58 protein-coding genes, 2 tRNA genes, 1 other RNA gene, 1 riboswitch and 1 other annotated feature (1 of these 63 running past the window's edge) are annotated in these 57,671 nt (G+C 30.2%); of the genes, 47 read left to right on the top strand and 14 right to left on the bottom strand.

What is annotated here, in order from left to right; all coding sequences use genetic code 11:
- Nucleotides 1-299: 299 nt before the first annotated feature.
- The 3 genes from corA to BET03_RS12955 all read right to left on the bottom strand — a co-directional run bounded on the left by corA (nt 300) and on the right by BET03_RS12955 (nt 2,825).
- The gene (corA, locus tag BET03_RS12945) at nt 300-1,352 is read right to left on the bottom strand and encodes a magnesium/cobalt transporter CorA (protein WP_120170720.1); all 1,053 of its coding nucleotides are present in this window, start codon (nt 1,350-1,352) and stop codon (nt 300-302) included.
- Between the two features lie 253 nt (nt 1,353-1,605).
- The gene (locus BET03_RS12950; RefSeq protein WP_243096949.1) at nt 1,606-2,049 is read right to left on the bottom strand and encodes a threonine/serine exporter family protein; all 444 of its coding nucleotides are present in this window, start codon (nt 2,047-2,049) and stop codon (nt 1,606-1,608) included.
- Nucleotides 2,050-2,069: 20 nt separating this feature from the next.
- The gene (locus BET03_RS12955) at nt 2,070-2,825 is read right to left on the bottom strand and encodes a threonine/serine exporter family protein (RefSeq protein ID WP_120170721.1); all 756 of its coding nucleotides are present in this window, start codon (nt 2,823-2,825) and stop codon (nt 2,070-2,072) included.
- 391 nt (nt 2,826-3,216) lie between these two features.
- Between BET03_RS12955 and BET03_RS12960 the strand changes: the two genes are divergently transcribed.
- The 4 genes from BET03_RS12960 to BET03_RS12975 all read left to right on the top strand — a co-directional run bounded on the left by BET03_RS12960 (nt 3,217) and on the right by BET03_RS12975 (nt 8,236).
- Nucleotides 3,217-3,741: a transcription repressor NadR gene (locus tag BET03_RS12960; RefSeq protein ID WP_120170722.1), complete on the top strand. Its 525-nt coding sequence runs from the start codon at nt 3,217-3,219 to the stop codon at nt 3,739-3,741.
- A 156-nt stretch (nt 3,742-3,897) separates the two neighbouring features.
- The gene (locus tag BET03_RS12965) at nt 3,898-4,911 is read left to right on the top strand and encodes a PTS sugar transporter subunit IIC (RefSeq protein WP_120170723.1); all 1,014 of its coding nucleotides are present in this window, start codon (nt 3,898-3,900) and stop codon (nt 4,909-4,911) included.
- 83 nt (nt 4,912-4,994) lie between these two features.
- Entirely contained in the window at nt 4,995-7,775 is a 2,781-nt protein-coding gene (locus BET03_RS12970) for a UPF0182 family membrane protein (protein WP_120170724.1), read from the top strand.
- A 17-nt stretch (nt 7,776-7,792) separates the two neighbouring features.
- Nucleotides 7,793-8,236, top strand: a complete 444-nt coding sequence (locus BET03_RS12975) for an S-ribosylhomocysteine lyase (RefSeq protein ID WP_120170725.1) — start codon at nt 7,793-7,795, stop codon at nt 8,234-8,236.
- 17 nt (nt 8,237-8,253) lie between these two features.
- Here the strand turns inward: BET03_RS12975 and BET03_RS12980 are convergent, their stop codons facing one another.
- Complete coding sequence (locus BET03_RS12980; RefSeq protein WP_120170726.1) at nt 8,254-8,445, bottom strand: hypothetical protein; 192 nt, start codon at nt 8,443-8,445, stop codon at nt 8,254-8,256.
- 190 nt (nt 8,446-8,635) lie between these two features.
- Between BET03_RS12980 and BET03_RS12985 the strand changes: the two genes are divergently transcribed.
- The 12 genes from BET03_RS12985 (at nt 8,636) to treR (ending at nt 20,561) form a co-directional block, all read left to right on the top strand.
- Nucleotides 8,636-9,232, top strand: a complete 597-nt coding sequence (locus BET03_RS12985) for a DUF3793 family protein (protein ID WP_120170727.1) — start codon at nt 8,636-8,638, stop codon at nt 9,230-9,232.
- Nucleotides 9,233-9,255: 23 nt separating this feature from the next.
- Nucleotides 9,256-9,687, top strand: a complete 432-nt coding sequence (locus BET03_RS12990; protein ID WP_120170728.1) for a flavodoxin — start codon at nt 9,256-9,258, stop codon at nt 9,685-9,687.
- A gap of 98 nt (nt 9,688-9,785) precedes the next feature.
- Nucleotides 9,786-9,987: a binding site (T-box leader), on the top strand.
- A gap of 65 nt (nt 9,988-10,052) precedes the next feature.
- Nucleotides 10,053-11,339: a serine--tRNA ligase gene (gene serS, locus BET03_RS12995; RefSeq protein ID WP_120170729.1), complete on the top strand. Its 1,287-nt coding sequence runs from the start codon at nt 10,053-10,055 to the stop codon at nt 11,337-11,339.
- Between the two features lie 179 nt (nt 11,340-11,518).
- Nucleotides 11,519-13,045, top strand: a complete 1,527-nt coding sequence (locus tag BET03_RS13000; RefSeq protein WP_120170730.1) for a M1 family metallopeptidase — start codon at nt 11,519-11,521, stop codon at nt 13,043-13,045.
- A 164-nt stretch (nt 13,046-13,209) separates the two neighbouring features.
- Complete coding sequence (locus BET03_RS13005; RefSeq protein WP_120170731.1) at nt 13,210-14,358, top strand: D-alanyl-D-alanine carboxypeptidase family protein; 1,149 nt, start codon at nt 13,210-13,212, stop codon at nt 14,356-14,358.
- Between the two features lie 80 nt (nt 14,359-14,438).
- A tRNA-Arg gene (locus tag BET03_RS13010) sits at nt 14,439-14,515 on the top strand.
- A gap of 9 nt (nt 14,516-14,524) precedes the next feature.
- A complete protein-coding gene (tadA, locus tag BET03_RS13015; RefSeq protein ID WP_341466513.1) occupies nt 14,525-14,992 on the top strand; it encodes a tRNA adenosine(34) deaminase TadA in 468 nt (155 codons plus the stop codon).
- A gap of 236 nt (nt 14,993-15,228) precedes the next feature.
- A complete protein-coding gene (locus tag BET03_RS13020; RefSeq protein WP_120170732.1) occupies nt 15,229-16,011 on the top strand; it encodes a CPBP family intramembrane glutamic endopeptidase in 783 nt (260 codons plus the stop codon).
- Between the two features lie 71 nt (nt 16,012-16,082).
- Nucleotides 16,083-16,388: a DUF5362 family protein gene (locus BET03_RS13025; protein WP_120170733.1), complete on the top strand. Its 306-nt coding sequence runs from the start codon at nt 16,083-16,085 to the stop codon at nt 16,386-16,388.
- A gap of 241 nt (nt 16,389-16,629) precedes the next feature.
- Complete coding sequence (treP, locus tag BET03_RS13030) at nt 16,630-18,045, top strand: PTS system trehalose-specific EIIBC component (protein ID WP_120170734.1); 1,416 nt, start codon at nt 16,630-16,632, stop codon at nt 18,043-18,045.
- 91 nt (nt 18,046-18,136) lie between these two features.
- The gene (treC, locus tag BET03_RS13035; RefSeq protein ID WP_120170735.1) at nt 18,137-19,801 is read left to right on the top strand and encodes an alpha,alpha-phosphotrehalase; all 1,665 of its coding nucleotides are present in this window, start codon (nt 18,137-18,139) and stop codon (nt 19,799-19,801) included.
- Nucleotides 19,802-19,838: 37 nt separating this feature from the next.
- Entirely contained in the window at nt 19,839-20,561 is a 723-nt protein-coding gene (treR, locus tag BET03_RS13040; RefSeq protein WP_120170736.1) for a trehalose operon repressor, read from the top strand.
- A gap of 191 nt (nt 20,562-20,752) precedes the next feature.
- On the opposite strand, the gene BET03_RS13045 is transcribed toward treR, so the two are convergent.
- Complete coding sequence (locus BET03_RS13045) at nt 20,753-21,127, bottom strand: hypothetical protein (protein WP_120170737.1); 375 nt, start codon at nt 21,125-21,127, stop codon at nt 20,753-20,755.
- A gap of 245 nt (nt 21,128-21,372) precedes the next feature.
- Between BET03_RS13045 and BET03_RS13050 the strand changes: the two genes are divergently transcribed.
- Nucleotides 21,373-22,044, top strand: coding sequence for a class I SAM-dependent methyltransferase (locus tag BET03_RS13050; protein WP_120170738.1), 672 nt, complete (start codon nt 21,373-21,375; stop codon nt 22,042-22,044).
- Between the two features lie 110 nt (nt 22,045-22,154).
- Here BET03_RS13050 and BET03_RS13055 read toward each other — a convergent pair whose 3' ends face one another.
- The gene (locus tag BET03_RS13055; protein ID WP_120170739.1) at nt 22,155-23,507 is read right to left on the bottom strand and encodes a D-serine ammonia-lyase; all 1,353 of its coding nucleotides are present in this window, start codon (nt 23,505-23,507) and stop codon (nt 22,155-22,157) included.
- Nucleotides 23,508-23,631: 124 nt separating this feature from the next.
- The gene (locus tag BET03_RS13060) at nt 23,632-24,210 is read right to left on the bottom strand and encodes a zinc dependent phospholipase C family protein (protein ID WP_120170740.1); all 579 of its coding nucleotides are present in this window, start codon (nt 24,208-24,210) and stop codon (nt 23,632-23,634) included.
- Nucleotides 24,211-24,626: 416 nt separating this feature from the next.
- Here BET03_RS13060 and BET03_RS13065 point away from each other — a divergent pair, with 416 nt between their 5' ends.
- Nucleotides 24,627-25,511, top strand: a complete 885-nt coding sequence (locus tag BET03_RS13065) for a GGDEF domain-containing protein (protein WP_120170741.1) — start codon at nt 24,627-24,629, stop codon at nt 25,509-25,511.
- Between the two features lie 29 nt (nt 25,512-25,540).
- Here the strand turns inward: BET03_RS13065 and BET03_RS13070 are convergent, their stop codons facing one another.
- Nucleotides 25,541-25,789, bottom strand: a complete 249-nt coding sequence (locus BET03_RS13070) for a TIGR03905 family TSCPD domain-containing protein (RefSeq protein ID WP_120170742.1) — start codon at nt 25,787-25,789, stop codon at nt 25,541-25,543.
- A gap of 334 nt (nt 25,790-26,123) precedes the next feature.
- Between BET03_RS13070 and BET03_RS13075 the strand changes: the two genes are divergently transcribed.
- The 9 genes from BET03_RS13075 (at nt 26,124) to BET03_RS13115 (ending at nt 32,313) form a co-directional block, all read left to right on the top strand.
- Nucleotides 26,124-26,327, top strand: a complete 204-nt coding sequence (locus BET03_RS13075) for a Flp family type IVb pilin (RefSeq protein ID WP_120170743.1) — start codon at nt 26,124-26,126, stop codon at nt 26,325-26,327.
- Between the two features lie 128 nt (nt 26,328-26,455).
- Nucleotides 26,456-26,854 (top strand): TadE/TadG family type IV pilus assembly protein, encoded by a 399-nt coding sequence (locus BET03_RS13080; RefSeq protein WP_120170744.1) that lies wholly within the window; start codon nt 26,456-26,458, stop codon nt 26,852-26,854.
- A gap of 13 nt (nt 26,855-26,867) precedes the next feature.
- A complete protein-coding gene (locus tag BET03_RS13085; RefSeq protein WP_243096950.1) occupies nt 26,868-27,767 on the top strand; it encodes a TadE/TadG family type IV pilus assembly protein in 900 nt (299 codons plus the stop codon).
- Between the two features lie 25 nt (nt 27,768-27,792).
- Nucleotides 27,793-28,548: a Flp pilus assembly protein CpaB gene (gene cpaB / locus BET03_RS13090; protein WP_120170745.1), complete on the top strand. Its 756-nt coding sequence runs from the start codon at nt 27,793-27,795 to the stop codon at nt 28,546-28,548.
- Nucleotides 28,549-28,562: 14 nt separating this feature from the next.
- Nucleotides 28,563-29,726 (top strand): CpaE/TadZ family protein, encoded by a 1,164-nt coding sequence (locus BET03_RS13095; RefSeq protein WP_120170746.1) that lies wholly within the window; start codon nt 28,563-28,565, stop codon nt 29,724-29,726.
- Between the two features lie 15 nt (nt 29,727-29,741).
- Nucleotides 29,742-31,076, top strand: a complete 1,335-nt coding sequence (locus tag BET03_RS13100) for a TadA family conjugal transfer-associated ATPase (RefSeq protein WP_120170747.1) — start codon at nt 29,742-29,744, stop codon at nt 31,074-31,076.
- An 18-nt stretch (nt 31,077-31,094) separates the two neighbouring features.
- A complete protein-coding gene (locus tag BET03_RS13105; protein ID WP_120170748.1) occupies nt 31,095-31,406 on the top strand; it encodes a hypothetical protein in 312 nt (103 codons plus the stop codon).
- Entirely contained in the window at nt 31,406-32,068 is a 663-nt protein-coding gene (locus tag BET03_RS13110) for a type II secretion system F family protein (RefSeq protein WP_120170749.1), read from the top strand. Before BET03_RS13105 ends, BET03_RS13110 begins: the two co-directional genes overlap by 1 nt.
- A gap of 11 nt (nt 32,069-32,079) precedes the next feature.
- The gene (locus BET03_RS13115; protein ID WP_120170750.1) at nt 32,080-32,313 is read left to right on the top strand and encodes a hypothetical protein; all 234 of its coding nucleotides are present in this window, start codon (nt 32,080-32,082) and stop codon (nt 32,311-32,313) included.
- A 48-nt stretch (nt 32,314-32,361) separates the two neighbouring features.
- Here the strand turns inward: BET03_RS13115 and BET03_RS13730 are convergent, their stop codons facing one another.
- Complete coding sequence (locus BET03_RS13730) at nt 32,362-32,541, bottom strand: hypothetical protein (protein WP_183108861.1); 180 nt, start codon at nt 32,539-32,541, stop codon at nt 32,362-32,364.
- 52 nt (nt 32,542-32,593) lie between these two features.
- On the opposite strand from BET03_RS13730, the gene BET03_RS13735 reads away from it, so the two are divergent.
- From BET03_RS13735 to BET03_RS13155, 8 genes are all read left to right on the top strand, one after another.
- On the top strand, nt 32,594-33,004 hold the full coding sequence (locus BET03_RS13735; protein WP_183108862.1) for a type II secretion system F family protein: 411 nt from the start codon (nt 32,594-32,596) through the stop codon (nt 33,002-33,004).
- 25 nt (nt 33,005-33,029) lie between these two features.
- Complete coding sequence (locus BET03_RS13125) at nt 33,030-33,386, top strand: DUF192 domain-containing protein (RefSeq protein WP_243096951.1); 357 nt, start codon at nt 33,030-33,032, stop codon at nt 33,384-33,386.
- Between the two features lie 574 nt (nt 33,387-33,960).
- The gene (locus tag BET03_RS13130) at nt 33,961-35,379 is read left to right on the top strand and encodes a YfcC family protein (protein WP_120170752.1); all 1,419 of its coding nucleotides are present in this window, start codon (nt 33,961-33,963) and stop codon (nt 35,377-35,379) included.
- A gap of 180 nt (nt 35,380-35,559) precedes the next feature.
- Nucleotides 35,560-36,378: a DUF4382 domain-containing protein gene (locus BET03_RS13135; RefSeq protein ID WP_120170753.1), complete on the top strand. Its 819-nt coding sequence runs from the start codon at nt 35,560-35,562 to the stop codon at nt 36,376-36,378.
- Nucleotides 36,379-36,465: 87 nt separating this feature from the next.
- Nucleotides 36,466-36,894 (top strand): carboxypeptidase-like regulatory domain-containing protein, encoded by a 429-nt coding sequence (locus tag BET03_RS13140; protein WP_120170754.1) that lies wholly within the window; start codon nt 36,466-36,468, stop codon nt 36,892-36,894.
- Nucleotides 36,895-36,900: 6 nt separating this feature from the next.
- The gene (gene cbiM, locus BET03_RS13145) at nt 36,901-37,542 is read left to right on the top strand and encodes a cobalt transporter CbiM (protein ID WP_120170755.1); all 642 of its coding nucleotides are present in this window, start codon (nt 36,901-36,903) and stop codon (nt 37,540-37,542) included.
- Nucleotides 37,542-38,282 carry a cobalt ECF transporter T component CbiQ gene (cbiQ, locus tag BET03_RS13150; RefSeq protein ID WP_120170756.1) on the top strand — a complete coding sequence of 247 codons (741 nt, stop codon included), beginning with the start codon at nt 37,542-37,544 and terminating at the stop codon, nt 38,280-38,282. The genes cbiM and cbiQ overlap by 1 nt, the downstream gene beginning before the upstream one ends.
- Before the next feature lie 4 nt (nt 38,283-38,286).
- The gene (locus BET03_RS13155) at nt 38,287-39,054 is read left to right on the top strand and encodes an energy-coupling factor ABC transporter ATP-binding protein (RefSeq protein ID WP_120170757.1); all 768 of its coding nucleotides are present in this window, start codon (nt 38,287-38,289) and stop codon (nt 39,052-39,054) included.
- 79 nt (nt 39,055-39,133) lie between these two features.
- Here BET03_RS13155 and BET03_RS13160 read toward each other — a convergent pair whose 3' ends face one another.
- Complete coding sequence (locus BET03_RS13160; protein ID WP_120170758.1) at nt 39,134-40,267, bottom strand: aldo/keto reductase; 1,134 nt, start codon at nt 40,265-40,267, stop codon at nt 39,134-39,136.
- A 388-nt stretch (nt 40,268-40,655) separates the two neighbouring features.
- Between BET03_RS13160 and ptsG the strand changes: the two genes are divergently transcribed.
- The 8 genes from ptsG (at nt 40,656) to hcp (ending at nt 50,830) form a co-directional block, all read left to right on the top strand.
- Nucleotides 40,656-42,182 carry a glucose-specific PTS transporter subunit IIBC gene (gene ptsG, locus BET03_RS13165; RefSeq protein WP_120170759.1) on the top strand — a complete coding sequence of 509 codons (1,527 nt, stop codon included), beginning with the start codon at nt 40,656-40,658 and terminating at the stop codon, nt 42,180-42,182.
- Between the two features lie 101 nt (nt 42,183-42,283).
- A riboswitch (yybP-ykoY riboswitch) is annotated at nt 42,284-42,420 on the top strand.
- Nucleotides 42,421-42,453: 33 nt separating this feature from the next.
- Nucleotides 42,454-43,467 (top strand): calcium/sodium antiporter, encoded by a 1,014-nt coding sequence (locus BET03_RS13170; protein ID WP_120170760.1) that lies wholly within the window; start codon nt 42,454-42,456, stop codon nt 43,465-43,467.
- Between the two features lie 394 nt (nt 43,468-43,861).
- Nucleotides 43,862-45,241: a hypothetical protein gene (locus BET03_RS13175; RefSeq protein ID WP_120170761.1), complete on the top strand. Its 1,380-nt coding sequence runs from the start codon at nt 43,862-43,864 to the stop codon at nt 45,239-45,241.
- A gap of 86 nt (nt 45,242-45,327) precedes the next feature.
- On the top strand, nt 45,328-45,921 hold the full coding sequence (locus tag BET03_RS13180; RefSeq protein ID WP_120170762.1) for a nitroreductase family protein: 594 nt from the start codon (nt 45,328-45,330) through the stop codon (nt 45,919-45,921).
- Nucleotides 45,922-46,298: 377 nt separating this feature from the next.
- Nucleotides 46,299-47,789, top strand: coding sequence for a threonine synthase (gene thrC, locus BET03_RS13185; RefSeq protein ID WP_279230414.1), 1,491 nt, complete (start codon nt 46,299-46,301; stop codon nt 47,787-47,789).
- 8 nt (nt 47,790-47,797) lie between these two features.
- A complete protein-coding gene (gene thrB, locus BET03_RS13190) occupies nt 47,798-48,685 on the top strand; it encodes a homoserine kinase (RefSeq protein ID WP_120170763.1) in 888 nt (295 codons plus the stop codon).
- An 86-nt stretch (nt 48,686-48,771) separates the two neighbouring features.
- Nucleotides 48,772-49,098, top strand: coding sequence for a cupin domain-containing protein (locus BET03_RS13195; protein ID WP_120170764.1), 327 nt, complete (start codon nt 48,772-48,774; stop codon nt 49,096-49,098).
- Between the two features lie 79 nt (nt 49,099-49,177).
- Nucleotides 49,178-50,830: a hydroxylamine reductase gene (hcp, locus tag BET03_RS13200; RefSeq protein ID WP_243096952.1), complete on the top strand. Its 1,653-nt coding sequence runs from the start codon at nt 49,178-49,180 to the stop codon at nt 50,828-50,830.
- A 71-nt stretch (nt 50,831-50,901) separates the two neighbouring features.
- On the opposite strand, the gene BET03_RS13205 is transcribed toward hcp, so the two are convergent.
- Nucleotides 50,902-51,579: a Crp/Fnr family transcriptional regulator gene (locus BET03_RS13205; protein ID WP_120170765.1), complete on the bottom strand. Its 678-nt coding sequence runs from the start codon at nt 51,577-51,579 to the stop codon at nt 50,902-50,904.
- A gap of 122 nt (nt 51,580-51,701) precedes the next feature.
- Here BET03_RS13205 and BET03_RS13210 point away from each other — a divergent pair, with 122 nt between their 5' ends.
- Entirely contained in the window at nt 51,702-52,448 is a 747-nt protein-coding gene (locus BET03_RS13210; RefSeq protein WP_120170766.1) for an ATP-binding protein, read from the top strand.
- A gap of 277 nt (nt 52,449-52,725) precedes the next feature.
- Here BET03_RS13210 and hydF read toward each other — a convergent pair whose 3' ends face one another.
- From hydF to BET03_RS13225, 3 genes are read right to left on the bottom strand one after another with little or no spacing between them, the layout of a single operon-like run.
- Entirely contained in the window at nt 52,726-53,919 is a 1,194-nt protein-coding gene (gene hydF / locus BET03_RS13215; RefSeq protein WP_120170767.1) for a [FeFe] hydrogenase H-cluster maturation GTPase HydF, read from the bottom strand.
- Nucleotides 53,920-53,949: 30 nt separating this feature from the next.
- Nucleotides 53,950-55,365, bottom strand: a complete 1,416-nt coding sequence (gene hydG, locus BET03_RS13220) for a [FeFe] hydrogenase H-cluster radical SAM maturase HydG (protein ID WP_120170768.1) — start codon at nt 55,363-55,365, stop codon at nt 53,950-53,952.
- Nucleotides 55,366-55,405: 40 nt separating this feature from the next.
- Entirely contained in the window at nt 55,406-55,651 is a 246-nt protein-coding gene (locus BET03_RS13225; protein WP_120170769.1) for a TM1266 family iron-only hydrogenase system putative regulator, read from the bottom strand.
- Nucleotides 55,652-56,152: 501 nt separating this feature from the next.
- On the opposite strand from BET03_RS13225, the gene BET03_RS13230 reads away from it, so the two are divergent.
- The 3 genes from BET03_RS13230 to dnaX form a co-directional block, all read left to right on the top strand.
- Nucleotides 56,153-56,246: transfer RNA gene (locus BET03_RS13230), tRNA-Ser, on the top strand.
- Nucleotides 56,247-56,259: 13 nt separating this feature from the next.
- Nucleotides 56,260-56,523: signal recognition particle sRNA large type (gene ffs / locus BET03_RS13235), an RNA gene on the top strand.
- A gap of 111 nt (nt 56,524-56,634) precedes the next feature.
- Nucleotides 56,635-57,671 carry the 5' portion of a DNA polymerase III subunit gamma/tau gene (gene dnaX, locus BET03_RS13240; protein WP_243096953.1) on the top strand. 673 nt of this gene lie beyond the right edge of the window, so the window shows 1,037 of its 1,710 coding nt (coding positions 1-1,037); its start codon is at nt 56,635-56,637; the stop codon falls past the right edge of the window.

Raw genomic sequence — 57,671 nt, forward strand, 5'->3', positions numbered from 1 at the left:
TTGACAATTAAAAAAATTAAGAAAAGACTTAATAGCGTTACTTTCTAGGCAAAGTAACGGACCACAAAGCATTTCTTCATAGTCACAGTAACGGACATCGAAGCCTAACATCTAAGGTCAAGTAACGGACCAATAAATACAATTGAAAATTGAGAATTAGAAAGACAAATAACAAGAAAATGTTAGTAGTTAGTAGTATCTAAGGGCTTTGTGGTAGGAATAATTCAATTATTCAAGCCTGTGATATCTTTTTGAATAAGAACACAATCCATAATAGATTAAAATAAAATATTTTATAACTAAAGCCATTTCTTATATTTAAAAAAGGTATACATACTAACTACAGTGACAATACAAATGAACCAAAATATAGGATAGGACCATCTATAAGAAAGTTCTGGAATGTACTGAAAATTCATGCCATAAACTCCAGCTAAAAAAGTTAAAGGTATAAATATAGCAGAAAATATTGTTAGCATAGTCATAATTTGATTCATTTTATTACTTGTGTGAGATAGATGGGTATCAAACAAACTAGATATCATTTCTCGATAGATTATTATAAAATCCATTATCTGTATTAAATGGTCATTAACATCTTTCAAATATTCCTTTGTATCATCATTTATAACAGAATCTTCTTTAAGCAAATTATAAATAATATCTTTGACAGGCCAAACAGAAGATTTTAGTATTAATAATTCTTTTCTTAATTTATATATATTTTCAAGCAATTTTTTACTTTGATTGTTTATAATATCTTCTTCTATTATTTCAATCTTTTCTTCAATCTGGTCTAATAAAATAAAATTTTGATCAACAATAGAATCTATTAAACAATATAAAAGATAATCAACACCCTTTTTCTTTATTAATCCTTTACTTTGAAAAATTCGTTTTCTGACAGGATCAAACACGTCTCCCTCTACTTCTTGAAATGTTATTAAAGTGTCAGGCAGCAATATAAATGATATCTGCTCATGTTGAATCTTCATCCTTTTATTATCAAAGGAAAGCATTTTTAAAACTATAAATATATAATTGTCATAAAACTCTATTTTTGGTCGTTGTCCTATATGCGCTATATCTTCAAGAATCAGTGAACTTATATTATTTTTAGATCCTATTTCTTTTATTAGTTCTGTATCATTTAATCCATATATATTTATCCATTTATTATATGATGATTCCCAATTAATTGAATCTAAAGAACTTACAACTTCTTTAGAAATCTGGTTTTCATTATAGTATATAACTTCCATTTTTATAGGCCTACTTTTATCTTCACCAGTGTAGATAATTGCTCCAGGTGGTTTGCCCACCTTTTTGAGATTTTTATACAATAGTCCCATATATATCCCCACTTTATTATTAATATATTTATTTTAAAAATACTTTTTCATATTATTATTTCTTTATATTTTTTATATTTCCTTCTAATAGAACGTTTCATTACTTTTATAAAAATGAATGAAAAATAAAGAGCTGCACATAAGTTCGTGTACCGATGCAGTACTTTTATAACTCAAGTGATATAATATTAATTAAAGAATTAATGAATAAAAAACTAAAGAATAATAAAGGGGTTAGACCTGAATAATTTAATTATTCAGGTCTAACCCCTTGTTTTTTATAAATTTTAGATAAGGATGATGAAATAATGATACCACTAGCAATAGAAGCAGCAATAAAAAGTGTTTCACTTCCTAAATTTGCAGCATCGATAAATCTTTTTTCTGTTATAGCTAGCATAGTATAATACATACCTGCACCTGGTACTAATGGTACAATTCCTGGTACAATAAATACTGTAACTGGTTTTTTAAATACTCTAGCAAAAACTTCCCCTATAATTCCTACTGTAATAGCTCCCCAAAATGCACCAGCTATTGTTGATGTGGTAAACTCTATAATTTGTAAATAAACTAACCATCCTAGTGTTCCAACTATTCCTGATTTAACTATACAATTTCTTGGTATATTAAAGAGTACACCAAACCCTATGGTTGATAAAAAAGCGTATATAAGTTGTTTAACGATAAATATCATAATACCCCTCCGGATGAATCCTAGTAAAATTTTAGCGTTATTCCAACACCAAAAGCTATGGCTGACGCAATAATTATAGCTTCAACTCCCCTAGATACACCTGATAGAAACTCACCAGACATTGAATCTCTAATAGCATTTGTAATTGCAACACCAGGGACTAAAGGCATAATTGCTCCTATAATTATCTTGTCCATATTAAAATCAAAACCTGATAAGGAAAATAAAATTGATATTGAGGTAACGATTGAACCCCCAATTAAGTTACTTAAAAAATAAGTTACGTTAAGTTTATTTAAATACTGTACAGCTAATACAAGTAAAGCACCTGATATAAAAGAAGCAAAAAAATCCATATATGATCCACCGAATAGTAAAGTAAAAAAACCACTGGCAATTCCACTGAAAAAAAGTACAATATATTTTTTATATGTGTTTGCATTATCAATATTTTTAAGATCTTTCATAGCCTTTTCAACAGACATATTTGAACCTACGAATTTCCTTGAAAAATCATTAACTAAAGCTATTTTATTTAGATCTATTTTAATTGTTTTAATCCTTTGAACATAAGTAAATATTTCATTTTTATATTCAACACTTAAGAAAATACCAGTAGGTGTAACAAAGGCTTCAACATACTTAATATTTCTTGATTTACAAATCCTAATAATAGTATCTTCAACCCTATACGTTTCTGCACCGTTTTTTAACATAATTTTCCCTGCATACATTGCCATAACTACTAACTTTTTAATCTTATTTCTTTTAGTCATTTAAATCTCCTTCTTTAATAAATTTAATTCATAATAAAAATTATACATTATATTCAAGAAAAATAAAGAAAAATATAGAAATAGTGGTTTAAATTTATTATTTTTTACAGCATTTTACCGTAAAAATCCCAAAAGGACGTAATATTAATTAAAGAATTAATAAATAAAAGGTCAAAAAACTATAGCAAGGAGATAAAAAACAGAAATAAATATTTATATTTTCCTATTTTTCTTGCAATAATATTGATACTTTTTTAATTTATTGTAGCTTTTTTTGAATATGGTGGAGAACATAATGAACTGCCTTGCATACTCTTTTAGAGATTGAAGGAGTTATAAGTTTATGCTATTATGTAATTATTAAATAATTAAATTAAAGGGTGAGTAAGCTTTGGATTCAAAGGAAAGGAGAAAAGCAATATTAGAAACTTTAAAAAAGAGCAAATCCCCAATAAAAGGAACAGATTTAGCTGATAAATTTGATGTAAGTAGACAAGTAATAGTTCAAGATATAGCAATATTAAGGGCAGGTGGAACAGAAATATTAGCAACTCCTCAGGGTTATATGATAATAGGAGCTGAAAAAAATGATAAAATAAGAAAAACTATAGTGTGTAAACATTGTGGTTATGATGAAATAGAGGATGAATTAAAAACTATAATAGATATGGGTGGTAAATTGCTTGATGTTATAGTAGAACACCCTATTTATGGAGAAATAAAAAGTCCTTTAATGTTAAACTCTAGAATAGAAATAGAAGAGTTTATGAAAAAAATTAAAAAGAAAGATGCTCAACCTTTGTCTTCTTTAACTGGAGGAATCCATTTGCATACTGTTGAAGTTTCTAGTGAAGAAGTTTTCAAAAAAATTGAAGAAAGGCTAAATCAAAAGGGATATTTAGTAGATAGTAGGTAGTATATTATTTTTTTATATCAGGTGACAAGACAGAAGTAAATACAGAAATTTCCTTAAACTTATATCTATGTATAAACGTTAAGAATACCAATCTTTCTGATAAGACAGACTAAAAATAATGACAGACTTAATAAATAATTATAAGGAGAGATATAGATGAGCAGAGAAGGAATAAAAGACTATACTGTAAAAGTCCTTAATGGAATGGCATTAGGATTATTTGCATCTTTAATTATTGGACTAATACTTAAACAGATAGGGGTTTTACTTAGAATTGATACTCTAATAAAATTTGGTCAGGTTGCTCAATATATGATGGGACCTGCTATAGGGGCGGGAGTTGCCTATAGTGTAGGGGCATCTCCTTTAGGAATTTTTGCATCAATAATTACTGGTGCCATAGGAGCTCAAACTGTAATATTTAATGGTGATTTAATTTCCCTAAAAATAGGTGAACCTGTTGGGGCACTTGTAGCGTCATTATTAGGAGCCGAATTTTCAAAAATTATCCAAGGTAAAACTAAGGTAGATATAGTTATAGTTCCAGCAGGAACAATTATTGTGGGAGGTTTAGTTGGTAACTATATTTCCCCTATTGTAGCCCAAATAATGACTTTCTTAGGTAGTGTAATAAATCTAGCTACTGAATTACAGCCTATTCCTATGGGTATTTTAGTTTCTGTTTTAATGGGTATAATGCTTACACTTCCAGTAAGCAGTGCTGCATTAGCTATATCATTAGGTTTAAGTGGATTAGCAGCAGGTGCTGCTACCGTAGGATGTGCAAGTCAAATGATTGGCTTTGCAGTAGCAAGTTATAGGGAAAATAAAGTAGGTGGTCTCATAGCACAGGGATTAGGAACATCAATGCTACAGATACCTAATATAATAAAAAATCCTAGAATATGGATTCCGCCTATTATTACATCAGCTATTTTAGGACCTGTTGCAACAGTTATATTTAAAATGGACAATAATAAAATAGGGGCAGGTATGGGAACCAGTGGACTTGTAGGGCAATTTGCAACATTTAGTGAAATGGGTACTAGTGGATTATTAGGTATAATATTATTACATTTTATTTTACCTGCAATAATAACACTTGCTATATCAGAATATATGAGAAATAAAGGGTATATAAAATACGGAGATATGAAATTAAGAGATTAATAATGATTGAAATAGAGTAATAATGGGTAGTATAATGTGTATAAACATTATACTACCTTACTTTATTTGAGAGGGGTGTTTTTTTGAGAAGAGGAATAGGTTATCTTGTAGGCTTAGGAATTTTAGTACTTTTAATAGTTTTAACTTCATTTACAACTATTATCAATTTCATTACTGATTATATGTGGTTTAAAGAACTTGGATATACTGAAACTTTTTTAATTAAATTAAAAACACAGCTAAAAATTGGAATACCACTGTTTTTAATTTTAACTGGGCTAGTTGGTTTTTATCTATTATCTATAAAGAAAAGTTATTATAAAAGGGGAAGTATAATAGCCAATAAAAAAAGTGAAAGGAAACTAAATACCTTAATATGGGTAGCATCAGCCTTTGTGTCTTTTTTCATGTCTTCAATGTTTACAGGTAGCTTATGGTTTGATACACTTGAATTTTTAAATTCAACTAACTTTAATGTAAAAGACCCTATATTTAATAATGACATATCTTTTTACATATTTAAGCTACCTCTAATAAATGAAGTACTTAGTTTATTACTTCTATTTATGTTTATTTTAATAATTTTAACTGTTGTGTTTTACCTAATACTTTTATCTATAAGAAGGCCTGTTCAATTTGGCGAAGAAGATAATTTTGGGAATGTATTAGATACAAAAAATATTAACCTATTGTTTAATAAAAGGATATTAAAAACAGCTCTTTTACAGATAGGGATAATAGGTTTTTTAATATTTTTAATAATAGGTATAAGTCAAATACTTAAAAGCTATGGACTTTTATACTCACCAAGGGGAATTGTTTTTGGAGCAAGCTATACTGATATACACGTTAATTTATGGCTGTATAGAATAATGGCTATATTGGCTGTAATTTCTGCTATAGGATTTTTACTAGGAGTAATGAGAAAAAAGATAAAGTTAGCATTAATTGGTCCTGTTTTACTTATTGCAGTATCAATTTTAGGTAATATTGCAGCTGGATTAGTTCAACAGTTTATAGTATCCCCTAATGAAATTGCTAAAGAGAGAAAATATATTGAATATAATATTGAATATACTCAAAAAGCATATGGAATAAATGAGGTAAAAGAAAAAGAATTTCCAGTAGAACAGAATTTAACTAAAGAGGATATATTCCAAAATGAAGAAACTGTAAAGAATATAAGGATAAATGACTATAGGCCTACTAAAAGTGTGTATAATCAACTTCAGGGTATAAGGCTTTATTACAAATTTAATGATGTTGATATAGATAGATATGTAATAGATGGCAAATATACTCAGGTATTTTTATCAGCTAGAGAATTAGATCAGTCAAGATTAACACAACAAGCACAAACATGGGTTAATAAGCATCTAAAATATACCCATGGATATGGCTTTACATTATCTCCAGTAAATTCAGTAACTGAAGAGGGACAGCCAAGATTACTAGTTAGTAATATTCCACCTGAAACAGAAACAGATTTAAATATTAAAAGACCAGAAATATATTTCGGAGAATTGGACAATGAATATGTTATAGTAAATACCGATGAAGAAGAATTTGATTATCCTCAAGGGGAAAATAATAAAATGACTACATATCAAGGAAAAGCAGGAATAAAGTTAGGTGGAATAAACAAGTTGTTGTTTGCAATAAAACAAGGAAGTTTAAAACTATTGGTTTCAGGTAGTATAAATTCAGATAGTAGAATACTTATATATAGAAATATTATGGAAAGGGTAAATAAAATTGCTCCATTTATAGAGTATGACTCTGATCCATATCTAGTATTAAATCAAGATAATGGTAAGTTATACTGGATAATAGATGGATATACAATTAGTAGCAGATATCCATATTCTCAACCATATAAAGATACTAATTTAAACTATATCAGGAATTCTGTTAAAGTAGTAGTTGACGCATATAATGGTGAAACAAAATTTTATATATTTGACAAAGAAGATCCAATTATCCAGACATATAGAAAAATTTTCCCTGATTTATTTTTAGATAGTGAAGAGATGCCAGAAGGTCTTAGAAGTCATGTAAGATATCCAACCCTATTATTTGATGTTCAATCTGAAATTTATAGAGTTTACCATATAGATAACCCAATGGTATTTTATAATGGAGAGGATATATGGGATATAGCAAAAGAGAAATATGTAAATGAACAGCAAAATGTTGAACCAAATTATGTTATGTTTAAGCTTCCAGATGAAGATAAAGTAGAATTTTTACTTACTGTACCATATACGCCTAAAGAAAGGCCTAATATGACAGCTTTATTTGTGGCTAGAAATGATGGTGAAAATTATGGTAAACTGTTTATATATAAATTACCAAAGAGTAAAACAATATCAGGACCTATGTTAATAGAGAATAGAATAGATCAAGATACAGAGATATCACAACAACTCACCCTATGGGGACAGGAAGGTTCTGACGTTATAAGGGGAAATCTATTAATAGTACCAGTGGAAAACTCCTTATTATATGTTGAACCAATATATTTACAGGCAAGTAGTGAAAATAGTCTTCCTGAAGTTAAGAGGATAATTGTAGCCTATAGAAACCAAATAGTAATGGAAAGAACCTTAGATGAAGCCCTATCCAAGATATTTGGAAGAGTGGAAAGGGAAGAAAACGAAGATGGTATAATAGATGATGTAGATGATGATATAACCGATGAAAATATAAGGGATATAATTATTAGAGCAAATGAAATTTTTGAAAGGGCTAGGAAGGCTTCACAACAAGGGAATTGGGCTGAATATGGAGAATACTTAAATCAATTAGAAAATATACTAAATAGACTGAGCAGGTCTGCTGAAGATAATAACATTGAACAATAATAGAAAGGGGAATATATATGCCAATAAAAGTAGAGAGTTTTGAACTAGATCATACTAAAGTTAAGGCACCATATGTGAGAAAGGCTGGAAAAATAATTGGACCAAAGGGTGATATAGTACAAAAATATGATTTGAGATTTGTTCAACCAAATGAAGGGGCAATGCCTACAGGGGCAATGCATACTATAGAACATCTTATGGCAACATACTTTAGAGAAGAAATTGATGATATAATTGATATATCACCTATGGGATGTAGAACAGGATTCTATCTTGTAAAATTTGGTAAAACAGATGAAGAGGAGATAAAAAAGGCTTGGATTAACGTATTAAAGAAAATATTAGAAACTAAAGAAGAGGAAGTACCTGCAACAAACGAAATACAATGTGGAAACTATAGAGACCATTCACTTTTTGCAGCAAAAGAATATGTAAAAAATGTTTTAGAAGGCTTAAAATAAAAATGATGAGGGCTAGATTATCTAGCCCTCATCATTTTTATTTCTTCTATAGTCATAGAATCTAACTTTCTTGCCATCCTTGCTATATCATATCTATCTACTATCCCCTTTTCAATTAATACTTCTATAATACTGGCTATTGCTAAGGTATTCCTATAATCATTTTCCTTTAAATCACCTATTTTAGCTAATATATCTATGTTATCCATTTTAAAAACCCCCTTTACTAAATTGACTATTCTGAATTGTTGACATCTTTTAAAAATTTATACCTGATGTTACAAAACTTAACAACTTTTATTTAACTGTTTACAAAATAAAAGGAATATGTTATTATCTATTTAGAGATAATGATAATCATTATCAATAACATTTTCCTAAAATTATGGAGGGGGTATTGTGAAAAAGAGAACTGGTACCTGTTTATTTTATAGTAAGCAAGAGGATAAATTTCTAAAAAGATTAGTAGAGATGTTAGGACCTGTACTTATTGGTGTTAAGCCCTCAGAGGTACTTAGTTTTCCAATGCATGATGATAAAATAGATATTAAAATTGAGAAAGTAAAAAAACATATTGGTTGCTGTAAGAAAATACAATATAAAATGTTTATATATAAAAACAAGAGTATAAAAATATTGTTTTATAATTCTAAAAGTCTTGATGTATGTTTAAGAGATAAAAGGAATCAAAAGTTCCTTAAAAATTTAGGATATCCTAAAGATTATACTATGGAAAGCTACTTAGATTTTTTAATAAATAAAATAAAGGCTGGAAAAATCCCTGATGAAATTGGGGTATTTTTAGGATATCCTCTAAAGGATATAATTGGTTTTATTGGTCATCCGTCTTTAAAGCTAACTAAAATTAATGGATGGCGTGTATACGGAGATTCGAGGTTATCAGATAAAAAATTTAGCGAATTTTCAAAAGCTAAAAATACAGTAAGAAATTTATTAAACCAATATACACCTGAAAAGGTGCTTTTATATGTATAATAAATAAATTGGAGGGATAACAAATGAAAAAAATTGCAGTAATTTATTGGAGTGGTACAGGAAATACTGAGATTATGGCAGAGGCAATAGGAGATGGAGCAAAAGTAAATGGTGATTCAGTAAAACTAATTAGAGTAGAGGATGCTACAAAAGAGGATGTTATAAACTCAGACCTTATAGCATTTGGTTGCCCATCCATGGGAAATGAAGTTTTAGAAGAGGAATTTATGGAGCCTTTTATAGAGTCATTAGAAGATGTAGATTTTTCAGGAAAAACTATTGCCCTTTTTGGTTCATATGATTGGGGAGACGGAGAATGGATGAGAGACTGGGAAGAAAGAATGGAAAATTATGGAGCTAAGCTAGTTGATGAAGGATTAATAATTAGATTAACACCAGAAGATGAAGATATAGAAAAGTGCAAAGAACTAGGAAAAAAACTAGCTAATTCATAAAAAGTAAATATCAATTATCCTATATTTACATAAAATAATTAATAATATCTATTGAAAAAACATATAATATATGATACAATAAATTCCAAATCAATAAAGATAAAGCTATGAAGGGAAATAGTAGATAATTGGCCTCTTAAGAGAGCTGGTGGTTGGTGCAAACCAGTGGGGTTGGTTATTGAATCCATCCTGGAGCTGCTTACTGAAAAGGTAAGACCCTTTGCACAGGTTATAGTGCACAAAGTGAGCTATTTTGGCTAACTAGGGTGGCAACGCGGGATATAACCTCTCGTCCCTAAATATATAAATTATATGTTTAGGGGTGGGAGGTTTTTTATTTGAATAAATTTTAAGGAGGGTTGAAAGTGTTAGATATTAAAAGAATCAGAAATAATTTTGAAGAAGTTAAAAAGGGGTTACAGAGAAGAGGAGAAGACTTTGACCTTGAAATGCTTGAAAGAGTAATAGAACTTGACAAGAGAAGAAGAGAAATACTAGTAGAAGTAGAACAGATGAAGGCTAAACAAAACACTGTTTCTAAAGAGATACCTAAATTAAAAAAAGAAGGAAAAGATGTATCTAATATTATAAATGAAATGAAAGAGTTATCTGCTAAGATTAAAGAAATGGATTCAGAGGTAAAGGATATTGATAATGAGTTAAGGGATTTACTATTAAGAATTCCTAATGTTCCACATCCAGATGTTCCTAAGGGAGAAACAGATGAAGATAATGTTGAAATAAGAAAATGGGGAGAACCAACAAAATTTGATTTTGAAACTAAAGCCCATTGGGATATTGGACCAGACCTTGGAATACTAGATTTTGAAACTGCTTCAAAAATAACAGGATCTAGATTTGCTGTTTATAAAGGGTTAGGTGCTTTATTAGAAAGGGCATTAATAAACTTTATGCTAACACTTCATACAACTGAACATGGATATACAGAAGTAATACCACCATTTATGGTAAATAGAGATAGTATGACAGGTACAGGACAGCTTCCAAAGTTTGAAGAAGATGCATTTAGGCTTCCAAGTAAAGATTATTTCTTAATACCAACAGCAGAGGTGCCTGTTACAAATCTTCATAGAGAAGAAATATTAAATGAAGAGGATTTACCACTTTATTATGTATCTTATACTCCATGTTTTAGACAAGAAGCAGGCTCAGCAGGAAGGGATACTAGAGGACTTATAAGAAATCATCAATTTAACAAGGTTGAACTTGTAAAGTTTTCAACTCCTGAGAAGTCTTATGAAGAATTAGAAAAATTAACAAACAATGCTGAGAAAGTTCTTAAGCTTTTAAATTTACCATATAGAGTAGTTAAGATATGTACTGGAGATTTAGGTTTTACAGCAGCTAAAAAATACGATTTAGAGGTATGGATGCCAAGCTATAATAGATATGTTGAAATATCTTCTTGTAGTAACTTTGAAGATTTCCAAGCAAGAAGGGCTAATATAAGATACAGACCTAAGGATGGAGGTAAAGTTCAATTTGTTCATACATTAAATGGGTCAGGATTAGCGGTTGGAAGAACTACAGCTGCAATACTTGAAAATTACCAGCAAGAAGATGGCTCTGTTGTAATTCCAGAAGTTTTAAGACCATACATGGGTGGAATTGAAAAAATAGAAAAGAAATAATAAAAACAGATACCAGGTTTAATATCTGGTATCTGTTTTTATTATTTGCTAAAAAATATATTCATCATAATATTAGAATAATGGAGAAGTAGTAGTATAATATAAATTAGAAGTTATAACATTTAATTACCCTTTTTATCATATATTAGATATAGAATTTAAATTTTAGGGGGAGTAGAATGAAAAAAAGATTAGTTTCAATATTATCAATTATTCTAGTTTTTATTATTTTATCTGTTGGTTGTAGCCCTAAAGATGATAAAGATATTTCCATAACTGAAAAGAAAGAATATCCAACACTTATAACAGAAGATTATAACAATATTGATATAGAGAAAATAGATAACTATGATATTGATGTTGAATTTTACCCAGAGGAAAAGAAATATTTTGGAAAACAAAAAGTAATATATTTTAATAAAGAGAACATTCCATTAGATAAGGTATATTTTCATGTATATCCTAATGCATTTAGAAAAAAAGAAACAGCCCCATTTTTATTCGATGACTTTGAAAGTGCCTATCCTGAAGGATTTAAACCAGGATATATGGATATAAAAAAGGTTAAGGTAGATGGAAAGGATGCTACTTTTAGCATAGAAGGAGAAGATAGTACTATATTAAAAATATCCTTAGGAAAACAATTAAAACCTGGTGAAAAAACTGAAATATATATGGAATATACTGGAGTTTTACCTCCTTGCAGGGATAGGTTTGGATATGGTGAAAGGACATATAACTTTGGAAATTGGTATCCAATAGCAGTTGTATATGATGATGAAGGATGGAATTTAGACCCTTATTATAGGATTGGTGACCCATTTTATAGTGATGTAAATAATTATACTGTTACAATTACAGTACCAAAAGATATGGTAATAGCATCATCTGGTAATATTAAATCAGAAAAGATAAATAATGACAAAAAGATTTGGGAAATTGAAGCGAAGCTTATGAGAGATTTTGCATGGGTAGGGAGCAAATATTTTACTAAAGTAGAAAAGAAAGTAGATAATACTTTAGTTAACGTATATCTATTAGAAAAAGATAGGGAAATAAATGATTTTGCTGTAGAGGTTTCATGTGATTCAATAGATATATTTAATGATGCATTTGGTGAATATCCATATGGACAATATTCTGTTGTTGAAACTAGTTTTCCTAGTGGTATGGAATATCCAGGAATAGTTTTTATTGGAGAAAAATATTATAACAAAAACTATAAAAATTATCTTGAAGTTGTAATTGCTCATGAAACAGGACATCAATGGTGGTATGGTGTAGTTGGAAATGATGAAGTAGACGAGGCTTGGCTAGATGAATCAATAACTTCCTATTCAGAAGTGATTTATGTTAATGAAAAATATGGTGATAATTCAGCTGAGAATTATTATAAAAATAGTACTGAGGCCTACTATGAGTCTAGAAAAGCAGTAATACAAGCAAATGAAAATATAGTAAAACCTTTAGATGAGTTTAATGGATGGAATGATTATGGTCCTTTAGTATATAGTAAGGGAGCTATGTTTATACATGAAATAAGAGAAAGGTACGGGGAAAAGGTACTTTATGAAATACTTAGGAATTATTATGGTAAATATAAGTTTTTAAATGCTACAACAGAAGATTTCATAAAAATATGTGAAGAAGTAACAGGAGATGACTTTGAACAGTTAGTAAAAGAGTGGCTTTACGGACTTAATTGATAATTAACAATTCACAATTTGTAAAAGTAGCGCAGACTTTAGTCTGCGCTACTTTTTTTATTTATCCCCTCAAAAATATATTAGTTAAATATTTACTAATTTTTGTTTATTTCTCATAAATAAAGTTAAAACTATAAGATGAATAGCTTTAGAGAGGGGATATTATGAAAAAGATCTTTACTATTTTAATAGTTCTTTTACTTATTTTTTCAAATGTAGTATATGGTGATAGTTTAGATAAAGGTCTTAGGGCTGTTTTATTGGGAGAATATGAAACTGGAGAAATATTATATAGTTATAATATTGATTCACCTGTAGAAATAGCAAGTATAACTAAGTTAATGACATATCTAGTTACTATGGATATGGTATCTAAGGGGAAGGTAAGCTTAGATGATGTAATAACTATTGGAGAAGAACCCCCTAAAATTGGAGGTAGTACCTTTAATCTTAAAAAAGGAGAAAAGATAAAATTAAAAACCCTTCTTCAATCCATTATTGTAGCTTCTGCAAATGATTCATGTGTAGCAATAGCAGAGTATATAGCGGGAAGTGAAAAGGAATTTGTAAAGCTTATGAATAAAAAGGCTAAAGAGATTGGATTAAAAAACTATAATTTTATTAACTCTAATGGATTACCAGAGGGTAATGAGCAAAATAGAATGACTGTAAGGGATATTTTCAAGCTTACAAGGTATATTTTAGATAAATACCCACAAATATTAGATATATCTAAAATGTATAAAATTAATGTCCCATTTAGGGACTATGTTAAGGAGAATACAAACCCCCTTCTTAGAGAAATAGATGGAGTTGATGGTTTAAAAACAGGATATACAGATAAGGCAGGATACTGTTTAGTATCTACTGTTAGAGTACCGAAGACAGAAGACAATGATAAGAGTTTTAGGCTAATAGGTATTATTATGGGTGCTAGTAGTGAGGAGGAAAGAAAAAATAAAAGCATAGGTTTAATATATCATGGTATAAGAAATTACGTTAAAAATCAGATTCTTTCTAAAGATGAGGCTATAGAAAAGATACATATAGAAAATGCTAAAGATCCTGAAGTGGAATTATTTCCAGTAGAAAATGTATATCTTTTAAGGAGAAGAGATAAAAATATTAAAAAAGAAATTGTATTAAATAGAGAAATAAGGGCTCCCATTAATAAAGGAGAAAAGTTGGGGAAAGTTACAATATATAAAGATGGAAATAAAATAAGGGAAGTAGATTTGATAGTAAAGAGAAATGTATATAGAGTAGATTTTTGGTTTTACTTAAGAAAAATATTAACCCAATTAGTTCCATAACAAGTAATATGTAAATATTGACAAATTACAAATTTTAGTTTATTATATATAAATGCAAATTAAATTAAAGAAGATTTAGTGCACCCGTAGCTCAGCTGGATAGAGCAGCGGCCTCCTAAGCCGTGTGTCGGAGGTTCGAATCCTCTCGGGTGCACCATTTTTGTAGGTGAAGAAATTGTCTATAGATAAATATTTTATGAAATTAGCATTAAATGAAGCATATAAGGCATATAAAATAGAAGAAGTACCAGTAGGGGCTGTTATCGTAAAGGATAACAGAGTAATTGCAACTGGCTTTAATATGAAGGAAAGTTTAAAGGATGCAACAGCCCATGCAGAGATGGTTGCTATTAAAAGGGCAAGTGAAGTACTTAATGGATGGAGGCTTTTGGGGGCAACTATGTATGTTACTATAGAGCCATGTCCTATGTGTGCGGGTGCAATAGTAAACTCTAGATTAGATAGGCTTGTAATTGGTGCAAAAGATCTTAAAATGGGAGGCTGTGGCTCTGTATTAAATATTACCCAGAATCCTAATCTTAATCATAGAGTCGAGATGAAATGGGGAGTATTAGAAGATGAGTGCTCCTTTATAATGAAGGACTTTTTTAAAAAACTTAGAAATAAAAGATAATCTATAATTGCTTTAAAAAGGCTGATGGATTTTTATAATTCATTAGCCTTTTTTTATTGAATATAAAAGACTTTTGAAAAGGAATATAATTCTATATATAGAAATAAAAATATATGGAATAATTAGGTAATAACAAAAATTAAATTTATGAATATAGTTTAAAGAAAAAGTTATTAAGTAAATTACCTACTAAAATATCTAAATATAGAGGTTAATAATTAAAAGAAGGTGTTTTAATGCAGGCTTTAGTTAGTGGTATAGTTGGATTGGCTATATTAATTTTAACTATTGTGTATTATAAAGCTACCAAGAAATATTCACAAAAATATAAGGAAAAAACTAAATTAATAGCCATAATATTTATTATTATCAATGCTATTAGTGCAATATTGTTACAATTTTTAATTAAAAGAATAAGTGGTGCTTTTATAGTAGGTCAAATTATTGGGCTATTTTTAAACTATATTATTTTAAAAGCACAGCTTAGAACTGCTCAATCATTAGCTGATATAAACTGGTTAAGGGGAAGTAGCTTTCTAAAAAGGAATTTTAATCTTAAGGGAATTGACTGGAAGCTTATTTTTAAAACAAGTTTAATATTGCTTATTTGGACTATAATTATATTTGAAATTAGTAATCCTCAGATAAATCCTGAATTAATAAAAGACTTTAAAAAAGACTTAAGATGGCTTTCTATATTGAATACTTTATTAGTTATATGGATTTTAGGACCAATAAGAGAGGAGATAACCTTTAGATTTTTAGGAGTTAATTTATTTTTACATTGGTTTGGAAAGGGAAAGTTTAAGAAGTTTATATCCATTACTATCCCATCTATAGTATGGATGTTTTTACATTCAGGAGTTTTAATAAATAACTGGATAAAATATATTCAAGTATTACCATTAGGCATAGCCTGTGGATATATTCTTTATAGAAAGGATATAGAACATAGTATCTTAATACACATTATTTTTAATATATTTGCTTCTATCTATTCAATAATTTTATTTATTTAGGATATTTTTAAATATTTAACTTTTTATATAAAAATAAGTTAGATAAAATAATTTTTTATGGGGGAGTCTTTATGAGGGAAAAGCTAAATCAATTATCAAAAGTAACAAATTTTTTGGGATATACATTGATAATATTTGGGGTAATAAATTTTTTTGCAGGTATTATTGGTATCATATCAGGAGCTATTAGTATTTTTTTAGGGGTAAATTTGCTAAAGGTATCTGAAAATGCTAGAGAAATGCTAGCCGAAAAGGAAATAGAGGAGTTTCATTATGTAGATTTATTTAATAATTTAGTTACTTATTTTAATATACAGTCAGTATTGATAATTGTAGGTCTTCTTATTGGTGTTTTTGGATTATTGTCTAGGAGATAATATTAATCAAATATGTTATTTAATATCAACTTAAGCGGACATAGGCCGCTTTTTTTTATTACAATAATTTAAAAAAATTTTGTAGAAAAAAGTAGGAAAACGTATTGACTAACTTGTACGTACAAGTTATAATTATCTTGTGAATGAACAAGTTGTACGTACAAGTTTAAAAATAAAAGAAAAGGTTTCCTTTAAGCTATTATAACAAGTAAAGACAAAATAAGATGGGAGGGGACTAATAATGGGTAAATTTACAAAGGAAGCACAGCAATTGCTAGAGTATATTGGTGGTAAGGAAAACATTGCTGCAGTATCACACTGTGCAACTCGTATGCGTTTTGTATTAAATGATACAGACAAGGCTGATGTAGAAAAAATAAAAGAAATAAAGAGTGTAAAGGGAACCTTTACACAAGCAGGACAATTCCAAGTAATAATTGGAAATGAAGTAGCAACTTTTTATAATGATTTTGTTGAAGTATCAGGTGTAGAAGGGGTAAGTAAGTCTGAAGCTAAAAAAGCTGGAAGACAAAATATGAATCTACTACAGAGATTAATTTCTCACTTAGGTGAAATTTTTACACCTCTAATTCCTGCAATAGTAGTTGGAGGTTTAATCTTAGGTTTCCGTAATGTTATTGGAGATATAAAATTACTAGAGGATGGTACAAAAACTCTAGTAGAGGTTTCTCAATTCTGGGCTGGTGTTTATGATTTCTTATGGTTAATTGGTGAAGCAATTTTCTTCTTCCTACCAGTAGGAATTACATGGTCTATTTCTAAGAAAATGGGAGCATCTCAGATATTAGGAATTGTATTAGGTATTACTTTAGTATCTCCACAGCTATTAAATGCTTATGCAGTTGCAGGTGGAGCAGAGATACCAGTTTGGGATTTTGGATTTGCTAAGGTTCAAAAAATTGGTTACCAAGCACAGGTTATCCCAGCAATATTAGCAGGCTTTGTTTTAGCAAACTTAGAACTTAAGTTACGTAAAGTTGTTCCAAGCTATATTTCAATGATTGTAGTTCCATTCTTTGCATTAGTACCAACAGTTTTATTAGCTCATGTGGTGTTAGGACCAATAGGTTGGAAGATTGGTTCAGCTATATCAAAAGTTGTATATGCAGGATTAACTTCAACATTTGGTTGGTTATTTGCGGCTTTATTTGGATTTACTTATGCACCTTTAGTAATTACTGGATTACATCACATGACAAATGCTATAGACTTACAGTTAATGAGTGAGTTAGGTGGAACAAACCTATGGCCAATGATTGCGTTATCTAATATAGCTCAAGGTTCTGCTGTTTTAGCGATAATTTATCTAAATAGAAAAGATGAAGAAGAAAAACAAATATCAATACCAGCAGCAATATCATGTTACTTAGGTGTAACTGAGCCAGCAATGTTTGGTATTAACCTAAAATATGTATTCCCATTCTTAGCTGCTATGATTGGTTCAGCAACTGCAGCAGTGTTGTCAGTAGGGACTGGAGTTATGGCTAACTCAATTGGAGTTGGTGGATTACCAGGTATATTATCAATAAAACCACAATTTATTATAAACTTTGCTTTAGCTATGACAATAGCGATTGTTGTGCCATTTGCATTAACAATATTCTTTGCTAAAAAGAAAATTGCAGTACAAAAATAATTAAACTGATTTTATAAATATAGAAAGGTGGGAGATTTTATGCTCCCCCTTTTTGTGCTATTTATAAAAATTAGAATTAGGGGAGGATTTTATGAAGGATTTTAAAAAAAGTGTAGTTTACCAAATATATCCTAAATCATTTAATGATTCAAATGGTGATGGTTTTGGTGATTTAAAGGGTGTAACACAAAAGTTAGATTATTTAAAAACATTAGGTGTAGATTATATATGGTTAACTCCATTTTATGTTTCTCCTCAGAATGATAATGGATATGATGTTTCAGATTATTATAATATAGACTCTCGTTTTGGAACTATGAAGGATTTTGAAGAGCTAGTAAAAGAAGCTGACAAGCGTGGTATTGGAATAATGCTAGACATGGTATTTAATCATACTTCTACAGAACATGAGTGGTTTAAGAAAGCTTTAGAAGGTGATGAAAAGTATAAACAATTTTATATATTTAAAAAGCCTAAAGATGGAAAAGAACCAACAAATTGGGTATCAAAGTTTGGTGGTTCAGCATGGGAGTATGTAGAAGAATTTGATGAATATTACCTTCATCTATTTGATGTAACCCAAGCTGACCTTAACTGGGAAAATGAAGAGGTAAAAAAAGAAGTATTTAAAATCGTAAATTTTTGGATTGAGAAGGGTGTAAAAGGATTTAGGCTTGATGTTATCAATCTTATTTCAAAACCTGATAAATATGAAGATGACTATGAAGGCGATGGACGCCGTTTCTATACAGATGGACCTCGTATCCATCAATACTTAAAAGAACTAAACAGAGAGACCTTTGGTAAGCATGATGATATTATTACAGTTGGTGAAATGTCTTCAACAACAATAGACAATTGTGTTAAATATTCAAACCCAGAAGAAAAAGAGTTATCAATGGTATTCAATTTTCACCATCTAAAGGTTGACTATGAAAATGGTGACAAATGGACTTTAATGGATTTTGACTTTAAGAAATTAAAAGAAATTTTTAATGATTGGCAAGTTGGAATGCAAGAAGGTAACGGATGGAGTGCTGTATTCTGGTGTAACCATGACCAACCACGTATTGTATCTCGATTTGGAAATGATAAAGAGTATCATAAAGAATCTGCAAAGATGTTAGCAACTACTATACACATGCTAAGGGGAACACCTTATATTTATCAAGGTGAAGAGATTGGTATGACAAATCCATATTTTGATAGTATCGATTTGTATAAAGATGTTGAGTCAATAAACTACTACAATATATTAAAAGACCAAGGTAAAGATGAAAAGGAAATAATTAAGATATTACAGGCAAAATCCCGTGATAACTCCCGTACCCCAATGCAATGGGATACTAGTGAAAATGCTGGATTTACAACTGGTACACCATGGATATCTGTAGCTAAAAACTATAAAGAAATAAACACAGAAAATGCATTAAATAATAAAGACTCAGTTTTTTATCATTATCAAAACCTAATTAAACTTAGAAAAGAATATGATGTTATAGCATATGGAGATTTTAAAATTATACTAAAAGATCATGATGATATATTTGCATATATAAGAGAGTATGAAAATGAAAAACTATTAGTAATTAATAATTTCTATGGAAAAGAGACAATGTTTCAACTGCCAAAAGAATTGAATTTTGATGAATATAAGAGCAAAATACTTATTTCAAATTATAATGATTCCCCAGAGGAATTTAATAAAATTAAATTAAGACCTTATGAGTCTATTGTTTATCACCTTGAAAAGTAATCCTAAACTCTGGTAAAATGTTCTAAGGTGATAGAATATGAATACAAAATACTTAAATATTTATAATGAAATTGCAGGTAATATAGAAAAGGGTGAAATTAAGCCTAATACAAAGCTTCCTTCAGAGAATGAGTTGGTTAAAAAGTACAGTGTATCTAGAGATACAATAAGAAAGGCATTAAATCTACTAGAACAGTATGGATATATTCAGAAAATAAGGGGTAAGGGTTCCTATGTAATAGACATTAATAGGTTTGATTTCCCAGTGTCTGGTCTTGTGAGTTTTAAGGAATTATCAGAAAAAATGGGTATGAAAGCTAATACTATTCTAGAGGAGTTACAAATAATTAAACCAGATAAGTATTTGATGAATCAGTTAAAAATAAAAGAGAATGATGATATATGGAAGGTTGTAAGAATAAGGGAAATTGATGGTAAAAAAATTATTTTAGATAAAGACTTCTTCAATAAAAGCTTTGTACCATCGTTAACTGAGGATATCTGTAAAGATTCAATATATGAATATATTGAAAATAAATTAGGTCTTTGCATTAGCTTTAGTAAAAAAGAGATAACGGTTGAAAATGCTACAAAGGAAGATAAAAAATATTTAGATTTACAAGGATATAATATGGTTGTAGTTGTAAAGAGTCATATCTACTTAGATGATGCAAACCTATTTCAATATAATGAATCTAGACATAGACCAGACAAGTTTAAATTTGTAGATTTTGCAAGAAGAAAAAAGCTGATGGAATAAAACCATCAGCTTTTTTGTATTAAATGAGTCAGGGGACGTGAGTCAGGGGACGGAGGCATGGCTCACATCAACCTTTAAATTTTTAAATTTATTTGTAATTTTTGCTACTCCCTTTGGTTCTATAAATACTGTTGAACCTGATGAGGATTTATCTACAATATTACCTGGTACTAAATTCTTATATGTTGTCTTTATTGATATAACGTATCTTTCATTTCAGTAATGGATTCACTATAACTACTTAATACAGGTGCTACTTCTGTTTGTTTTTTCATAAATCTCTTTATTTTCCTACAACCCCTTAGAAAATCCGATATTTTTATTAACTTTTCAGGTCGGAGTATAGCCCCTTTTTCTATTTTTTGAACATATTCCTCAATATCGTGTATCCCTTGTAAAGGAATATGAGATGCTTTATTTATAACAGCCTTAGCCTCATTAGTTTCCTTAAGCTTTCTTTTAACAACAATAAAATCCCCTGATGGTTCTAATTTGTCAACTAGCTTTTTGTCCAAATCACTTACTGTAAATTCCTTTAGTTTATTTTTAATTTTGTTATATTCCAATGTTTTTATTGTATTATTTCCATTTTTATTACCTCCAATAATTTTCTGGAAATAAAAAGGTATCATAGAAAAATATAGAACTATTATTATATGGAATTTTTAATTTATTAAATAGATACAGAATTATCATATAATTAAAAAATACCAAAATACAAAGTAGTAGAACTAAAAAATAAACATATTATGAAGTTAAAGATAATTTAGATTTAGAATGAATCATCAATATATAAAAGGGAGGGAAATATATGAGTAATAGTCCTGACAGTAAACCTGAAGAAATGGAAAGTTTTTTTGAAACTAGAGCCTCAGGATATGATGAACATATGAAAAATAATGTAGAGTCATTTGAAGAATTATATGATAAGGTTTCACAACCTATAGAGTCAACTGAAGAAGTAATAGAGATTTTAGATTTAGGATGTGGGACAGGTTTAGAATTAGCTGGAATCTTAAAAAGAGCACCAAATTCCTTAATTACAGGAATAGATTTATCAGAAAAAATGCTTAAAATACTAGAAAATAAGTACAGTAAATTTATGAATCAAATAACTTTAATTAAAGATTCTTATACCACATATCCCTTTAACAAAAAGAAATACGACTATATTGTTTCTGTTATGACTATGCACCATTGGCTAGAAGGAGAAAAGTTAGATTTATATAAAAAAATAAATAGTGCTTTAAAGGATAAGGGGAAATATATAGAGGGAGATTATGTTACTTCTAAGGAAGAGGAGAAACAATTTTTATTAAGATATAAGGAGAAAATTAAATTACTTGATAAAAAGAAAATTTATCATATTGACATACCAATGACTGAGGAAAAACAAGTAAGGCTATTAAAAGAAGCAGGATTTAAAGAAGTAGAAGTTATCCACAGAGCTAATGAAAACAGAATATTTGTTGCTATTAAATAAAATAGACAAATTATTGATGGGTTAAGTGACTTAGGGTGTGACTTATAGATATGGTTTGTAAGCCAAACCCTTAGTTTAAGGGTTTGGCTTATTATGTTTATTCTATAATCTTATAATAGTGAAAGTCCTTTTTTATAGTATTCTTTCATAATATCTTTAGGAACTAGACTTCCACCAGTAGACCATATAATATGAGTTGCATTTTCCATTTTATCCTTTAAATTATTATTTTCAATATATCTATATCCTTCATCAAACAATTTAATAGGACCATAGGCACCAGCTAATGCAGAAGGTTCTAGAGAAATATCCTCTGTATCTATTAAAAGACTTAAAAGTCTATATAATTCATTATCTTCAACAGTATATATTCCACTTAATAGATTTTCTAGAGTCTTTCCAACAAATCCTGAAGGTCTACCTACAGCTAATCCATCAGCCTCTGTTATATTATCTATTCCAAAATCTCCAACAGATACTTTATCATGTAGTCCTGTCATCATGCCAATTAACATACATGGAGAGTGTGTTGGTTCTGCAAAAAAACAATGTACATTATCTCCATATACTAACTTTAATCCAAAGGTTACACCACCTGGCCCACCACCAACTCCACATGGAAGGTAGACAAATAATGGGTGTTCATCATCTACTATAATGTCCATTTTATCTAATTGTTCTTTTAGTCTATATGCTGCAACTGCATATCCTAGAAAAAGGTTTAATGAATTTTCATCATCAACAAAATAGCTATTAGGATCAGAAGCTGCTTCTTTTCTACCTTCTTCTACTGCCTTAGTATAGTCAGAGTTATGTTCTACAACATTTACTCCCTTACTCTTAAGTAAATTTTTCTTCCATTCTTTAGCATCTGCAGACATATGTACAGTTACATTAAATCCTAATTTAGCACTTATTATTCCTATACTAAGACCAAGGTTACCGGTAGAACCAACAGCTATGGAATATTTCGAAAAAAAGTTTCTAAACTTTTCACTATCTATGATTGAATAATCATCTTCTAAAGAGAGCATTCCATTTTTTATTGCTAAATCTTCTGCATGTTTTAAAACCTCGTAAATACCTCCCCTTGCCTTTATAGAGCCAGCTATTGGAAGGTCATTATCACATTTAATAAGGAGTTTTCCTTTAATGTTTCTATTAAAAATTTTTTTTACTTTCCCTTTCATTTTAGGAATTTCAACTATAGGTGATTCTATAATACCTTTACTTTTACTTGTTTCAGGAAAGGCCTTTGCAATATAAGGAGCAAAGCGAATTAGTCTTTCTTCAGCATCCTTTACATTATCTTCAGATATAGAAATATTTCTAACTGCTTTATTATACCTTTGGTTTTTAGGATTAAACCAAAAGACTTCATTGGTTGAAATTATTTCATTTAATAAAGGATAATCCCTTTTCCATTCAATTAGAGACTTACCTTGAATAAATTTATCTTCCATCATACTCCCCCTATTATTGTAAAATAAAGTATTTAACTTAATTGTAAATTAAATATAGTGTAAAGTCCAATGTGGGGATTAATAAAAAAATATAACCAGAGGAAATTTCCTCTGGTTATATTTTTTATGCTGCAATTTTTTTGTCTGTAAACAAATAAGCATTTTCTACTACTAGTTTACTTACTAATGAAGAAGCCATAATAGCAAAGTATATATCATTGTCCATATTTGGTCTTATTCTAGAGTAATTTTCATTTAATAAAAGTATAATCTCACCTATACTATTTGTTTTTATATTGTTTATTCTTTTTTTATAAAAATCAAGGAAGAATTTTTTATCTACTTCTTTTAACTTATTATGAAGATTGTACTCATAGTTAATATGGTCTAAAAGCTTACTATATTCTCCGTCTTTATAATAATGTGGAGTACAAAAGAAATCTGAAGTAAAATGGCATATAACTCCCAATTCACTAGAAAACTGTTTTGTTGTTATATCTTTACTTGATATAAGGTTGTTTGCTTTTTCAATAACAAAACCAAATGAATCTTTTAGAGTGTGGGATCTATTAAAGAGTCCATAAGTAAAATCTGGTTTCATATTTCCATACTTAAAATAATTTTTATCAATTTCTATATTTGTTTCCACTCTAATAAAATCATAAATAAAAGAAGATATCAATTTGTGAGTATTTATCAGCATTAGCTCAGCTCCTCTGAAATTTTACCTTAATATCATTTTATACTATTATTGACTTTTGTTGTATTAATTTTTAGTTAATTCAGTATTTTTAATAAATTATTTCCTTTTCTTAAAGAAAATATTAAACTTCTAGTAATGACCTACAAAAACTAGTTAGAAAATTAAAACAATTCTTGCTTGTATAATCCATACATAATTATTATATCATATGAAATTACAAAGGAGGGAATTTTTAAAAGGCCAGTTAAGGTAGAAGTAAATAATGTATATTTTTTACTCCGATGGATTAACCATCGGGGTTTTGTATTTATAGGTAATAACATAAATTCTATTGTTATTTAAACTCTTTTGTGATATAAAAGAAATAAGCAAATGACTAAAATTATGGTGATATGATAGATTGAGGTGTAAAATCCATGGATATTGACTTAAAGGTTTTATGTAAAGACTTAAGTATTTTAGAAAAGCTATATGATACAGTTAGAATTGTTAATCCTACTAACAACAAGATAATATATTGGGAAGATAGTGTGGGTAAAGAAATAAACGGATATTGTTATGAGTTTTGGAAACGTAATAAAAGTTGTAGTAATTGTATTTCAATGAGGGCCTATAGTCAAGATGAGACTATTATAAAGCTAGAGTACAAGGACAAAAATGTTTATATGATTACAGCTGTTCCAGTAAGATATAATGACGATAAAGTAGTTGTAGAGTTTATTAAGGATATTACTAGAAGTATGATTATAAGTAATGGAGAAAATCAAGAAGATGTAAATCTTTATAATATTATTGATGGTATTAATAAAGTTGCAATTAAAGATTATCTAACAGGTTTATTTAATAAAAGATATATTGGAGAAAGGCTTCCTATTGAAATTAGTAACAGTTTAGAGAGTGGGAAACCAATATCAGTTATACTTATTGATATAGATAACTTTAAGGATATTAATGATACCCATGGACATTTAGCAGGGGATTTCATATTAAAAGAGGTTGCACAGGAATTAAAAAACTCTATAAGAAAGGAATCTGATTGGGCTGCAAGATATGGAGGGGAAGAATTTTTAGTTTGTTTACCTAATACAGATAGAAAAAATGCCAAGAAGATTGCTGAAAGAATACGAGAGTCTATAGAAAACAGCATGTTTAAGTTTAATAATATTACTTTAAGAATAACAGCAAGTTTTGGTGCTTGTACATCATATGGAGAAAAAACAACTATGAAGTCAATTATAGAAATAGCTGATAAAAAACTATATAAAGCTAAGGAAAAAGGGAAAAATATAGTTATATTTTAAAAAGCAAATAAAAGTGGCTTTAGCCACTTTTATTTGCTTTTTATGTATTTTTCTAATACCTTAGATAATTGATCAGGACATGAAGTACTTTTAAAACCACAACGAATACCCTTTAAAGTTTTAGCTACCTCTTGTACTGGTTTACCTTCAACTAATTTACTAACCCCTTGAAGACTTCCTGGACATCCTGAATGAAAAGTAACATTTTCTACTATCCCGTCCTTGATCTTATAAGTAATTTTCTTTGCACAAACTCCTTCAGGTATGTAAGTTTCCATATTATGCCCCTTTCTAGTAGTCATTTTCCTGTATTATATTAATCTATATATTTAGATATTGTCAATAATTTTTTTTGGACAAATAGGACTGTTTACATAATACATCTAAAGAAGATAGAATAACATAGGGGTATTGGTAAAAATTACATGTACCTAAAATGTGATAAGTACAAAGTCACACAATATAAGACATATGAACTAGTATGACTAATGCTAGGGTTTACATAAATTGAGACTGTTTTTTGAAGCTATACCTACTATTGACTGATAGCTATATTTAAATATGTAAGATACAATGAAACTACAAGTAAAGGAAAGAGGGGAGGTTAATCCTATGATTATGAATATGATTAATTATTTAAAGTTAATGGTAAGGGATGAAAGAGGACAGGGAATGGTAGAATATGCACTTATAATTGCATTAATAGCTATACTACTAATTGGTGGACTTACAGCTCTTCAAGGTGGAATTGGAGATGTTTTTACTAGAATTACAAATGCACTAGGAGGTTCTAGCGGAACTACTAGTGGAAGTTAAATTGAAAGCTTAATATCCTTATCTCACCATATCCCCTTTTATTATTTTTAATAGATTATATAAAAGTTGTGGCCTTACTGACTTAAGTAAGGTCTTTTTTTCTAAATTATTAGTTGAGGAGTAATAATATGAGATTAACAAAATTATTAAAAAATGACAAAGGTCAGTCTATTGTTGAATTAGCAATTTTACTTCCTCTTTTCCTTTTAATACTCATGGGAATATTTGAATTTGGAAGGATAATGAATACCTATTTAGTAATAGAACATGCCTCAAGGGAAGGGGCTAGAGTAGCTTCTGTAGGTTATGAAGATGCAGAAATAATTGAAAAAGTAAATGATTCTTCTATTCCATTAGATACTTCAAAGCTATACGTAAACATATCTCCTGAAAGCAGTAGTCGAAAAAGAGGAACGGATGTTACTGTTAAAGTAAGTTATAATATCGATATTATAGTACCTATTATTGAAAGTATAATTCCAGACCCATTACATCTTGAGGCTGAAACTGTAATGAGGGTAGAGTAAGAGGTGGAAAACAGTGAAGATAATAAGGAATGAAAGGGGTTCAACATATATAATTACCATTTTAGCTATGACTGCAATCTTAGGATTTACAGCTTTAGTTACAGATGTTGGCTTGCTTCTTATAAAGAAGGTCAATTTATCCAATGCTTTAGATGCTAGTGTTCTTGCAGGTATTCAAGAACTTCCCTCTAATTCAGATAAGGCTATTGAAGTAGTTAAAGAATATGCACAAAAGAATGGTGTTTCCCCAGAAAATATTGAAGTATATATTCAAAATGATAATACTTTATTAAAGGCTTATGCAGTAGATGATGTGAATTTTATGTTTGCGAAAATCCTAGGTATAAATCAGTCTCAGGTTAGTGCAAGCTCTACTGCAATAGTAGCTCCTGTAACAGCTGTATATGATGGCATAAGGCCCTTTGTGGTAGAACAGCAGGATTTTGAATATGGTCAGCAGGTTGTATTAAAGGAAGGGGCTGGAGATGGGTACAATGGCAACTATGGAGCTGTGGCCCTTGGAGGTACAGGTTCAAATATATTTAGAAATAATGTTAAATACGGATATAAAGGGAAACTTAAAGTAGGAGATTTAATTGATACTGAAACAGGTAATATGTCAGGACCCACATTAGAAGGAATTGATTTCATATTACAGGTTGATTATAGTACTTTTGATAATTTTTCTAGAGATTCTTTAAGATTATGGACAATACCTGTAGTAGATACTTTAGCTGTTGATGGTAGAAAAGAGGTTAAGGTAGTTGGTTTTGCTGAATTTTTTGTAGAGGGTGCAGTTGAGAACAATGGTAAGGCTGAAATTATAGGTAGATTTATTGAGTTTGCAGTAAATGGAGATATTAGTGAAACTCAAAGTGATTTTGGATTAAAGGGAGTTAAACTTATAGAGTAAAGTAGAGTTTCAGGAGGAGTCTAGAATGCAAAATCTTAACAAAAAGTTGTTTATTATAGCATTATTATTTGCATTAATAACTAGTTATTTTACCTATAGATATTTACACCAAATAAAAAACAAATATAATAAAACAGAATATATTAAGGTAATTGTTGCTACAAAGGATATTTTACCTAGGGAAAAGATAACATCAGAAATGATAGAAGAAGTTAAAGTAATAAAAGGAACTAATGTTATTAAAGGAATCCAAGATAGAAGTAAAATTATAGGCAAGTACGCTAAAGGGAAAATTTTAAAAGGTGAAGTAATACCTGCTGATAGACTATTTAAAGATGAAGAAAAATTCCTTTCCTTTAGAATATCTAATGGAAAAAGGGCTATATCTATAGCAGCTGATAATATAAGTGGTGTTTCAGATTTAATTAAGCCTGGTGATTATGTTGATGTTTATGTTACAGTTGATGAAAAAATGATTGAGAATAAATATAACAAAGTAGTATACCCTCCAATAACAAAACTACTTTTACAGAACATAAAGGTGTTAGCTATTGATAAAAAACAGTTTGCGGATAATAAAGAGAGAAAACAAATTCCCAATAGATATGCTGTAACACTGGAAGTTTCTCCAATACAGGCTGAAAAGCTTGTACTAGGAGAAGAAATAGGGAGGTTAAAGCTTGCTTTAAGACCACTTAATGAAGATAAAATCTATAATACCCCTGGAACTATAAGACAAGATATTGTACCAGATAAAGGGAAAATAACTGTCCCTAAGTAGATGGGAGTGAAAGTATGGAACAGAAGATTAAGGTTTTAATTGTAGATGATGTAGAGGAAACAAGAGAGCTTATGAGAACTTTATTTTCATTTGAACCTCGTATTGAAATAGTGGGAGAGGCATCAGATGGTGAAGAGGCAATAGAGCTTACATCTAAATTAAGACCTGATGTAGTTCTTATGGATATAAATATGCCAGGGCTTAATGGATTAAAAGCTACAGAGATTATAAGTAAAAAAATGCCTGATGTTATTGTAATAGTTGTATCTGTCCAGAAAGAAAGAGAATATCTAAAAAAAGCTATGTTATGTGGTGCTAAAGAATATATTGTGAAACCATTAGATTTAAATACAACAGTAAAGACAATAATAGATACCTACAACTTAGAACAGGAAAGAAGAAACTATATTGATAGCTCAAATCCTAATAAATTAGTCAAAAAGGACCCTGAAATAATTTCCGTTTTTAGCACAAAGGGAGGAGTAGGTAAAACTACAATAGCTGTTAATACAGCATTAAGTATTACTAGGCAAACAGGAGAAAAGGTTGCCATTATAGATTTAGATCTTCAGTTTGGAGATGTAGCAATTATTTTAGATATTACCCCTACAAAGACAATTGTTGATTTAATTGAAGAAATATCTGATTTAAATGGAGAGATACTCAATGAATATATGTTGGAGTATATACCAGGTCTTAAGATACTTTCAGCCCCTATAAAGCCAGAATATGCAGAATATATTAATTCATCACATATAGAAAAAATAATTGAGGTTATGAAAACAGAATATCAATATATTATTATAGATACTCCTACTAATTTTGATGAGGTCACATTAACTGCCCTTGATATGTCAGATAAAGTCCTTTTCGTAACAAATATGGATTTAGTTTCTATTAAAAATACAAAAGTAGGATTAGAGGTGATGAATTCACTAAATTACTCAGAAGAAAAGGTTAAGCTAGTTGTAAATAAAGCATCTCAAAAATTTGGAATAAAATATAAAGACTTAGAAGAAGCCTTTGAAAATGACATAAGGGCATTTATCCCAGATGACAAAAAGACAATCATCACATCTATAAATAAAGGCTATCCCTTTATGAGATACAGAAAGAGCAATAAAATTTGTAGAAGTATGAAAGAGCTTTCTAAGAAAATAGTTAGCGGGAAATATTAATGGTAGGTGGTCTATATGTCTTTAAGGAAAAGACTTCAAAGGGATAAACCAGATTTAGACAAAGAGAATAAAAAGGATTCAAAGAAAAAAGAAAACTCCTTTTATAAGCTAAAAAATAAAATACAAGATAAAGTAGTTGAAGAGTTAACAGTAGACCTAAATGAAGTAGATGAAGAAAATGAAGATTTAAAAAATGAGATAAAAGAAATAATTGATCAATACATTATTAATGAAAGTTTAAATATTACTAGAATAGAACGGAAAAAGATAACTGAACAGATATTAGATGAAATATTGGGCTTTGGACCTATAACTCCCCTTTTATCCGATAGTGAAGTAACAGAGATAATGGTTAATGGACCTAAAAAGGTGTATGTAGAAAAAAATGGAAAGCTCATATTATCAGATGTACAATTTAAAGATAATGCACATGTATTAAAAATAATTGAAAGAATTGTAGCCCCACTAGGTAGGAGAATAGATGAAAGCTCTCCAATGGTTGATGCAAGATTACCTAATGGTTCAAGGGTTAATGCTATTATTCCTCCATTAGCCCTTAACGGTCCTACTATAACTATAAGAAAGTTTTCTGATGATCCCTTTACTATTGGTGATTTGGTAAGTTTTGGTACTTTAACTAATCAGATGGCAGAGATCCTTAGGGCATGTGTTGAAGGAAGGCTTAATATTATTGTTTCTGGAGGAACAGGAAGTGGTAAAACTACTACTTTAAATGTTTTATCATCCTTTATACCAAATACTGAAAGGATAGTTACTATAGAGGATGCTGCAGAACTTAAATTACACCAAGAACATGTTGTTAGACTAGAAACTAGACCTGCTAATATTGAAGGAAAGGGAGAAATAAGTATAAGGGATTTAGTTAAAAACAGTCTAAGGATGAGACCAGATAGGATAGTTGTTGGAGAGGTGCGTTCAGGAGAGGCCTTAGATATGCTACAGGCTATGAATACTGGACATGATGGCTCTTTAACTACAGGACATGCCAATTCTCCAAGGGATATGCTATCTAGGCTTGAAACAATGGTACTTATGGCAGGTATGGAATTGCCGGTAAAAGCTATAAGGGAGCAGATTGCTTCAGCAGTTGACTTAATTGTGCAACAGTCAAGACTAAGGGATGGAAGTAGGAAAATAACACATATAACTGAAGTACAGGGTATGGAAGGTGATGTTATAGTTTTACAGGATATATTTAGGTTTAGACAAGAAGGAGTAGGAAATGGAGGAAGAGTAGTAGGAAAATTTGAATTTACTGGAATTAAGCCAAAGTTTTTAGACAAGCTAAAGGCAAAGGGAATAACATTTCCTTCTGACATATTTATGTAAGATTCAGGGGTGTAGTAGATGTTGATTATTAATTTAATTTTAGTATTTATTTCAACACAGTTAGTTATTTATAGTTTATTTATTTTAATCTTTTCAAGACCAAGGGCTATTTATAGGTTAGAAAAATATTTAAATCCTGTAGATAACACTGAAAATGAAGAAAAAACTAACTATAGATTAAAGCTAAAACCGAGAAAATTATTAAATAGTCTTGGTAATAAATTAGGTAATTTAATGCCTATAAAAGAGTATTTAAAAAAGGTACAACAGGAACTTATAAGGGCAGGTTTGCCTTTAAAAGGAGAAGAATTTTTTCTACCCAAAGTATAATGTCTATTTTTATATTACTTTTTATGCTAAATATTTCTAAGTCAGCTTTTATGGCATTATTTGGTGGAATTTTAGGTTGGTTTATTCCTAAAATAATTCTACAAATAAAGAAGAAGAAAAGATATAAACTTTTTAATGAACAACTTGGGGATGCTATAGTTTTAATCTCTAATTCACTAAAGGCTGGACATAGTTTCCTTCAAGCGGTTGATTCAGTAGCAAGGGAGATGCCATCACCAATATCTAAAGAATTCCAAAAAGTGCTAAAAGAGATGAGACTTGGTATTACTACTGAAAAAGCATTGTCCAATCTTTTAAATAGGGTAGAAAGTGATGATTTAGAGCTTATGGTAACTGCTGTTGTAATTCAACGACAAATTGGAGGTAATCTATCAGAAATACTTGATAATTTAGCAAATACAATAAGGGAAAGGGTAAAACTTAAGGGTGAAATTCGAACACTTACTGCCCAAGGTAGATTATCTGGAATAATTATTTCTTTGCTTCCCTTAGTTATAGGATTAGTTCTATATATTATTAATCCCAACTATTTAAAAGGACTTTATGAAAGCCCATTTGTTTTTTTTATTATAGGTGTTGCTGCAATTAATCAATTGATAGGGATTTTATTAATTAATAAGATAGTCAAGATAGAGGTATAGGAGTGGAAATTATGACTATTTTTATAACTATTTTTATATTTATATTGGTCTTTACCTTAATACTTTTAATAATGAGAATTATATATAAGAATCAGCTACAAATACAAAAAAGGTTTAACAAAATTATAAATAAACCGAAGGCTTCTAAAGATGAAATCGATGAATTAGAAGTGCCATTTCATGAGAGGGTAATTAGGCCAATTACTAAAAAAAATATTAGATTTAGCCTCAAAAATAACTCCTAATGGAGCGAAAAGCCGTATTGAAGAGAGACTTTTAGTAGCAGGTAACCCCTATAATTTAAAAGCAGAAAGTTGGTTCGTTGTAAAAATAATTACAAGTGTTGTAATACCTGTAATTACAATATTATATTTAGCTATTAATAATCTCCTTTTTTCTAAAATAGCTTTAATATTAAGTATACTGATATTATTAGTAAATATTTTACCTAATTTGTTATTACAGCAAATCACAAAAAAAAGGCAAAATACCATAGTTAATACACTTCCAGATGTACTTGATTTATTGACTGTAAGTGTTGAAGCAGGTCTTTCCTTTGATGGAGCCTTAGAAAGGTTAATAAACAATATTGAAGGAATATTGTCACATGAGTTTAGTAGAGTATTAAGCGAAATAAGGATGGGTAAAAGTAGAAAAGAGGCATTAAAGGATATGAGTACAAGGTGTGGTGTTTCTGATTTAACTGCACTGATTGGGGCATTAATTCAGGCAGATGAGTTAGGAGTAGGCGTAAGTAATGTTTTAAGGGTGCAGTCGGTTCAAATGAGACAAAAAAGAAGGCAGAGGGCCCAAGAAAAGGCTATGAAAGCCCCAGTTAAGATGCTGTTTCCATTAATATTTTTTATATTCCCAGCAATTTTTGTAGTCTTATTAGGACCAGCAGTTATTAAAATTATTGAGATTTTTGGAAAATAACTATATAAAAATAGGAAGTGTTAATGTGAAGAAAATAAAAATAAGAAATATTTCTAAAAGTAATGTATTAGTTAAAAATGGAATGTTAGCAGATAACTTTTTTACTAGATTTAAGGGACTAATGGGAAAAAAAGAATTAAAAAAGGGAGAGGCCTTGTGTATTAAACCCTGTAAGGGAATACACACTTTTTTTATGAGATTTAATATTGATGCTGTTTTTATAAACAAAAAGGGAAAAGTGTGTAAAATTATAAAAAATCTAAGGCCATGGAAAATTGCACCATATGTTAAAGAAGCAGAAATGGTAATTGAACTTCCTAAAGGAGCTGTTGATGAATTTATGATTGAAATAGGAGATAAAATAGTTTTTCGTAACCTATAGAGCTTGTTCTACTTTTATACCCTTTACTCCTAATATTGGACCTATTACTGGAAGTTTAAATTTTTGATAGACATAGATTTCTTCTTCTACATTTATTCCATTAGTTACAAATACCTTTATTCCATCATAGAGATATTTTTTATATCCCTTTTCTGGATTGAAATTTCTTACTAACCTAATACTTAGGTCTCTTACAGCTCCTGCTCAGCCACAAGAAGATGTTACTATACTAATTACAATATTTAGTTTTTTTCTTTTTAAAAAGGGTATAAGTTTCTCATCAATTTTTATCATAATATCACCCCAGAGACTATATAGATTTTTGTAAATGATAATATATTTTATATATTAAGTCAACATAAATCAAAAAAATTTTTAGCAATTAAAAATTGTCGGAAAATTTTAAAATTTATTAACAATTCATGAAAAAAGAGGATAAAAAGAGAATCTGTAGAATAATTGGAAGTAAAGTTTTTTGGTATTATCCAAATATATTCTTAATATTATTGTACTAATAATTTGTTGGATAATAATTAAAAGCTTATAAAATCTAAAGAATAGGGGTGATATTGTAATGAAAAGATTTAAAATGCCAAGTGCATTTACTATCCTTTTTGCAATAATTATTGTTGTAGCAATACTAACACATATTGTGCCAGCTGGGCAGTATGATTATGTTGACCCAGAGGCTGCTAAAAAGGAACCTATTCCTGGAACTTATCATCCAGTTGACCCTAATCCGCAGGGAATTGGTGATATTATAATGGCTCCAGTTAAAGGTTTTTATGATGCCGTTGATGTTGCACTATTTGTTATAGTTATAGGTGGTTTTCTAGGTATAGTTATGAAAACTGGAGCAATAGATGCAGGAATTGCTGAAGTAACTAGACGATTAAAAGGTAGAGAAAAATGGATGATACCAATATTAATGATATTCTTCGGCTTAGGTGGAACTACATATGGTATGGCGGAAGAAACTATAGCCTTTTATCCATTATTATTACCTGTATTTATTGCAGCTGGATATGATAGTATAACTGCTGCATCAGTAATACTTTTAGGTGCAGGAGTTGGAGTTTTAGGCTCAACTGTTAATCCATTTGCTACAGGTATAGCATCAGGATTTGCCGGAATATCAATAGGTGAAGGTATAGGATTAAGATTATTAATATTAATAGTAGGGGAATTAGCAACAATCCTATTTGTAATGAGATATGCTGAAAGAGTAAGGAAAGACCCTACAAAGTCATTAGTTTATGATATGATGGAAGATAATAAGAAGCATTTTCTTTCTCAAAGGAAAGCAGATGAATTTCCAGAGCTTACTGGAAGAAGGAAGTTTATATTGTTCTTGTTTGCCTTAACATTTATAATAATGGTATTTGGAGTTATTCCATTTGAAGATATAGGAATTACTGCTATACCTACTCTTTGGTGGTGGTTTGGAGAATTAACAGCTCTATTCCTAGTTTCAGCAATTGTAATTGGTTTAATAGCAGGATTAAATGAGAAAGAATTAGTATCGGCTTTTGTTGATGGAGCACGTGATTTATTAGGAGTTGCATTAATTATAGGTGTATCCCGTGGTATAACGGTAGTGATGAATGCCGGTAATATTACAGATACAGTACTTAACCTAGGTGAAAGAACACTTTCACAAACAGGTTCAGCACCTTTTGCAATTTTAACATACTTATTCTATATACCACTATCATTCTTGATCCCATCAACATCAGGTCTTGCAACACTTTCAATGCCAATTATGGCACCATTAGGAGATTTTGCTAATGTTGCAAGGCATATAGTTATAACTGCATACCAATCAGCATCTGGTATAGTAAATTTAATTACTCCAACTAGTGCTGTTGTTATGGGTGGTTTAGCTATTGCAAGGATACCTTATAATAAATGGATAAAGCATGTTTGGAAGCTATTAGTTATATTAATGATAATTATTATTGCTGCATTAAGTTTTGGGGTTTTAGTTGGGTAAAAAAATATTGACAAAATTTTATCAATAATATATAATTTAAAATGAAAATACTAATAATGTAATATAAGGAAAATTAAGGAGAATGAATTCTCACTAAATTGGCAATGAAGGCCTACTACTTTCCTATGAAGGGAAAGTTGTGGGCCTTTTTATTTTTAAAAGAAAAAGGAGGAAATAAACATGAAAAAACTACTTACATTATTAATTACAGCCCTTTTACTTATATCACTAATTTTAACTGGATGTACATCTACAAAGGCAAGTAATAAAAAGACTGGAGAATTAATATTTGTTGCTAATGGAGAAGATTTTGTTAGAAAGGGATTTACCACAAAGGATGGTTGGAAAATTACCTTTGATAATGTTTATGTCACTTTAGATGATATTACTGCTTATCAGACAAATCCACCTTATGATGCACACAGCGGGGAAGATATAAGGTCAGATACAAAAGTTTCTTTAGATGGTCCTATGATGGTAGATCTTGCTAAGGGAGATGAAAATGCTAAACCAATATTAGTGGGAAAGCTTGATAATGTGCCTGTTGGCCACTATAATGCAATATCATGGAAAGTAATAGAAGGCACTAAGGGTAAAGGAAAAGGTGGAGTGTTTACCTTTATAGGAAAAGCTAAAAAAGATGGAAAAACTATTAACTTTAATATACAATTAGGTAAAGAGTATAAGTTTTTAGGTGGAGAGTACATAGGAGATAAAAGAAAGGGAATTGTTGAAGAAGGAAAAACTGCTGATTTAGAGATGACATTTCATTTTGATCATCTATTTGGTGATTATGAATTAGATAAAAATGATGATTTAAATCTTGGAGCATTAGGATTTGAACCCTTTGCAAAAATGTCTGAAAAGGGATATGTAGAGGTTAATATGAGTCAGTTAAAAGAAAAGCTTACTTCTACTGAATATAATAAATTACTTAATATACTTCCTGGATTAGGACACGTAGGAGAAGGCCATTGTCATGCTGTAGAACTTGAATAACATCTTAAATACCCTTTATATATGCAGGATTGATATTAGTCAATCCTGCCCTTCAATATTTTAATTTAATAATAAGGAGAGAGTAATATGTACAAAAACATACTTTTTGCTCTAATTCTAGTTACACTTATAATAAGTCCTGCATTTATATATGCCCATGGTGCTGAAATTGAATATAATGCCAATATTACATATAAAATTACTGCTAAATATGATAATGGTAAGCCAATGGCAGGAGCTCAGGTTATAATTTATGCTCCAGATAACCCTTCAACTCCATGGAAAAAGGGAGTATGTGATGAAAATGGAAATTTTACCTTTATACCTGATACTTCAAAAAAGGGTAACTGGACTATACAGGTTAGAAAAGCAGGCCATGGAACTTCTATTTACATACCAATAGATGAAAAAATGGCTACATCTGGAAAGACAGGTTATTCATCATTACAGTTAATACTTATGATTGGTTGTGTAGTATGGGGGTTAGTAGGAACTTCACTATATTTTAGGAGGTAATTTAGTATGCATATTCCTGATGGTATTTTACCTGTGGCAGTTTGTGCTTCAGGGTATGGATTAACTGGTTTAGCTACATGGTATTCATTAAAAAAGATAAAGGAAAAAGAGGACCCAAGAAAGGAAATACCTAAGGCTTCCCTAGGTACAGCTGCTTTTTTTGTTGCTTCATGGATTAGTATTCCAATCCCTCCTGCTAGTGTTCATTTAGTACTAACAGGTTTACTTGGAATATTACTGGGATACTATGCATTTCCAGCAGTATTAATATCCCTTTTCTTCCAGGCAGTCATGTTTCAGCATGGTGGACTTACAACCTTAGGAGTAAACGCAATAATATTGGGACTTCCTGCTATATTAGCCCATTATACATATACAATAGGCAAAAAGTTTTTATATAAAAATAATTTAAAATATGGTATATTAGGCTTTATTATTGGCTCTTTGAGTATTGGAATTAGTGTAATTCTTTTTTATACTATAGTAATAACTTTTATTCCTGCTAATATAGATGTTAATGCAGAAAAAATAGCTAGTTTAGCATTTGTAATATCACATATTCCTTTAATGATAATAGAGGGTATTTTTACAGCCTTTGTACTCATTTATCTCAAAAAAGTAAAACCTGAAATGTTGGAGGCTAAATAATGGATATTGGATTAAACAACTTAAATCCAAAGTTAAAAATTATAGGGGCTATGGTACTTGCATTTACCTTTTCCTTTATAAAAAGTATAGAACTATTACCTGTAATATTTTTCATTAGTCTTGTAATCTATTATTTATCAAAGCTTCCACTGTCACTTTTACTAAAAAGGTGGATTATTCCTGCTCCCTTTGTGATATTAATGGGACTATTTATGATGTTTTTTTCGGAGGGGCAAACAGTTCTTACTATAGGCTATTTATCAATAAAAAAAGAGGGAATATACTGGGCTTTAACCATTATAACGAAGTTTTTATCAATTTTAACTATTATGGTTACATTATTTCAGACTACACATTTTATTGATATTGTAAGGGCATTAAACTCTTTAGGAGTTCCAGCAATTTTAACTGATATAATCATATTTACATATAGATATATATTTGAAATAGGTAAGCAATTAAATAAAATGCAGATTTCAATGAGATTAAGAGGCTTTAGAAATAGGGGTTTAAAGAATATAATATCCTTGGTTTCTTTAGTAGGAACAATTCTTGTTAGAAGTTATGAACAATCAGAAAAGGTATATAATGCCATGATTCTAAGGGGATATGGACATAAAGAAAGTGTAAAACAGGATTTAAAATTGTGTAAAAGTGATATATTAGGGGTTTTTATAGTTGTAGCTATTTCAATAGGATTAATTACTGTTCAAATAGGTTTAAGCTGGGGAGGATTTTAAGATAATGACTAATAAACCGGTACTTAAGGTTTCACAAATTTCTTTTGGATATAATAGGAACGAGAAGATTATTAATAATCTTTCACTAGAAATCTATTCTGGTGAAAGGGTAGGAATAATAGGACCTAATGGAACAGGAAAAACTACATTGTTTTTGCTTATTTCTGGTGTAAAAAAGCCTTCATCGGGTGAGATTATCCTTTACGATAAAAAGGTAAAGGTGGGGAAATTTAACCCAAATATAGGAATGGTTTTTCAAAATACAGATGACCAGCTTTTTTGCCCAACTGTATGGGAAGATGTAGCCTTTGGACCTACAAATATGGGGTTATCTAGGGAAGAAGTTAAAAAGAGGGTTAATAATTCACTTAAAATTTTAGGAATAGAAAAACTGAAAGATAAAGCACCACACCATCTTTCTGGAGGGGAAAAGCGACTAGCTGCTATAGCAGGAGTACTAGCTATGGAATCAAAATTGGTAATTTATGATGAGCCTACTTCAAATCTTGATATTAGGTATAGAAGGAAATTAATTAATTTTATTAATTCTTCGAAACAAGATGCTATGCTTATTTCCTCACATGATTTAGAATTTATACTTGAAGTATGTAATAGAGTAATTCTCTTAGATGAAGGTAGAATAGTTGCAGATGGAAAACCAAAAGAAATATTAGGAGATGAAAATCTGATGGAAGCACATGGATTAGAAAAACCCCATTCTCTAATCCCTCATGTAATAGATCATCATGAATACATTAAAAAGGCAGAATAAAAACAAATTAAAAGTTGAGGGATTATGAATCCCTCAACAACTCAAAACTTAAAAATGTTTTTTCTAGGAGCTAATAAGTTTATTTACTTAATACAGTATGGGCTTCTTTAAGATGTCTTATAATTTCTATGTTTTGAGGACATGCCTCTTCACATTTACCACATTCAACACAAGCTGATGCATCGTTACTTTTTTCCATCATTTTCTTATAATGTCTTAAACCTTCCCTTGCATCATACATGTGTAGATTATTATAAATCTTAAATATCCTTGGTATAGCCACATCATTTGGACAAGGAATACAGTATTTACATTCAGTACATGCAACTTTATTTCTTTCATTATAAAAAGTTTTGATTTCTTCTATTAATCCTTTTTCTTCTTCTGTTAAAGAGTTTGGTAAAGCCCTTTTAGCAGTCTCTATATTTTCTTTAACTTGGTCCATTGTACTCATACCACTTAAAACTACTGAAACTTCTGGCAAATTCCATACCCATCTTAAGGCAAGTTCAGCAGCTGTTTTGTCTATAGAATATTTATCCCATATTTTCTTGATGTCTCCCTTAGGTTCCTTTGCCAGTTTTCCTCCTAATAATGGTTCCATTATAATAACTGCAAGATCTTTTTCTGCTGCATATTTTAGTCCTTCCATTCCAGCTTGATATTCTTCATCCATGTAGTTAAGCTGTATTTGACAAAAATCCCAGTCATAGGAGTCAACTATTTCTTTAAATAAATTTATATTGTCATGGAATGAAAATCCAATATATTTTATTCTTCCATCCTTTAATGCCCTTTCTACAAAGTCAAAGACATTTAAATTCTTAATTTTTTCCCATTTTTGTTTATCAAGGGCATGTAGAAGATAAAAATCTATGTAATCAGTATCAAGTTTTTCTAATTGCTCGTTAAGATATTTATCAAAATCTTCATGTTCCTTTACGAGCCAAACAGGGTTTTTAGTTGCAAGTTTTACCTTTTGTCTATATCCATCCTTTAAGGCCTTCCCTACAAGTGGCTCACTATTTCCTTGATGATATGGGTAAGCTGTATCTATATAGTTAACGCCATTATCTATTGCATATCTAAGCATTTTTATAGCTTCTTCTTCATCAATTTTACTATTATCATTATCTACAGTTGGAAAGCGCATACATCCAAAACCTAAGGCAGAAACCTCTAAATCTAATTTTCCAAATTTTCTATACTGCATTACTTTTTTCTCCCCCTTCTAATACAAAAATTTAGTATTTAGTATTAATTATATCATAGAATATTGGCAAATATTTATAGTTTTGGCAAAGAGATTTTTAAAAAATTTTTAGGAAACGCTTGCAATAGAAAAAAGATTATGCTAATATTATGTTACGTAAAAAATTGATATAATTTCCGGAAAAACTTTTGCGTGTTACTGACTCGATCAGGCATGAGCAAAGGTTTGAGGTGGGGAATTTATATATAAGGGTTATACCTGTATATAAACTCTACTCAAAACTTTTGCTCATGCCTTTTTGTTTTCCGCGGAAAACGTAATAAAACAAAAACATAACAAACAGTAATAAAACAAAAACATAACAAACATAAGAAAGGAGCAAAAAGGTATGAAAAAATCATTTGGAACTTTACAAAGAATAGGTAAAGCTTTAATGTTACCAGTTGCTTTATTACCAGCAGCAGGTTTATTACTTGCTTTAGGAAATGCTTTTCAAAATCCAGCTACTTTAGCTAAAATACCAGCTTTAGGTGCTGATTGGTTTCAATTAGTTGCTAGAGTTATGGAACAGGCAGGAGCTATAGTGTTTGCAAACCTAGCATTATTATTTGCTGTAGGTGTAGCTATTGGTCTTTCTGAAGGAGAAGGAGTTGCAGGTCTTGCTGCAATTATAGGTTTCTTAGTAATGAATGTTACTATGGGTACTACCCTTGGAATTACACCAGAGATGATTGGAGAAAGTAAAGCTTATGCAAGTGTTTTAGGTATTCCTACACTACAGACAGGAGTATTTGGAGGTATAATAGTAGGTATATTAGCAGCAACTATGTATAAAAAATATTATAATATAGAATTACCATCATACTTAGGATTCTTTGCAGGAAAAAGATTTGTTCCAATTGCAACTTCAGTTGCAGCACTATTATTAGGACTTGTAATGATATTTGTATGGCCACCAATTCAGAATGGATTGAATGTTTTTTCACATAGTATGGTTGATTCAAATAAAACATTAGCTGCATTCATATTTGGGGTAATTGAAAGAGCACTAATACCATTTGGATTACATCATATATTCTATTCACCATTCTGGTTCGAGTTTGGAGAATATGTAAATAAAGCAGGAGAAATTGTTCGTGGTGACCAGTTAATATTCTTTGCTCAATTAAAGGATAATGTTAAGTTAACTGCTGGAACATTCATGACAGGTAAGTTCCCATTTATGATGTTTGGTTTACCAGCAGCAGCCCTTGCTATTTACCATGAAGCTAGAAAAGATAAGAAAAAATTAGTTGCAGGTATGATGGCTTCAGCTGCATTAACATCTTTCTTAACTGGTATTACTGAACCAATTGAGTTCTCATTCTTATTCGTAGCACCAGCATTATTTGCAATACACACTATATTTGCTGGACTATCATTTATGTTAATGCACATATTAAATGTAAAAATAGGTATGACTTTCTCAGGTGGAGTTATAGACTTCCTATTATTTGGAGTTCTTCCAAATAGAACTGCATGGTGGTTAGTAATCCCTGTAGGATTAGCATTCTCAGTAATCTACTACTTTGGATTTAGATTTGTAATTAGAAAATTCAACTTAAAAACTCCAGGTAGAGAAGAAGAGGTTAAAGAGTCTAATACTACAGATGTTAAAGGAGCAGACCTTGCCTACGGAGTATTAAAGGCATTAGGAGGAGCAGAAAATATAAGCAAGTTAGATGCTTGTATAACAAGATTAAGAGTTACAGTTAATGAAGCATCAAAGGTTGATAAAGAGGAATTAGAAAATTTAGGTGCTTCAGGAGTTATGCAGGTAGGAAACAATTTCCAAATTATATTTGGACCACAATCTGATACAATAAAGGGTCAAATAAAGGACATTATTTCTGGTAAAACACCGGTTTCTGCATAAAAAAGAAAAGTTAGCATAAATATGTATAAAATTTCATTGACAATTTAATGGAAAATCTATTATATTATAATATGGAAGGAAATAAATACGTTACTTAAACCTTAGAAATCACAGGGGAGTAACTACCACTTATATAAGTGGAATTAAGTCAACATCGTGGTGATATTTTACCTGGCTTAATTTTAAAAAGTGAGACTTGTGTGTAACATCTTTTTATGTTACGCGCAAGTCTTTTAATTTGTCAATTAAAATATAAAAAGAAGGTGAAATTATGGAAACATTTATTGAGAGTTTTGTTCAAGGATTACCTTTATATGCACTATTTATCATTATAGCTGTATCTTTATATACTTTAAGTAAAGGTGCAGACCTATTAGTGGATGAGGCTGTTGCACTTTCTGAAAGGCTTGGTATTCCTAAAATGATAATTGGTGCTACTATTGTAAGCCTTGGAACAACACTTCCAGAGGCCTCTGTATCGGTAATGGCAGCAATATATGGGAACCCTGGCTTAGCTTTAGGTAATGCAGTAGGTTCAGTTATATGTGATACAGGACTTATTCTAGGAATAGCCACATTAATATCACCTCTTCCTTTACAGAAAAATATTGTAAATAGACATGGATGGATTCAGTTTGGAGCAGGGATACTTTTAGTTTTATTCTCTTTACCATATGGCACAATAGGCGATATCTTTATAAATGGAGGCCATATTTCTAGAGTTACAGGTTTCCTTTTTGTCGGACTATTAATTGCTTATATATACTTTTCAACTGTAAATGCCAAGGAAGAATCTGTAGCAGCAACAGTTGAAAGTTCAGAAGAAGATTCAAACAAGTTAGCTATATTTGTAAAGTTTGTACTTGGAATTACATTAGTTATTGTTTCTTCTAAAGTATTAATCCCAACTGCTCAAGAAACGGCTATTAGGCTTAATGTACCTGAGAGTATAATTGCAGCTACACTAGTAGCCTTTGGAACATCACTACCTGAACTTGTGACTTCAGTTACAGCTGCTTTAAAGGGACATGGTGAATTAGCTGTTGGAAATGTTGTTGGAGCTGATATATTAAATATCCTCTTTGTTATAGGTTCAGCAGCAAGTTTTTCAAAAAATGGAATTCAAGTTCCTGTAGATTTCTTTAAACTATATTTCCCAGCTATGATATTTATATTAACTGTATTTAGGGTAGGCTCTATTTATTCAAAGGATGAATTGAAGCGTCCATTCGGTCTAATATTATTAGGAACATATATACTAATAACTGCATTAAGCTACGTTTAAAAACAATTGACAATTTACAATGGACAATTGACAATTATAATTAGATAAAAAAATTAGGAACAAAAAACGTAGAGCACATTTTAATGTGCGATTTAGTACAAAAATCACGAAACACGAGATTAAAGGCAATTGACAATTAGAATAAGTTAGTAGCATGTAGTTAGTTGTTAGTAAAGTACAGTTGTTAGCTCTTGGTTCCTAGCAAAAAAATTTTAGTTTTGCTGAGAGCTGAGAGCTAAGAACTAACAACTAACAACTGCTTTTATCAATCGTTGCTGATGGATTCAATCCATCAGCTTTTTTTGTTTCAACAATAACTGCATAAAAATATACATTAGGGTAATTATATAATAAAGAAATTTTAATTATTAAGTAAAAATGGAGGTTAATCATAGTGTTAAAGAATGTTATAAAAAGAACTTTTAGCATTTTTATAATATTAATAATTTTAATTCAAGTAAGTGCTTGTACAAATGGGAATATAAAAGAAGAATCTAACAATGGTGCAGAAAAGCCGAAAATGGAAAATGATAATAAAGATAACAAAAAGACTGATTATACTGAGGAAAATGCACAATTAAAAAGACTACTTCCTCAAAGAGAAGATTATAAATGGATATATAGTGGATTTGCTGAGTATGGACATCAGATGGATTTAAAAAGTATCACAGAATTAGAGGATAGAACTATTTATTCAGTAAATGGAAAAATATTTGATCCTTCAGGGGGAGAAGCTAAAGGAAACTTTAACTTAGAGATAATATATACAATTAAGGATGGAGAGTTAATTCAAACAAAAAGGGAAGAAAAGATGATGGATTCAATTTTTAATTCATTAACTTTAATAAAAACTCCCCTTGAAGAGGGAAATAAGTGGGATCAAAAGCTTGAAGATGAAGACGGTAATAAATATAAGTTGAGATGTTTCATTGAGGATATTAAAGAAGAGAATGGGAAAAAGGTTTATTCTGTTAGATATGAAGATACAAAAGGCGATTATTATGAAAAAAGAGAAATAAAAGAAGGTGTAGGAGTAATAAGCTTTGAGAGGTTATATAAAGGAAATGAAGAAAATTTCACAATCGGATATTCTTTATATGGAAAGGCCAGTGGATATAATAATTATTTAAATATGAAAAAATACCTACCACCATTAGAAAAAAGGCTTGTATATCATGGATTAGCAGAATATGGCCATTCAGGAGTATTAAGAAAAGTATCAGAGGATGAAACAAAGGCTATATATGAATTTTTAGGAGATTATGAAGATGGTTCCGGACTAGGAGGAGAATTTAAAGTCTTATATACTCTAAACTATCAAAATGGAACAGTTACAGAAGAGGTTATAAGTAATACAAGGACTGATGAAAAAAGGGTTAACTCAATATTAAAAAATTTAATAATACTAAAATTACCGATTGAAACAGGGAATAGATGGTTTCAAAATATAGAAATAGATGGGAAAGAATATCTAATGGAAGGAAAAATAATTGATATTTCATATAAAGACCAGTCCTATTATCCTATTGGAAAAATAGATGAACAAAATCCTATAGTGAAGGTTAGATATATTGTTAAGGATATAGAAGGCTATTTTAATAATACCTATATTGAAGAAAGGCAATTTGAAGCAGGTAGAGGTCTTATAGCATTTTCAAAACTAATGAAGGGTGATATACCTGTATCAGGAAAAGAACTGGAAGATTATGATAAGGTTAATGAAGCAATAATGCAAAGGATGTTTGGATATGGATTATCATATATAAGAGAATAGAAAAATAAGCAACGAATTTTCATAAATACTTTTTTGCATTAATCATACTCCAACTGTACATACTAGTTTTGAAGGAGTGTGATTATATGCAATTTTATGAAGTAATAAAAAACAGAAGAAGTATAAGAAATTTTAAAAGTACACCTGTTAATGAAAACAGTTTAGCAAGGATGATAAATGCTGCTATGATGGCACCTTCATGGAAGGATAATACATCATATAGATTTATTCTAATAAATGATGGAAATGAAAAAGAAATGTTAGCACAAACAATTAGAAATGATACAAATGAGGCAGCAATGGCAGTAAGGCAAGCACCTATGGTGGCAGTAGTTGTAGCCAACCCACAAGAATCAGGAGTTATGGCAGATAGGGAATACTATTTAGTAGATAGTGCTATTGCTATGGAGCATTTTGTTCTTGCAGCTACTAATGAAGGATATGGTACCTGTTGGATTGGAGCTTTTGATGAGGATAGAGTAAGGGAGATTTTATCTATTCCAAACAATTTTAGAGTAGTGGCGATGACACCAATAGGAGAGGTTGCAGAAGAAAATGCTCATCATTCTAAAAAAGATGTTAGAGAATACGTATTTTTAAATGGATGGGGAAGACCATATACAGAAAATATCTCTAACAATAATGAAAATATTATAACGGGAATTCCTCCAGTAATGTAGTTAAAACAGCGAGCTTTGCTCGCTGTTTTAATGTCTAGAAAAGTATATTTCTATGAATTGCTGAAAAAAGGAAGAATAACAACTAACTAACAAATCGACAAAGTAGATTTTGTTCCTGTTTAGGAGTTCAAACATTTTTTTACAAGAAATTGCACGTGTGAATCTAAGTGAATTCAAGGCATACAATAAATTATAAACATTTACTATAAAATAATGTTTTTATCCCTAAAGATTGACCTTAAAACTAAGAGCTAGGGGCTGAGGGCTAACAAAGCGTCGTCAGACGCATTTGTTCTGTCTTTTTCAAACAACTACTTGTACAAATATTCAAAAAATTGTATTATTAATATAATATTATAGAAGTTTGGAGGGGTAAAATGGCAGGAATATATTATGAGAGTACAAGGGGAGGGGTACGAAAAATCACTTCTTCAGAGGCTATAGTAAAAGGGATTGCAGATGATGGGGGATTATATGTACCAGAGATCTTTCCTAAGCTTGATATACCACTAGAAAATCTACTAAATAAAGACTATAGAGAGCTTGCCCTTTATATATTAAAGAAATACTTATCAGATTTTAATGACAATGAACTAATAAGATGTGTTAATAATGCCTATGATGAAAAATTTCAAAAAAAGGAAATAGTACCTTTAGTAGAAAAGGATAATTTGCATTTCTTAGAATTGTATCATGGACCAACCCTTGCCTTTAAGGATATGGCCTTATCAATATTACCCTATTTTATAAAGGAGGCAATGAGAAAATTAAATATTAATAAAGAAGTAGTAATACTTACAGCCACATCAGGGGATACAGGAAAGGCTGCCTTAGAAGGTTTTGCAAATGTAGAGGGTACTAAAATAATAGTATTTTATCCTAAAGACGGAGTTAGCAAAATTCAGGAAAGACAAATGATAACTCAAAAAGGGAAAAACACCTTTGTTATAGGAATAGAGGGTAATTTTGATGATGCACAAAGGGGAGTAAAAGAGATATTTAAGGATAGAGAATTTAATAAAAAGCTTCAGGAAAACAACTATACATTTTCATCAGCTAATTCAATTAATATAGGAAGGTTAATTCCTCAAATTGTATATTATGTTTATGCATATTTAAAACTATTAAGGGATTCAAAAATTAGTAAAGGAGAAAAGATAAATATAGTTGTCCCTACTGGGAACTTTGGTAATATATTAGCAGCCTTTTATGCTAAAAACATGGGATTACCAATAAATAAGCTTATATGTGCATCTAATGAAAACAATGTTCTTTATGACTTTTTTAAAACAGGTGTATATAACAGTAATAGAAAACTTATACTTACAAGTTCACCCTCTATGGATATTCTTATCTCAAGTAATCTAGAAAGGCTTTTATTTGAGATAAGTGGTCGAGATGCAGAACTTATAAAAGATTTAATGGAAAAGTTAAAATCTGAAGGGGAATTTAAAATACCAAGAAAAATGAAGGATAAATTAAAAAATTTCTATGGAGAATATGCAACTGAGGAAGAAACCTATAGGGCTATAAAAGAGGTTTATCAATTAACAGGATATGTAATAGATACTCATACAGCAGTTGCCTATTCAGTATATACAAAATATAAGAGAAATACGTTAGATAATACTAAAACAGTTATTGCATCAACGGCAAGTCCATTTAAATTCACTAGAAGTGTCTACGAAGCCCTTAATGGAGACAATAATAATTTTACTGACTTCCAACTAATAGACAAATTATCAAAATATACAAACTTAAAGACACCAAAAGCTATAGAGGATATTAAAAATAGAGAAGTTATCCATAGAAGGGTTTGTAAGAAGAATGAAATGAAAAAGGTTGTAGAGAAAATATTATTAGGTTAGGTGATAATATGATTAAAATAAGGGTTCCAGCTACAAGTGCCAATATTGGTCCAGGTTTTGACTGTTTAGGAATAGCCCTTAATATGTATAATACTTTTTTTATTGAGGAAATAGAAAAAGGAGTAATAATTGAGGGATGTGAAGATAAGTTTTGTAATGAAAATAACTTAGTTTATTCGGCAATGAAAAAATCCTTTGAAAAACTGGGATATAAATATAAGGGAATAAAAATTAATATAAAAGGTCAAATACCTGTTTCAAGGGGGTTAGGAAGTAGTGCAGCATGTATATTAGCTGGGGTTATTGGTGCAAATGAAATAGCATCTGCAGGGTTAAATAGAGAGGAAATATTACAGTTAGCAACAGAAATAGAAGGTCACCCAGATAATGTTACTCCTGCACTATTTGGAGGAATGACAGCTTCTGTATATGAAAAAAATAGGGTTTATTATAGTAATATAAAAATCCAAAAAGGATTAAAATTTTGTACTCTAATCCCAGACTTTCAGTTATCTACAGCTAAGGCAAGGGCTGTCCTTCCTAAAAAGATTGATTATGAAGATGGAGTATTTAATGTTGGAAGAGTATCTTTAATGATTTCTGCACTTACTAATGGTCAATTTGATTTAATAAAAATAGCAAGTAAAGACAAATTACATGAAAACTATAGGGGAAATCTTATAAGAAATTATCACAATATAGTTAGAGAATGTGAAAAATTAGATAGTTTAGGGACGTTTTTAAGTGGTGCTGGACCAACTATTATGGCAGTTTTAGAAGAGGATAATAAAGATTTTTATAATAACATAAAAAAATTCCTTTATAACTTAGAAGATAATTGGGAAGTAAAAGAATTACAAATTGATTATAATGGTGTTGTTATAGAAAATACTTAAAATACTTTTCATATCCGTAACTTTTGTTACGGATTTTTTTTGTTTTTAATCATATAATAAAAACAACTAATGATAGGAGGGATAAAGTGATAGAAAAAGTATATGAATTTAAAAATTCAGAAACAAAAATGATAGAAAAAATAGTAAATGATGAAAATGCTGCAATAAATCATATGATACTTACTAAAGATACAGGACTTCCAGAACACTATTCAAACTCCAATGTGTACATGATAATTATTAGAGGAACAATGTCTATTAAATTAGACGACCAAGATACTAAGGAGTATATGGCAGGCAAAATTCTTAATATTCCATATAACACAAAAATGAATGTTAAAAATCTTCATGATGATATATTAGAGTTTTTTGTAGTTAAGGCGCCAAGTCCTAAAAACTATGATAAAAAGTAAATCATAGTTTATGTATAGAAATACAGGGTAATAAAAATAATGTTTGAAAGTTTTGAAAAATAAAAAGGGGGTTTTATTTATGAATAATGCCAAAATGTTTTGTTTTCAATGTCAAGAGGCTTCAAGAGGAAAGGGATGTACTGTAAGAGGAGTATGTGGAAAGACAGCTGATGTAGCTAACCTTCAAGATTTACTTATCTATGTTCTAAAGGGAATTTCAATGTATAACTTAAAGGCTAAGGATAATGGTATTAATAAAGAGGATGTAGATAAGTTTGTAATGGAATCATTATTTATGACTATTACTAATGCTAACTTTGCTAGAAATGATTTTATATTAAAGGTTAAGGAAGCCTTAGATTTAAGAGATAAATTAGCTAAAGAATTAGAAGAAAAGGGAATAGATACTTCAGATATAACTCATGATGCAGCACACTGGAAAGCAACAGAAGAAGAATTTGATAAAAAGGCAGAAGAGGTAGGAGTTTTAACTACTGAAAATGAAGATGTAAGATCATTAAGGGAGCTTATTACTTACGGTGTTAAGGGAATGGCAGCATATAGTTATCACGCTGATAATTTAGGTTATAATAGTGAAGATATATTTACTTTTATGCAAAAGGCTTTAGCTGCAACTTTAGATGATTCTCTAACAGCAGACGACTTAGTTAATCTTACTCTAGAAACTGGTAAGTATGGTGTAGATGCATTAGCATTATTAGACAAAGCTAATACTTCTACTTATGGTAATCCTGAAATAACAAAGGTAAATATAGGTGTAAGAAATAGACCGGGTATATTAATTAGTGGACACGACTTAAAGGACTTAGAACAACTATTAGAACAGACAAAGGATACTGGTGTAGATGTATATACACATAGTGAAATGCTTCCAGCAAATTATTATCCAGCATTTAAAAAGTATGACCATTTCGTAGGAAACTATGGTAATGCATGGTGGAAGCAAAAAGAAGAGTTTGAAAAGTTTAATGGACCAATTCTAATGACAACTAACTGTTTAGTTCCACCAAAAGATTCTTACAAGGATAGAGTTTATGCTGCAGGTCCTGTTGGATTTGATGGAATAAAATATATTGAGGAAAAAGAAGATGGAACAAAAGACTTTTCAGAAATAATTGAGCATGCTAAAAAATGTGAACCACCAGTTGAAATTGAGAAGGGAGAAATAGTTGGTGGATTTGCACACAATCAGGTTTTAGCCCTTGCTGATAAGGTAGTAGAGGCAGTTAAATCAGGCGCTATTAAGAAGTTCTTTGTAATGGCTGGTTGTGACGGAAGAATGAAAGATAGAGAATATTACACAGAATTTGCTGAAAAACTTCCGAAGGATACAGTAATCCTTACAGCTGGATGTGCAAAATATAGATATAATAAGCTTGACTTAGGGGATATTGGAGGAATTCCAAGGGTACTAGATGCAGGTCAATGTAATGACTCATACTCATTAGCAGTAATAGCTATGAAGTTAAAAGAAGTATTTGAACTAGAAGATATAAATGACTTACCAATTGCATACAATATTGCTTGGTATGAGCAAAAAGCTGTAATAGTATTACTAGCTCTATTATATCTAGGAGTTAAAAACATACACCTAGGTCCAACGCTACCAGCATTCTTATCAGAGAATGTAGCTAAAGTTCTAGTAGAAAAGTTTGGTATAGGTGGAATAAGTGAAGCTGATAAAGATGTAGAAATGTTTATGGCAGAGTAAATAAATAGTTTATATGCTTTAAAAAGCTGATGGATTAATCCATCAGCTTTTTAATTAACTGTAAAAAACGGTTAAAATAATTCATCCTCAAGTTTATCAATATCTAATATTTTTACTGTTTTTCTATCAAAATCAATTAACCCTTCCTTTTTCATTTTAGCCAATTCCCGGGAAAGGGATGGTCTAGGTATTCCAAAGCGTTCAGCCATTTCCTTTCTAGAAAGCTTAATTTTAATAGTTTGGCTTTTTTGTTTGCTATATTCCTCTAAAAGAAAACTTGATATTTTTTCCCTTATTGTATGATATGAGAGGCTTTTTAACTTTCTGTTTAACATTAGAATTTTGTTTGATAAAAGCTCCATAAAGTTATTTAGTATATGTGTATTTGTACTGCATAATTTTAAGATTTCATGTTTATATATAAACATTATTTCCGTATTTTCCACTGCAACGATAGTTGCAGGGTATTCATTCATGTTTGAGAAAATAATTACCTCTCCAAATATACCACCTTTACTTATTCTGTTTATAGTTACTGTTTTTCCAGAGGGATAAATTTTTTGAATGTGTATACTTCCCTTTAAAACTATTCCGATACTTTTACAGTCATCTCCCTCTATTGCAATTGTTTGATTTTTTGAAAATTTATTTACTTTATAATTAATTTTTTCTATAATATCTGATATACTTTTTTCGTCTAGACCCTTAAAAAGGGAACTTTTACTCAATATTTTTTCAATATTAGGCATAAAGAACCTCCTGTAAAATATAAAATTTTAAATTTGGTTACAAAAGGTAACATAAGTTACCGACTTTTTAGTTTAATCTTATTATAATAAAATTAGAAAATCAATAAAAGGAGTGATTATGAATGAAAAGAAAAATTATTCATATAGATGAAGAAAAATGTAATGGATGCGGATTATGTGTTGATGCATGCCACGAAAGGGCAATTGAAATGGTAGATGGAAAGGCAAAGCTTGTAAAGGATGAATATTGTGATGGATTAGGAGATTGTCTTCCAGAATGTCCAACAGGGGCTATAAGTATTATTGAAAGAGAGGCAAAGCCTTTTGATGAAGAAGCTGTTAAAAGAAGAATTGAAGAATTAGAGGAAAAAGAAAAAGCCCAAAAAGAAGATAATAGATTACCTTGTGGATGTCCAGGATCAGCAGCAAAACTAATTAATAGAGATACTCAAGATAAAGAAACTAAAGAGAATGAAATAAAAGAAGATGGATATAATGAGGGCTCAGAATTAAGACAATGGCCAGTACAATTAAATCTAATTAATAGTAGAGCACCATACCTTGAAAATGCAGACTTACTTATTGCAGCAGACTGTACAGCTTATGCCTATGCTAACTTCCACAAGGATTTTATTAAGGGAAGAATAACTATTATCGGCTGTCCTAAACTAGACAATATTGAATATTACAAAGAAAAGCTAATAGATATGTTTAAAAATAACAATATAAAAAGCATAAAAGTTGTTCGTATGATGGTTCCATGTTGTAGTGGAATTGTTCATGTAGTAAAGGAAGCAATGCTAGAAGCTAAGCAAATAGTACCATATAGTGAAGTAATTATTAGTCCTGAAGGAGAAATAATTTCTTAGAATAATGGTTATAAAGTAGAATATATATGTCCATATATAAAGTGAGGTAGTTTATATGGGGAAAAAAATAAGTAATAAAGAGAGATTTGTTTTATTAATAATTTTTTCCGTTCTAGTTATAATTTATTTTATATTAGGATTATTTCAATCAGAATTTAGTCCAATATTAAAACTATTACCATTTTTAATGATTAGTATCTATATTTTGATAAAATCACAAAAATAGAAGTGGGAGAAACCCACTTCTATTTTTAGTTTTATTTTAAAATTATCCAAATTATTTTTTAAATACCTCTATTACCCTATCAAGCATACCCTTCATGTATGCTATTGCTATTCCGTAATTTGTTATAGGTACATTTTGAGATCTAGCTCTTATTATTCTTGTCATCATCTTCTTTCTGTTAAACATACAAGCACCACAATGAACTATTAGATTGTATTCTGTTAAATCCTCAGGATAATCTACTCCAGCATTAACTGTTATATCTAAATCTACACCAGTCCTCTCTCTAAGCCAGTTAGGTATCTTTTCACGGCCAATATCTCCTTTAAGAGGACGATGAGTACAAGATTCTGCAATTAAAACCTTATCTCCTGATTTTAGCTTGTCAATATGCTTTGCACCTTCTATTAAAGTATCTAGATCTCCTTTATACCTTGCCATAAGGATAGAGAAGGATGTTAAAGGTACATCTTTAGGAAGAATCTTATTAACCTTTGGGAAAACCTGAGAGTCTGTAATTACTAAATCAGGCTTTTTATTTAGTACCTTTAGTATATCCTCAAGCTCACTATCCTTTACAGTTAAGGCAAGTCCGTCATGGTCAAGTATATCCCTTATAGTTTGAACTTGAGGTAGGATTAATCTACCCTTTGGTGCTTGAATATCCTGTGGTGCCACTAGTACTACTGTATCCTTAGGCTTAATTATGTCTCCAACTATATATTTCTTTTCAAAATCCTTAGGTGCATGGATTTGGATAGCCTCTTTAAGTTTACCTATATTAATCTTATCCTTTGCACTTACTTTGACAAAAGGTATATCAAACTTATCTTCTAAAGCCTTACTATCAATATCCTTTATATCTATTTTATTTATTACACCAATTATAGGTACTTCCCTTTTCTTAAGTTCACTATACCATTCTTTTTCTAGAGAAATGTCTTCATCTACAGAGTTAAAAACCAATAGGGCAAGGTCAGTTTTATCCATTACCTCTTTAGTCTTTTTAATCCTTAGTTCACCAACTGCTCCCTCATCATCAAGACCTGCAGTATCTATAATAACTACAGGACCTATTGGTAAAAGTTCCATTGCTTTATATACTGGATCTGTTGTAGTACCTGCTACTTCAGATACTACTGCTATACTTTGCCCTGTAATTGCATTAATTAAAGTAGATTTTCCCGAGTTTCTCTTACCAAATATGGCTATGTGCATTCTATTAGCCTTTGGTGTGTTCATCATAAGTAATCTTCCTTTCGTAAGTTTTTTATTTTATATTCTTATATCCCTTTCACCTTTTTCTAACCTTTCTAAGAATTTTAAAGTTGCCTTTTTAGAAGCTTCTTTAGGGATTCTTTCTAATGCCCTTTTAATAGTTTCTTCACCTATTTCCTTTAACTCATCATCTGCATAGTCAAGTAAGAATTCTTTAAAGGTTAATAGTGCGTTTGGAAGGCAAACATTATGAATCTGACCATTTTTAGCAAGCCTCATAAACCTTTCTCCTGTTCTTCCTTCCCTATAGCAAGCAGTACAATAGCTTGGTATATAGTCTGACTTACATAAGCTTTTTAGAATTTCCATTGGGGAACGATGGTCTTCAACTTCAAATTGAGGTTTGTTATTAACTTTTTCCTTACTATATTCCTTTAGATATCCACCGACACCTGTGCAAGAACCTGCACTTATTTGTGATATTCCTAAGGATATTACCTCATCCCTAAACTCTGGAGCTTCTCTAGTAGAAAGTATCATGCCAGTGTATGGAACTGCTAATCTGATTATAGCTACTATTTTCTTGAAATCTTCATCTGATACAAGGTGTGGGAATTTATCTACATCAACCCCTAAAGCAGACCTAAGTCTAGGAACTGATATTGTATGGGGGCCTACTCCATAGGTTCTATCAAGGTGTTCTGAATGCATTAAAAGTGCTATTGTTTCATATTTGAAATCATAAAGGCCATAAAGCACTCCAAGCCCTACATCATCAATTCCACCTTGGAAGGCTCTATCCATTGCAGTTGTGTGCCAGTCGTAGTCATGCTTAGGTCCAGTTGGATGCATTTTCTCATATGTTGGTTTATGATATGTTTCTTGGAATAATATATATGTTCCAATCTCTGCTTCCTTTAATTTTTTATAATTTTCAACAGTAGTAGCTGCTATATTTACATTAATTCTTCTTATACTTCCATTATCAAACTTTAGTGAATATATGTTTTCTATACATTCTAGGATATAATCTATAGTACAGTTATTAGGATCTTCTCCCGCTTCTAGTGCCAGTCTCTTATGTCCTAGAGATTCTAATATTCTAACTTCCTCTTTTAATTCATCCATCGTAAGCTTTTTTCTTTTAAAGTCCTTATTAGAGTGTTTATATCCACAGTACTCACAGTTATTTACACAATAATTGCTTACATATAAAGGAGCAAATAGAACTATTCTTTTTCCATAAATTTTTTCTTTAATATGTCTTGCTGTTTCGAACATTTCCTCAAGTATATCTTTGTCTTGAATATTAAGTAGTACTGCAGCTTCCTTATGGGTTAACCCTTTTGCCTCCTTTGCCTTATTAAGTATATCTCTAACATAACCTTTATCTTTTGCTTTCTTTTCCCCAAACTCCATGGCTTCTAATATTTTTGAATGAACAATAAAATCTTCAGCTTTAATTTCTCTCATTATAAAAACCTCCTAATTAAAGTAATTAATAATTAAAATTTTAAACCTTAGTTAATGCTGACTTTACACTAACTTCCTTTATTCTTCCTAACTTCCCTGTCATAGCGCTTATTTCATCTGAAGTACCATCAACTATTAGTGATATAACTGATAAATTTTTTTCTTTGTAGGGTATTCCCATTCTTCCTACGATAATATGGGCATACTCATGAAGAATATCATTTACTTTATTTGCGTTTTCAATATTTTCTACTACAATTCCCACTATACCTATTCTTTTTTGCATATAATCACCCCACTAGAGTAATTTACAATTTACAGTTGATAATTAAGAAGAAGCAAAAAAGCCTTCCAAGTAAAATTGGAAGGCTTTTAGGCATACTAATTCTATAGAAAAACTAGGATATAAAAAGCACAGTAAGTCCTAGTTTTATGTATTCATACTACTCCTATTTGTCCTTCTCCTTTTACTCGGTAAAACCTCGTAATCAGGTTGGATTTGTATAAACATCCATTATACCGGAAGTGGTTTCCAGTACAACAGAGGATTGTTAAATTTAAATCAAACTTTTCATTAATAATTATATCAAACTTTTAAATGATTGTCTATTTTAATTTTATTAATATAATATGTAATAATATTACAATAATCCTAAATTAATTTTACTATATGAATAAAATACAAATTAATACATAATAATGGTATATATACAAATATACCTATTTGACATACTGTTATTATTTCTGTATAATATATATTTGTCAAACAAAAAACTTAATAAATTACGGAGAGGTGGCCGAGTCTGGCTGAAGGCGCTCGCCTGGAAAGCGGGTAGGCAGTTAACGCTGTCTCGCGGGTTCAAATCCCGCCCTCTCCGCCAGTAATAAAGTTTGCCGTGCTAGACGGGGAGGTAGCGGTGCCCTGTAACCTGCAATCCGCTATAGCAGGGTCGATGCCTGGCTGAGGCTTACTTCTGTGAGGTCTGCCCTAAGTAAGTGGTTATGACGATTGGGTCCTGCGCAATAGAATCCCATGAACCCCGTCAGGTCCGGAAGGAAGCAGCGGTAAGTGGGTACTTCTATGTGCCGCAGGGGTGCCTGGTCTGAGCTAACTGCTTAGGTAACGCTCGGAGTAGTAAGTCGATGTCAGGTGCACGGCTAAAATTTTAAAGAAACTATGGTTTTATGCCATAGTTTTTTTATTTATATATTGGTTAAAATAAATGATAAACTGTTAGGAATTAATAATAATTACATACCAATTCTTTATTGGAACTGTATTTTCTTTCTGATATAATTATTAATATATCTAAAGATAAGGTTGAAGGTGGTCAAATGGCATATCAAGCTATTTATAGAAAATTCAGACCAAAAACTTTTGATGAAGTTTTAGGACAGGAACATGTTACTACAATATTAAAAAACCAAATAACTAGTGATAATATAGCACATGCTTATCTTTTCTCTGGTACAAGGGGTACAGGGAAAACATCTACAGCTAAAGTATTTGCAAGGGCTGTAAACTGCTTAAATAATAGTGATGGTAATCCTTGTAACCAGTGTGAAGTATGTAAGGGTATACTTAATGACAGTATAATGGATATAGTTGAGATGGACGCAGCGTCAAACAATAGTGTTGATGATATAAGAGAATTGAGAGAGAAGGTAAAATATCCTCCTTCTAAAGGAAGATTTAAGGTATATATAATTGACGAGGTCCATATGCTATCAAAGGGAGCATTTAATGCCCTTTTAAAAACACTGGAAGAGCCTCCAGAACATCTTTTATTTATTCTTGCTACTACCGAGCCTCAGAGACTTCCAGCTACTATATTGTCAAGGTGTCAGAGATTTGATTTCAAGAGGATAACTATTGACAATATTGTAAAAAATATGATGGAAATATGTGATGAATTAGGGATTGAAGCAGAAGAGAGAGCCCTTCGTCTTATTGCCCGAAATTCAGATGGAGCAATGAGGGATGCATTAAGTATATTGGACCAATGTGTATCTTTTTCAGATAAGAAAATAACCTATGAATACGTTCTTTCCATATTAGGAACTGTTAATAATGACTTTATTTTCGATATTACAAATAGTATAATAGAAAAAGATTTAGATAAAACTTTACAATTAATAGATACAATAGTTGAAAATGGTAAAGATATTACTCAGTTTATAAAAGATTTGATAACACATTTTAGAAATTTAATGATAGCAAAATCATCAGATAAATTGGAAAATATAATAGATTTATCCGAGGAATTATTAGAAGAAATCAAAGAACAGGCAACAAGAATTAATTT

The sequence above is a fragment of the Thermohalobacter berrensis genome (assembly GCF_003609645.1).
Taxonomy (GTDB): Bacteria; Bacillota; Clostridia; order Tissierellales; family Thermohalobacteraceae; genus Thermohalobacter; species Thermohalobacter berrensis.

Coding starts and splice junctions, on each gene's coding strand:
- ptsG (WP_120170759.1), top strand. CDS start 40,656: ATGAAAAAATCATTTGGAACTTTACAAAGAATAGGTAAAGCTTTAATG.
- treR (WP_120170736.1), top strand. CDS start 19,839: ATGAATACAAAATACTTAAATATTTATAATGAAATTGCAGGTAATATA.
- BET03_RS13020 (WP_120170732.1), top strand. CDS start 15,229: ATGCAGGCTTTAGTTAGTGGTATAGTTGGATTGGCTATATTAATTTTA.
- hydF (WP_120170767.1), bottom strand. CDS start 53,919: ATGATGAACACACCAAAGGCTAATAGAATGCACATAGCCATATTTGGT.
- BET03_RS12990 (WP_120170728.1), top strand. CDS start 9,256: ATGAAAAAAATTGCAGTAATTTATTGGAGTGGTACAGGAAATACTGAG.
- cbiQ (WP_120170756.1), top strand. CDS start 37,542: ATGGATATTGGATTAAACAACTTAAATCCAAAGTTAAAAATTATAGGG.
- BET03_RS13205 (WP_120170765.1), bottom strand. CDS start 51,579: ATGCCTAATATTGAAAAAATATTGAGTAAAAGTTCCCTTTTTAAGGGT.
- treC (WP_120170735.1), top strand. CDS start 18,137: ATGAAGGATTTTAAAAAAAGTGTAGTTTACCAAATATATCCTAAATCA.
- BET03_RS13025 (WP_120170733.1), top strand. CDS start 16,083: ATGAGGGAAAAGCTAAATCAATTATCAAAAGTAACAAATTTTTTGGGA.
- BET03_RS13000 (WP_120170730.1), top strand. CDS start 11,519: ATGAAAAAAAGATTAGTTTCAATATTATCAATTATTCTAGTTTTTATT.
- BET03_RS13060 (WP_120170740.1), bottom strand. CDS start 24,210: ATGCTGATAAATACTCACAAATTGATATCTTCTTTTATTTATGATTTT.
- BET03_RS13155 (WP_120170757.1), top strand. CDS start 38,287: ATGACTAATAAACCGGTACTTAAGGTTTCACAAATTTCTTTTGGATAT.
- corA (WP_120170720.1), bottom strand. CDS start 1,352: ATGGGACTATTGTATAAAAATCTCAAAAAGGTGGGCAAACCACCTGGA.
- BET03_RS13095 (WP_120170746.1), top strand. CDS start 28,563: ATGGAACAGAAGATTAAGGTTTTAATTGTAGATGATGTAGAGGAAACA.
- BET03_RS13100 (WP_120170747.1), top strand. CDS start 29,742: ATGTCTTTAAGGAAAAGACTTCAAAGGGATAAACCAGATTTAGACAAA.
- BET03_RS13225 (WP_120170769.1), bottom strand. CDS start 55,651: ATGCAAAAAAGAATAGGTATAGTGGGAATTGTAGTAGAAAATATTGAA.
- BET03_RS13110 (WP_120170749.1), top strand. CDS start 31,406: ATGTCTATTTTTATATTACTTTTTATGCTAAATATTTCTAAGTCAGCT.
- thrB (WP_120170763.1), top strand. CDS start 47,798: ATGATTAAAATAAGGGTTCCAGCTACAAGTGCCAATATTGGTCCAGGT.
- BET03_RS12955 (WP_120170721.1), bottom strand. CDS start 2,825: ATGACTAAAAGAAATAAGATTAAAAAGTTAGTAGTTATGGCAATGTAT.
- cpaB (WP_120170745.1), top strand. CDS start 27,793: ATGCAAAATCTTAACAAAAAGTTGTTTATTATAGCATTATTATTTGCA.
- BET03_RS12975 (WP_120170725.1), top strand. CDS start 7,793: ATGCCAATAAAAGTAGAGAGTTTTGAACTAGATCATACTAAAGTTAAG.
- hcp (WP_243096952.1), top strand. CDS start 49,178: ATGAATAATGCCAAAATGTTTTGTTTTCAATGTCAAGAGGCTTCAAGA.
- BET03_RS13075 (WP_120170743.1), top strand. CDS start 26,124: ATGATTATGAATATGATTAATTATTTAAAGTTAATGGTAAGGGATGAA.
- BET03_RS13070 (WP_120170742.1), bottom strand. CDS start 25,789: ATGGAAACTTACATACCTGAAGGAGTTTGTGCAAAGAAAATTACTTAT.
- treP (WP_120170734.1), top strand. CDS start 16,630: ATGGGTAAATTTACAAAGGAAGCACAGCAATTGCTAGAGTATATTGGT.
- cbiM (WP_120170755.1), top strand. CDS start 36,901: ATGCATATTCCTGATGGTATTTTACCTGTGGCAGTTTGTGCTTCAGGG.
- BET03_RS13055 (WP_120170739.1), bottom strand. CDS start 23,507: ATGGAAGATAAATTTATTCAAGGTAAGTCTCTAATTGAATGGAAAAGG.
- BET03_RS13005 (WP_120170731.1), top strand. CDS start 13,210: ATGAAAAAGATCTTTACTATTTTAATAGTTCTTTTACTTATTTTTTCA.
- BET03_RS13140 (WP_120170754.1), top strand. CDS start 36,466: ATGTACAAAAACATACTTTTTGCTCTAATTCTAGTTACACTTATAATA.
- BET03_RS13065 (WP_120170741.1), top strand. CDS start 24,627: ATGGATATTGACTTAAAGGTTTTATGTAAAGACTTAAGTATTTTAGAA.
- BET03_RS13105 (WP_120170748.1), top strand. CDS start 31,095: ATGTTGATTATTAATTTAATTTTAGTATTTATTTCAACACAGTTAGTT.
- BET03_RS13050 (WP_120170738.1), top strand. CDS start 21,373: ATGAGTAATAGTCCTGACAGTAAACCTGAAGAAATGGAAAGTTTTTTT.
- hydG (WP_120170768.1), bottom strand. CDS start 55,365: ATGAGAGAAATTAAAGCTGAAGATTTTATTGTTCATTCAAAAATATTA.
- BET03_RS13115 (WP_120170750.1), top strand. CDS start 32,080: ATGACTATTTTTATAACTATTTTTATATTTATATTGGTCTTTACCTTA.
- BET03_RS13180 (WP_120170762.1), top strand. CDS start 45,328: ATGCAATTTTATGAAGTAATAAAAAACAGAAGAAGTATAAGAAATTTT.
- BET03_RS13160 (WP_120170758.1), bottom strand. CDS start 40,267: ATGCAGTATAGAAAATTTGGAAAATTAGATTTAGAGGTTTCTGCCTTA.
- BET03_RS13170 (WP_120170760.1), top strand. CDS start 42,454: ATGGAAACATTTATTGAGAGTTTTGTTCAAGGATTACCTTTATATGCA.
- BET03_RS13135 (WP_120170753.1), top strand. CDS start 35,560: ATGAAAAAACTACTTACATTATTAATTACAGCCCTTTTACTTATATCA.
- BET03_RS12965 (WP_120170723.1), top strand. CDS start 3,898: ATGAGCAGAGAAGGAATAAAAGACTATACTGTAAAAGTCCTTAATGGA.
- thrC (WP_279230414.1), top strand. CDS start 46,299: ATGGCAGGAATATATTATGAGAGTACAAGGGGAGGGGTACGAAAAATC.
- BET03_RS13130 (WP_120170752.1), top strand. CDS start 33,961: ATGAAAAGATTTAAAATGCCAAGTGCATTTACTATCCTTTTTGCAATA.
- BET03_RS12980 (WP_120170726.1), bottom strand. CDS start 8,445: ATGGATAACATAGATATATTAGCTAAAATAGGTGATTTAAAGGAAAAT.
- BET03_RS13210 (WP_120170766.1), top strand. CDS start 51,702: ATGAAAAGAAAAATTATTCATATAGATGAAGAAAAATGTAATGGATGC.
- BET03_RS13080 (WP_120170744.1), top strand. CDS start 26,456: ATGAGATTAACAAAATTATTAAAAAATGACAAAGGTCAGTCTATTGTT.
- BET03_RS12950 (WP_243096949.1), bottom strand. CDS start 2,049: ATGATATTTATCGTTAAACAACTTATATACGCTTTTTTATCAACCATA.